Genomic DNA, 57,671 nt, shown 5'->3' on the forward strand with positions numbered 1-57,671 from the left:
GAAAGAGACCGGCTCCCAGACTCTGCATGTGGATCTGGTTGGGGTCGCGGACCAGCCGCACTTTGATGTAAGCAATAGCCATTGGCAAGACAATGCCGGTCAGGGTTATGTCACCACAGTGAAAGAAGACAGTGGAGCACAGCTTGATTTCAAGCTTTTGTCGGGAGAGAAGATCGATACCCCTGCCGATAACTCCGAAAGCTTGAACATGGTGCTGATGGGCCTGCCAGAGGGCGCCAAGGTGCTTGATAGCACCGGCAAGGCGTTGACGCTCGCTTACGCCGGGCTTGATGGCAGTGGCCAGCCGACCTATCAGGTCAATATCTCAAGTCTTGGGAATCTGGTTATCCAGCCACCTCACAATAGCACCAGTGATCTGCACCTGACGGCCCGGGTTGTGGTGACCGAAAACGATGGCCACCATCAGATCGTTGAGACGCCGTTGCTGGTTAAGGTCGAGCCGCAGATTGATGCTAAGGATTACAACAACACCAGCCACGGCTTGGAAGATGATTACACCGTCCTCAATTGGCAGCCCGATCTGTCGGCTGATGGCAATGAGCATGTTACCCAGCTGCACTTCTCCGGTATTGAGTCCGGCTATCACCTCTGGATTAAAGAGGGAAGCAACATCACCGAACTGACTGCAACGTGCGGTGCACTGGATATCTCGGATACCGATCTTGCTCGGCTGCTCCATGGCGCTCAGTTGCTGGTGACCGCACCGAAGGACAGCGACAAGGACACCCATATCCAAAGTCACGTGACTGTTACTCAGCACGACGTGGATTCGAACGTGGTGGCGAGCAAGGAGATAACGGGCTCGCTGCAGGTGGATATTCAAGCCGTGGTGGAGAGTGACACTGTCCTGACGTTGAGTCATCCCGTCCTCGTGAGCTCATGGGATAAACCTGTGCTGTTGGCCGAAGCAGTCAAGGTCACTGATATGGACCCCAGCAGCAGTGAGCATATCGATTATCTGGTGATTAGTGGTTTGCCCAGTGGCTTCGTCGTGATCGGTGGGATTAACGATGGTAATGGCAGTTGGACAGTCCCAGCGGCCAATATCGGCAGCTATGCCTTGCAAGCGCCGATGGGATTTGCACGCCAGACCACCTTTACAGTGACGGCTCATGTGATTGATGACGGTGAAGACGGAGATCGCAGCGCGGCAGCGACCCGAAGCGTGCAGGTCAATGCGTTGTTTGTGCTACCCATTTCCGGATTGGGGCAGGCGGCCGAGATCACCTTTAATGCCCAACCGGTCAACGGTCATGAAGATCAGTTGCTGGCACTGGGCTCTGCCCTCAAATCGCAAATTACCATTGGCAGCAGTCACGCGGACAATGACGAAGTCAGTCTCGTGATCAAGGGCTTGCCAGCGGGTGTATCAGTTCACGGCATGGTGTTTGATTTCGTTAACAATCAGTATGTTATCAAGACTTCTCCGAGCCTTGATGGGCTGGAGAAGTTAACGGTAAGCCTGCCTGCCAACTATGCCGGCTCGCTGCCTATCACTGTGGATGTGGTCAACACCGATACCGATAGCGGCCGCAGCCATTTGGTCAGTCACGACATTCGGTTAGATATTTCTCCGGTCGTGGATGTAGCGGGGACTAATAGTCATCCCACTCTCGAGGTCGCGGTCACCAATAATCAGGAAGGTCAGCAGGCTAGCCTTAATCTGGCTGTCAAACTGGCAGATCTGACTCCCTCGCCAGACAAGGGGGGAGCGGAGCAGGTTGAGAAGGTCACGGTGACGGTCGATGCGCGTTATGGCTACTTTATCGATGACAATGGCCAGCCCACCACAACTCTGGTGGTGGATGATATGTCGGGGTTACAGAGCCTGCCCTTTGTGCCGACCGCGTATTACAGCGGTCAGGTGCCGCTGCATATCAAGGTGGAGGTGGTCGACACCGCCTTGGTGAACGGTCATCTGGTCAGTGACCGTGGCAGCTGGGAAAGCGATATCGCTATCGATATCACGCCGGTGAATAATGAGGCCACTTTGACGGTCGTTAATGCAAATGGCCTTGAAGACGGTGCTGTCAGCCTGGCCGGCATGGGGGCCGTGCTGACTGATACCGATGGCTCCGAGCAGATTGTGGCGCTGCAGATTAAAGGCGTTCCGGATGGATTTACGCTCTCTGCCCCGGCGGTTAATAACGGCCATGGAGTGTGGCAACTGCCCGTTGGGACCAATTTCTCCACGCTTTCCCTGATCCCGCCGGCCGATTTCAGCGGCGCGGTGACGCTTGCGCTCAGCGCCTTTACCCTGGATAAGGGGCTGACGCTGCCGCTTGAAAGAAGCCAATCGTTCACCGTCACCGTCAATCCGGTGGGGGATGCGCTCTTCAGCAATATGGTGACCAGCGCCAATGGCACGGAAGGCGAGGCTATCTCGCTCACCCTTAATCTGGAAACCCGCGATACGCGAGCAACCGGCAGCGCTGCCAGCCAGGTACATGAATATGGCCCCGAGCAGGTACGTGTGACTATTTCTGATGTGCCTGAGGGCGCTGAAGTGCGCCTGCCAGATGGGGTGCCGGGCACGGTGACCCCGCTTGGGAATGGCCAGTGGCAGATCACGACCACGGGCGGCGAGCTAAAGAGCGTGCTGCTGGTGACTCATGATGTGAATGGCAAGTTTGCGTTGAGTGTCACGGCGCAGAGTCTTGATAACGGCGCGTTGGGTCCAGAGGTACACGGCACCATCACGCTGGATGTGGTTGCCGTTAACGATGCGCCGGTCAATCAGGTGCCGCAGCAGACCTTGTTGGCAGAGGAAGATCAGCCGTTGGTGATTCACGACCTGCAGGTCAAGGATGTCGACGCTGGCAATGGTGCCATCGAGGTGCATCTTGTCGTCGGTCACGGCACCTTAAATGTGGGCGTCACCAGTGGCGTCACTGTCACAGGAAATGGCAGCGGGAGCGTGCTGCTATCTGGTCCGCTCGCAGCCATCAATGCCCTGCTGGCATCCGGGGTCACTTATCAGGGAAATCCGGATTTTCACGGCGATGATAGCCTGCAGATGGTGACCAACGACAAGGGCAACAGTGGTAGCGGTGGCGCGCTGAGCGATACCGACGTGGTAGCCATCGACGTGCAGCCGGTGAACGATGCGCCGGTCAATCAGGTGCCAAGTCACATGACCGTGCAAGAGGACAGTCCCTACTCGTTAAGCGCTGTGAGAGTGTCAGATGTGGATGCTGATACCCTGACCGTCAGCCTGAGTGTGGAGCATGGCGTGTTGGTACTGGTCGCAGCCAGTGCCACTGTGCAGGTCACTCAGGCGGCCGACCACCCCGAGCGTATGACACTCGAAGGCCGTGCCGATGAGATTAACGCCCTGCTGGCAAGCGCCATTCACTATCAGCCAACTCCCGATTATTGGGGCAGTGATCAGCTGACCGTCCACACCTCGGATATGGGGCAAAGCGGCAGTGGCGGCGTATTAACGGCCGATAGCCAAATCCCTATCACGGTGCGCCCTGAAGCGGATATGCCACATCTGGATGTGGCCAGTCATGGCATTCTGGCACTGGAAGGGGCGCATATTCCAATCGGGATTTCGCTCTCACTGGCTAATCCCACCCCCGGTGAGCTCTCTCTTTCGCTATCCGGGCTCAATGGCGCGCAGGTTGTCGACGCTGATGGCAATACGGTGGGGTCTGCTGGCAGCGGCGGAGATTGGCTGCTGCCAGTGGATCATACGCTGGGGCTCGCGCTCGAAGGGGTCAGCGCCGGGGATCATGCTCTTACCCTGACAGCCACCTCCGCGGTGGATGGCACGACGCAAAGCACCTCGCAGTCGCTCACGCTGCATGTGGAGTCTGGCCACTCACTGGTGGGCAGCATTGATGATGATCACCTGTTTGGCAGCGATGGCGATGACATCTTGCAAGGGGGCAAGGGCAATGACGTGCTGCAAGGGGGCGCCGGTCATGACCGGTTTGTCTGGAACTCGGCCGATCAGGGTAGCGAAGCAGCGCCTGCGCACGACACCATTACCGATTTTAAACTCGGTGAGGATGTGCTCGATATCTCCGACCTACTGCAAGGTAGTAGCGGCAGTGGTAGCGATGACCTTTCCCGCATTCTGCATCTGTCGGTGAGCAGTGCCGGCAATGGTCTGAGCAAGGTTGAGCTTGGCATTTCACCGGCGGGTGATGACAAGGTAACCCAATCCATTACGCTCGAGCGGGTGGATTTGGGCCCATTGTCCGGCAGTAGCCACAGCGAGATTTTGCAGGCGCTTATCGAGCAGCAGGATCTGCAGACACACACTACCCCGTGAGGCACAGCGAAAGGTAAAAAAGAGGGAGGCGCGAGCCTCCCTCAAGGTAACTGAGGCATTGGGCCATCAGTGGAATTGGTCTTCCTCGGTCGAGCCGGTGAGGGCCGTGACCGATGACTGGCCGCCCTGGATCACGGTGGTGACCTTGTCGAAGTAGCCGGTGCCGACCTCTTGCTGGTGCGCCACGAAGGTGTAACCCTGCTTGGCGGCCGCAAACTCGGGCTCTTGTACCATTTCGACGTAGTGCTTCATCCCTTCGCCACGGGCGTACTGGTAGGCCAGTTGGTACATGTTGAACCACATGTTGTGGATACCGGCCAGGGTAATGAACTGGTACTTGTAGCCCATGTCGGAGAGCTCCTGCTGGAAGCGGGCGATGGTGGCATCGTCTAAGTTCTTCTTCCAGTTAAAGCTCGGCGAGCAGTTGTAGGCCAGAATGCGATCCGGGAACTTGGCCTTGATGGCTTCGGCAAACTTGCGTGCTTCCACCAGATCCGGTTTGGCGGTTTCGCACCATACCATGTCGGCATAGGGGGCGTAGGCCAGACCGCGGGCAATCGCCTGATCAATGCCGGCACGCACCTTGTAAAAGCCTTCCGAGGTCCGCTCGCCGGTCAGGAAATCGGCATCGTACGGATCACTGTCGGAGGTGAGCAGGTCAGCGGCGTTGGCATCGGTCCGGGCAATCACCAGCGTGGTGGTGCCGCACACGTCGGCCGCCAGACGGGCTGCGACCAGTTTTTGCACCGCTTCCTGGGTTGGCACCAGCACCTTGCCGCCCATGTGGCCGCATTTTTTCACCGAAGCCAGCTGATCTTCAAAGTGCACGCCGGCAGCGCCTGCTTCAATCATTCCTTTCATCAGCTCGAAGGCGTTGAGTACGCCGCCAAAGCCCGCTTCGGCATCGGCCACGATCGGCAGGAAATAGTCGATAAAGCCCTCGTCGTGCGGGCCGACCTTGCCAGCCCACTGGATCTGGTCGGCTCGGGCAAACGAGTTGTTAATGCGTGTCACCACGGACGGGACCGAGTTGGACGGATAGAGCGACTGATCCGGGTACATGGTGCCCGCCAAGTTATTGTCAGCCGCCACCTGCCAGCCAGAGAGGTAAATCGCCTCAATCCCGGCTTTGGCTTGTTGCACCGCCTGACCGGCAGTGAGTGCGCCGAGGCAATTCACATAGCCTTTCTTGGCGCCGCCGTGGATCAGGTCCCACAGTTTGTCGGCTCCGCGCTGGGCCAGGGTATGTGCCGGCTGGACGGTGCCGCGCAGGTTGACCACGTCCTCGGCCCGGTAGCCGCGTTTGATCCCCTTCCAGCGGGGGTTTTCAGCCCAGTCCTTCTCGATTGCCTGGATCTGTTGTTCACGGGTCAGAGCCATATCAGTTCCCTCTTTCATGGTTTTCACGTTTCCGTTGACTTGTTATGACGGGCCGCTTGCGGCCCGGATCCCTTACAGCCGCTCGTAACCGGGCAGCGTGAGAAAATCGACCAGCGTGTCGGCACAGGTGATCTCTTCCATCAGCGCCGCGGCTTCGCTAAAGCGGCCGCTCTGCCAGCGGGCATCCCCCAGCTCTTTTTTCACCACCTCTTGCTCTTCGCTCAGCATCTGGCGAAACAGAGCCTTGGTGACTGGCTGGCCGTTGGCCAAGGTCTTGCCGTGGCGGATCCACTGCCAGATGGAGGTGCGCGAGATCTCTGCGGTGGCGGCATCTTCCATCAGGTTGTAGATGGGCACGCAGCCATTGCCACCAATCCAGGCTTCGATGTATTGCAGAGCGATTCGAATGTTGGTGCGCATGCCCGCTTCGGTGCGTTCACCTTCGCAGGGTGCTAACAGATCGGCCGCTGTGATCGGGGCATCGTCTTCGCGAAGTACATGAAGTTGGTTGGTGCTCCCGGCCGGGATCGCTGAGTTAAACACCGTCATGGCGGTATCTGCCAAGCCGGGGTGGGCGACCCAGGTGCCGTCGTGGCCGTTGCGCGCTTCACGCTCTTTGTCGGCGCGCACCTTGGCAAACACCTCTTCGTTGACCGACGGATCCTTGGTCGGGATAAACGCCGCCATGCCACCCATTGCCATGGCACCGCGCTTGTGACAGGTCTTGATCAGCAGGCGCGAATAGGCAGAGAGAAACGGCTTATCCATGGTCACACTCTGGCGATCGGGCAGAACCCGATCCGGGTGATTCTTCAAGGTCTTGATATAGCTGAAGATGTAATCCCAGCGGCCGCAGTTGAGGGCCACGATGTGATCCTTCATCTGATACAGCAGCTCATCCATCTCAAATACCGCCGGCAGGGTTTCAATCAATACGGTGGCCTTGATGGTGCCGCGGGCCAGGTTGAAGCGGTCTTCGGTCCAGGCGAAGACTTCGCTCCACCAGCGCCCTTCCAGATGGCTCTGCAGTTTGGGCAGGTAGAAATAGGGGCCCGAGCCCTTGGCCAGCAGCGCCTTGTGGTTGTGCAGGAAATAGAGCGCGAAGTCGAGCAAGCCACCCGGGATCGGCTTGCCATCATAGGTGACATGTTTTTCGGGCAGGTGCAGGCCGCGCACCCGGCAGATCAGCACCGCCGGATTGGCTTTAAGCTGGTAGCGCTTGCCTTCCGGGCTGGTGAAATCGATGGTGCCATTGACCGCATCGCGCAAGTTGAGCTGGCCTTCCATCACCTTGTCCCAGGCTGGCGCCAGCGAATCTTCGAAGTCGGCCATGAATACCTTCACGTTGGCATTCAGGGCGTTGATGATCATCTTGCGATCGACCGGACCGGTGATCTCCACCCGGCGGTCCTGCAGGTCACTCGGAATGCCACGAATGGTCCAGTTGGCTTGGCGAATATGGGCCGTTTCCGGCAGAAAATCGGGCAACTCGCCACCGTCGATGCGTGCTTGGCGGGCTGCGCGTTGTCCGAGCAGCTCATCACGCTGCGGTGCGAAGCGCTCTACCAGTTCGGTCACCAGCTGCACGGCCTCGGGGGTGAGGATGTCGGAATATTCGGGGCGCATCTGACCTGTGATGGTCAGGCGGCTGCTGCAGTGGGTCTGGGCCGGTGCCGACATGGAAAGCTCCTTGAAATTGTCATTTTGAACAAATCAACAACGTTATTTTCTAATCCCTGTTCCAATCGAGTTACACGACGAGGTGCGCTCATCGCTATCTACGGTGCGAAAAATCAGTTACATCGTCAATACATTTTTTTAAACACTCGTTTTCATGGTGTTTTCAAGATGCTGATTTTAAAGGTTTATCTGTTTTTGATGTTTTTCTTTAAATAGTGGGAAATGCTTTAAAGCCAGTGAAGCCTGTCAGGGTGAGGTCCCTTGGGTGGGTAAAGGGTGGTGTGTAAGTAGTTACGTTATTTAATTACCGAAATAGGGCGGTGCAAAAACGAATCCCGACCTCACTCCAAGCTTGTGTGATGCGTGAGATTTGAACGATAGCTAAGGGGTTATTGTCGTGATAACACCTTGAAAAACTTCACTAAGTAAAAGGTGTTTAAAACTGGATGGCGAGAAAAAGAAGCTTCATTTGGTGCATGCAAAGACCAGAAAACCTGAAGGGGAATAACGTAGGTTTGTGTCAGAATGGAGCCAACAGCTCACAGGGAGGATTGCACTCTAGTTAGTTATTTATGCTGGTTTTTTGTTATTTTAAAAAATTAGATCTTTTTTTGGGTTTTGACCGGTGTTGTTACTGGCAATTTAACAAGAGTGCAGCACTAGAAATGAAAAAAGCCTCCCGAAGGAGGCTTCTCAAACAGGCTCACGCAGCTTAGCGGGCCAGGGTATCCGGCAGATGTTCGCGCAGTTTGCCGAGCATCTCTTTGACGACACGCGGGTTGCCGGCGACGATGTTGCCAGAGTTCTCGTAGTTGTGACCGCCAACAAAGTCGGTGACGATAGCGCCGGCTTCACGGGCCAGCAGTTCACCAGCGGCGGTATCCCACGGCTTGAGGCCCATCTCCCAGAAACCGTCCACACGACCGGCGGCCACATAAGCCAGATCCAGTGCAGCAGAGCCAGCGCGACGGATGTCGGAGCACTCGATAAACAGCGCCTGGAACATCTTCAGATACGGCTCGATCTGGTGTTTCTGTTTGGACGGGAAACCGGTAGCCAGTACGGTACCTGCGAGATCCTTGGCTTTGCCGGTACGGATACGATAACCGTTCAGTTGGGCGCCGGAGCCGCGGGTAGCGGTGAACAGTTCGTCACGAATCGGATCGTAAACAACGGCTTGCTCAGTACGGCCTTTCACGCGCAGGGCAATAGACACACAGAAGTGCGGAATGCCTTTAATGAAGTTGGTAGTGCCATCCAGTGGGTCGATGATCCATTGATAATCCGCGTTGCTGCCGGCGACTTCGCCGCTCTCTTCCCCAATGATGCTGTGCTCGGGGTAAGATTTCTTGATGGTGTAGATGATGGCCGCTTCGGCTTCACGGTCAACGTTGGTCACAAAGTCATTGCTGCCTTTTTGCATAGCCTCGATGTTCTCGGGCTGGGAGAAGGCTTTGACAATCACTTGACCGGCGTTACGCGCAGCGCGCACGGCGATGTTCAGCATCGGATGCATAGTAGGTTCACCACTGGATGTTAAAGAACGGGGATTTTGGGGACGCAAAATTATATCCGAAGGTGGCGCAGAAACTCAAAAGAAAAATGCGATCCAGCTATCTATTTGCGACCCGTGGATGAGCCGCGTGGGTTTTTTGCCCGTATTGGCTTGATGTAACTGGCGATGTGGTTGGGCGTCAATGGCGTGACCCACAGGACGCTAAGATCAGCCAGAAAGGAAAAAGGCTCGTCGTGTGACGAGCCTTTTGGGTAGGTACCCCGGGAATGCCGTTGCCGGTTTGGGCCCTTGAACCGTAGGTCCAAGGCGGAAACCTTGTCTGACCGCAGGCTTCTCGGTCGGGCCGAGCATGCGCAATAGTCAGAGTAAAGATTTCCTGGGTATTTGAATATCGGCTCGGGGACATCAACCGGCTGACAAACACCCCAGGGATTTTAAACCAGTGGCGGCTCCTCATGAGAGGAGTCACCGTAGCGACCATGTTCAATCAGGGCTGCTTCAATGGTTTGTTGCAGCAGCTTGATCCGCTTGTCCATGGTTTCAGAGTATTGGTGGTTCTTCTCTTTTTCAAGGCAGAGCTCATGGCAATAATTTAAGGCTGCCATGATGGCCAGTTGTTCGTTGTTGGTTACGCGCGATCGCTGGCGCAACTCGACCAGTTTCTCACTGAGCTGGACTGCTGCAGCACGCAGGGCGTTCTGCTGCCCGGCGGGGCAAGAGACCTTGTAGGGTCTGCCCAGAATCACAATTTCAACGGCCTCTGTACTCATGCCTTCCTCGATGGCGTAGGGGGCATCCGCATGCCACCCTCTCGCTTGGGTAACTGGGCCGGACTATATAGCGCATAGTGTGAAGTTTCAAGGCCTTGCTGGCTCTGTATCGGGCTGGGTGGTAGGATCTCAGGCACATATGCTGCAACTTTGAGCGACAAGAGATGGAACAGGCAAACAGCGTGACCTACAAGGCACTGATGGAGCTCTTTGAACAACATGAGCTGATGGCCAGCGCGGTGGAGGCCCACGCCGTGGTGTGTGGTCTGGTATGCGGCGGTTGCCCCCTGGACGGCAAAGCCTGGTTGCCGCACCTTGCTGACCTCATCAACGACGGTTTTGGCCTGCCGAGTGCGGTGCGCCAGAGTATGACCCATATCTATGAGGCGGTGGTCGAGAGCCTGATGTCCCACAAGGGCGTCGAGATGCTGCTGCCGTCCGATGATGCGCCGCTCGATGAGCGCATCGATGCGCTGGTGGAGTGGTCGCAAGCCTTCCTGGCCGGTTTCGGTGTGGTGCAGCAAGAGCTTGGCAAAGCCTCTGAAGAGTTGCAGGAGATGGTGCGCGATATTGCCAACATCACCCAGGTCTCTTCCGAGCTGGATCAGGAAGATGAAGAGAACGAAGCGGCGTTTCTGGTGCTGTATGAGCACATCAAGCTCGGCGTGATGATGGCCTTTGAAGAGTGTGGCCAGCGTCCGGGCAGCCCGAGCGTGGCGCCTACTCTGCATTAATACTCCTGCCGTCCTTTTTGTCGGACGGCGCAAGGCAGGGCCGGCGCTGGCGTGATAGCATCGGCCCCATGTTTTCTCCCTCTTCGTGGAAATAATGCATGTCTGCCAACCACTACGACATCATTATCGTTGGCGGCGGCATGAGCGGGGCCACCCTTGCGCTGGCCCTGGCACGTCTGCCGCTCAAGATTGCGTTACTCGAAGCCGCCGCCCCCGACATGGCGGTGCACCCCGCGTTTGATGCCCGCGCCATCGCGCTCTCTGCCGGCTCGGTTGAAGCGTTGACCCGGCATGGGGTATGGCCGCTGCTCTCACCCCTGTGTGAACCCATTACCCATATCCACGTCTCGGATAAAGGTCATCTGGGACAGGTGCGCATTCGTGCCGATGAATACCGGTTGCCCGCGCTGGGTCAGGTGATTGAGCTCTCCCGTGCCGGCATCGCCTTGCAGCAGGCATTGAGCCGCGAGGCGCGTATCGAATCGCTCTGGCCGGTGAATGTCACCCGGGTTGAACCTGGCGAGTCGCAGGTCACGCTCAGCCTCGATAACGGCCGCACCTTGACGGCGGCCTTGCTGGTTGCCGCCGATGGTGGCCACTCGTTTGTACGCGACGCGCTGAAACTGCCGCTCGAGCGACACGATTTTGAACAAAGTGCCGTGATTGCCACGGTGCAAACCGCCGAGCATCCGCGTGGGCGCGCCTTCGAGCGCTTTACCCGTGGCGGCCCGTTGGCTCTGCTGCCGATGCAAGATGGCTTGAGCTCGCTGGTGTGGAGCGTCCCAAGGCATGACGCACCGGTACTGGCCGCGATGGATGATCGCGATTTTCTAAGCGCGCTGCAGCAGGCATTTGGCTGGCGCCTTGGCAAGATGCAAGCAGCGGGGCCGCGCCACGTCTATCCGCTGGTTATGAGTCAGGTGCGCAGGCCGCTGCATCAGCGCTGCGTATTGCTTGGTAATGCGGCCCATCTGCTGCATCCGATTGCCGGGCAAGGCTTTAACTTAGGCATGCGCGATATCGATGTGCTGGTTGATACGGTGCAGGATTCCCTCACCAACGAGCCCGGTGTGGGGCCACTTGGCAGTGCCCAAATGCTGGAGCACTACTGGCAGGGGCGCTCGGACGATCAGGCAAGAACAGTGTGGCTGACCAGCTCGCTCGCCCAACTCTTTTCCAATGATTACGGTCCGCTGGTGGTGGCGCGCAACGTAGCGCTGAGCCTGATGGCGCGCAGCGACACGCTCAAGGCGCCACTGGTGCGCCAGACCCTCGGTTTTTCTGCTGCCCTGCGCGGCGGTTGGTAACAGGATTGATGCATGCAAACCTATGATCTGGTCATCAACGGCGGTGGCATGGTGGGGCTGGCGCTGGCCGGCGCCCTTAAAACGAGCGGACTGCGTATCGCCGTATTGGAAGGGCAGTGGCCCGTTCGCTCGCTTGGCGATATCGCCGATAACCGCGTCAGTGCCCTGAGTCTGGCCAGCCAGCGCATCTTGCAGCGTCTGGGCGCCTGGCAGGGCATCGAGGCTCGCCGCCTGCAAGCATACCGGCAGATGGAGGTGTGGGAGCGCGACAGCTTCGGTCGTATTGGCTTTGATGCGCGCGATCTCGATGAGCCCGAGCTGGGTCACATCGTCGAAAACCGGGTTATCCAGCTGGCGCTACTCGATGCGCTCGAGGGCGCAGCTAATGTCACCCTGCTCTGTCCGGCCAACGCGAGCGAATTGCAACGGCTGGATGAACAAGCGGTATTGACCCTGGAAGATGGTCGCCATCTGGCGGCCAAACTGGTGGTGGCGGCCGACGGCGCCCACTCCTGGCTGCGCCGCGCAGCCGATATTCCGCTCACCAGCTGGGATTACGGTCATCACGCCCTGGTGGCGACGGTGCGCTGTGCCGAAGCGCATGGCGCTGTGGCGCGGCAGATCTTCACCCCCGAGGGGCCGCTGGCGTTTTTGCCGCTGTGGGATGCACATACCTGCTCGATTGTCTGGTCGCTGCCGCCTGAGCGGGCGCAAGCGCTGGTTGCGTGCAGTGAGGCGGATTTTAACCGACAGCTGACGGCTGCATTTGATGCATGCCTTGGCCTGTGTGAAGTGCAAGGGGCGCGCAGTGCAATCCCACTGACCGCCCGGGTGGCGCGCGATTTTGCCCGCGAGCGGGTGGCCCTGATGGGCGATGCGGCGCATACCATCCATCCGCTGGCCGGGCAGGGGGTGAATTTGGGCCTGCTCGATGCCGCCGCGCTGGCTGAGCAGATTCTCAACATGCAGCGCGCCGGCGAGGATATTGGCCTGCTCTCCTCCCTGCGCCCTTATGAGCGCTGGCGCAAGAGCGAAGCGGCGCGCATGTTGGCGGCGATGGAAGGGCTCAAGCGACTGTTTGCCGGTAACCATCCGCTGAAAAAGCTGCTGCGTGGCGTGGGCCTGCTGGCGACCGATCTCGCCAGCCCGGTGAAGCAGCGCTTTATCGCGGCCGCCATGGGGCTGGAAGGGGAGCTGCCAGCGTTGGCCAAGGATGAGAAATTCTAATAAAAACACCGCTTTCATCTCAAAATAACTAATGCGAAAGGGCTGTGAATGCGACCGTGTTCACAGCCTTTTCTTTTGCTTGGTGCGCAAACGTTTTTCACGAAAGTGTGATATGCCATGAAAAACTGGCATTTCCTGTTGAAAAGAGGCGGTGAGATTTGGTTTTCTCACTATGATTTCTCCTCTGTCAGTTTCGGGATGGTGCGGCGCGGATTAGATTTTTTTAAGGGTGTGTCGGTTCTACCCGATCTCCCCTTGGCATATAATCGGCCCCATTCAAGGAACCGGCCCTGCATCCCTGCCCAAGGCCTTGGGGCGCGGGGGAGTGGCCCACACCGTCATCGACCGTGATGGCGGCGAGCAAGGAAACATGATGATGACCCAGCAAACCGTTCTCTATCCCAAACATCTGGAAGCGGGCGCCAAGATGGTCGACTTCCACGGTTGGGAGATGCCCATCAACTACGGCTCGCAAATCGAAGAGCACCATGCGGTGCGAAGCCGTGCCGGCATGTTTGATGTCTCCCACATGACCATCGTCGATCTGCATGGCGAGCGGACCCGCGACTTCCTGCGTTATCTGCTGGCCAACGACGTGGCCAAGCTCACCGTGCCCGGCAAGGCGCTCTACAGCGGCATGCTGACCGAGCAGGGCGGCGTTATCGACGATCTGATTGTCTATTTCCTCACCGAGCATTTTTTCCGTCTGGTGGTCAACTCGGCGACTCGTGACAAAGACCTGGCCTGGATCATCCAGCACGCCAGTGAGTTTGCCGTCACCGTCACCGAGCGCCCGGAGCTGGCCATGATCGCGGTGCAGGGGCCCGAAGCCAAAGCGCGAGTGGCCACCTTGCTGGACGGCGCGCAGCAAGCTGCCGTTGCCGACATGAAACCCTTTTTCGGCGTGCAGGCCGGTGAGCTGTTTATTGCCACCACCGGCTATACCGGCGAAGAGGGCTACGAGATTGTGCTGGCGCAAGAGAAAGCCTGCGATCTGTGGCAATCCTTGCTTGATGCCGGTGTGGCACCCTGTGGTTTGGGGGCGCGTGACACTCTGCGCCTCGAGGCCGGCATGAACCTCTATGGTCAGGACATGGACGAGAGCATTTCGCCGCTGGCCGCCAACATGGCCTGGACCATTGCCTGGGAGCCCAGCGATCGCGCCTTTATCGGCCGCGCTGTGCTGGAAGCGCAAAAAGCCGCCGCGGATCAGCCCAAGCTGGTGGGTCTGCTGATGGAAGAGAAGGGGGTATTGCGTGCCGGTATGCCGGTCACCTTTACCGGTAGCGACGGTTCCCTTCGTGAAGGGGTGATCACCTCCGGCACCTTCTCGCCCACTCTGGGTGTGTCGATTGCGCTGGCGCGGGTGCCGCGTGATATTGGTGCCAGTGCCGAAGTAGAAATTCGCAAAAAGAAGGTGACGGTTGCCGTTACCAAGCCGGCCTTTGTGCGCAATGGCCAGAAGATCGTCTGACTCAAGAGAATGAAGGAAGCTGAAAAATGAGCCAAATCCCGAGCGAACTGAAATATGCCACCTCCCACGAGTGGATCCGTGTTGAAGAGAACGGTGAGGCCGTGGTCGGCATTACCGAGCACGCCCAGGAGCTCTTGGGGGACATGGTGTTTGTCGAGCTGCCCGAAGTGGGCAAGCAGGTAAGCGCCGGTGACGACTGCGCCGTGGCCGAATCGGTTAAGGCCGCCTCTGATATCTACAGCCCGGTCAGCGGCGAGATCATCGCGGTCAACGAAGAGCTCGAAGGCAGCCCCGAGCTGGTTAACTCCGACCCCTACGGCGCTGGCTGGATGTTTCGCATCAAGCTCGACGATGCCGGCGAGCTCGACAACCTGCTGGACGCTGACGGCTACCAGAACGTGGTGGACGAAGAGTAATAAAACGAGGCCCTGCTATGGCGGGGCCTTTTTGATCGCGCCTTGGCCTGATGGTGCAAATGGCGCGATCTGCCACGCAGCGTTGCCCAGATGACAGCCTTAGCTGTCATCGCGGGTATGTTCTGGCCGACACAAGAACCAGGATTGCATGCTGTGACATCGCAGTCCGTGAACGTGAAGCAAGGAAGATAAAGGGAAATGACCCAGTCACTGTTTGAACTTGAACAATCGCGCGATTTTATCCGTCGCCATATTGGTCCGGGTGAGCAGGAGCTTGCCGCCATGCTGGCTGAAGTCGGGGCAACCAGCCTTGATGATCTGATTGACCAAACTGTTCCGGCTGCCATTCGCCGCCCGGCGCCGCTTGGTATCGGTGCGCCGATGACCGAAGTGGCCGCGTTGGCGCGCCTCAAAGGCTATGCCGCCCAAAACCGACTCGCCAAGAACTATATCGGGATGGGCTATCACGACACCCATGTGCCGTTCGTGATTTTGCGCAACGTCTTGGAAAATCCGGGCTGGTATACCGCCTATACCCCTTATCAGCCGGAGCTGGCTCAAGGCCGGCTCGAAGCGCTGCTGAACTTCCAGCAGATGACGCTGGATTTGACCGGCATGGATCTGGCCAGTGCCTCCTTGCTTGACGAAGCGACCGCTGCGGCCGAAGCGATGGCGCTGGCTAAACGCACTGCCAAGTCCAAATCGACCCTGTTTTTTGTCGCCGATGACGTGCATCCGCAAGTGATCGACGTGGTGCGTGAGCGCGCCGTTCACTTTGGCTTTGAGGTTAAAGTCGGTCCGGCGGCAGAGGCCACTGGTGAAGAGGTGTTTGGGGCTCTGTTCCAATATCCGGGCAGCACCGGCGCCGTGCACGATCTGCGCGATCTGATTGCCGCCGTTCAGGCCCAGAAGGGGCTGGCCTGCGTCAGCGCCGATATTCTGTCGCTGCTGCTGCTTAAATCCCCCGGTGAGCTGGGTGCCGACGTGGTGCTGGGCTCGGCGCAGCGCTTTGGCGTGCCGATGGGTTACGGCGGCCCGCATGCCGCCTTCTTTGCTACCCGCGATGCCTACAAGCGCTCCATGCCGGGTCGCATCATCGGTGTATCCAAAGATGCTCGCGGCAAAGTGGCGCTGCGTATGGCGATGCAAACCCGCGAGCAGCACATTCGCCGCGAGAAGGCGAACTCCAACATCTGTACCGCCCAGGTGCTGCTGGCCAATATGGCAAGCTTCTATGCCGTGTACCACGGTCCGGTGGGGCTTAAAACCATCGCATCGCGCGTCCATCGCCTGACCACCATTTTGGCGCTCGGCCTGCAAAGCAAGGGGCTGACGCTGGCCCACGACACCTGGTTTGATACCCTGACTATTCGCACAGCCGACAAGGACGCACTGATTACCCGCGCCGAAGCGCTGGGCATCAACCTGCGCCGCGATCTGGATGGCGCCGTCGGTGTATCCTTCTCGGAAACCACCACCCGTGACGATATTGCCGAGCTGTTTGCACTGCTGCTTGGTGACAATCACGGCCTGGATATAGCCGCGCTGGATGCGCAGGCGCAGCAGCATGCCGCCATTCCAAGCGAGCTGCTGCGTAGCGATGCGGTGCTGACCCATCCGGTGTTTAATAGCTATCACTCGGAAACCGAGATGCTGCGCTATATCCACCGGCTCGAAGCCAAGGACTTGGCGCTCAACTACGCCATGATCTCCTTAGGCTCGTGTACCATGAAGCTTAACGCCACCGCCGAGATGATCCCGGTGACCTGGCCCGAGTTTGGCAAATTGCACCCGTTTGCGCCGGCGGCTCAAGCCAAGGGTTATCAGCATCTCATCAGCGATCTGGAAAACTGGCTGGTGAAGGTGACCGGTTACGATGCCATCTGCATGCAGCCCAACTCGGGCGCGCAGGGCGAATATGCCGGGCTGCTTGCCATCAAGAAGTACCATGAATCCCGTGGCGAAGGGCATCGCGACATCTGCCTTATCCCGGCGTCGGCGCATGGCACCAACCCGGCATCGGCCCAGATGGCCGGTCTTAAGGTGATTGTCACCGCCTGTGATAAATCCGGTAACGTCGATCTGGACGATTTGCGCGCCAAGGCGGCAGAAGCGGGTGATAACCTCTCCTGCCTGATGGTGACTTACCCCTCGACCCACGGTGTGTATGAGGAGACCATCAAGGAGGTGTGCGACATCGTGCATCAGCACGGCGGTCAGGTGTATCTCGATGGCGCCAACATGAACGCCCAGGTGGGCATCACCGCGCCCGGCTTTATTGGCGCGGATGTTTCGCACCTCAACTTGCACAAAACCTTCGCTATTCCCCACGGCGGCGGTGGCCCGGGTATGGGCCCGATTGGCGTGAAAGCTCACCTGGCCCCCTTTGTCGCTGGCCACGCCGTGGTGAAAACCGATAAGCCGAGCCGTGATAATGGCGCGGTATCGGCCGCACCGTTTGGCTCAGCCTCGATTCTGCCCATCAGCTGGATGTATATCGCCATGCTGGGCGACGAGGGGCTAAAACAGGCCACTCAGGTTGCCATTCTCAATGCCAACTACCTGGCGAAAAAGCTCGGTGATGCGTTCCCGGTGCTCTATGCCGGCCGCGGTGGTCGCGTGGCGCACGAATGCATCCTCGATATTCGTCCTATTAAGGAAGCATCCGGTATTAGCGAAATGGATGTGGCCAAGCGCCTGATGGATTACGGCTTCCATGCGCCGACCATGAGCTTCCCGGTGGCGGGCACTTTGATGGTCGAGCCGACCGAATCGGAATCCAAGCGTGAGCTGGACCGGTTTATCGAAGCCATGCTCTCCATTCGCGCAGAAATCGCCAAGGTGGAAGCCGGCAACTGGCCGCTGACTGACAACCCCTTGGTGCATTCGCCGCACACCCAGGACGACGTGATGGACGACGAATGGTGTCGCGCCTATACCCGCGCCGAAGCCGTCTTCCCCTCGAGTGCCGTTCGCGCCTCGAAGTTGTGGCCGACGGTTAACCGCATCGACGACGTCTACGGCGACCGCAACCTGTTCTGCAGCTGCGTACCACTCGAAGAGTATCTGTAACATCTTGTTCTGATGTGGTTTATGAAGCCAGCAAGCCCCGGGAGACCGGGGCTTGCTGGTTTCTGACCTGTTTGTCATGCCGTTAGAACTCAGTGAGGGGTGTGTAAGCGTGAAAGAGCTAGCCAAAATCAAACTTTCGGTAATTAAATAACCGTTTGACTCCTCGGATGGGGATTTACAGTAGTCTCGTTGCTTAAGCTGATGGTAAACTTTCGCGTGCATGAGAGACATGTAGTCGGGTTGTACTCTCATAACTAACTAATTGATTAAAAAGGTTTCATCAGGAGAACCGGTGAACCAAAGTCAACAATCTGGCTGGCTAAAATTCAATCAGCATTGTGGGGGCTGCAACCCAAGGGCGGTAGCTTGGTTGTCATATATGAAGCATTGTGTGGCCATATGTTTGTCGTGAGAGATATTCGTTAATTGCCTAAACATATTTTTCTAAGCCCCGTTCTAAAACTCGATTCAATTCACTTATGTAAGTTGATTGAATACGCGCAACAACTCCCGAATGTCTTATTTATCATTTCATATCAAATAAGTGACATCATTAATCTCTCTTCAACAAGAGATAACATTGTTATTATCTCCCCAGAGATTAAAATGTCACGTACTGAACACTGGTCATTTATTTTAGAAAAAATAAATATGTATCCATGCGATACCTTTTCATTTATTTTTTATGGAGATGAGATCGAGTGTCACACTTTCAAGGATATATCTATCCCTGATTCTGATATGATTTTTAGTAATTCATATATTATTTGTAGAGGCAGTAGTCAATCAATAAAGAGACATATACAAATTAAAAAGAATGCTAGGGGGAATATTTATCTGCTCATGCATCTTGGATTGGCAACGGTTGCGCCCTTACAACGTTTTATCTTTAAAAGAGAATGTGCGCGATTGCTCTCTTTTTCGAATGAAAATCCGTACTTTTCAGACCAAGATGCAATAATTTCCTTGCTTAGTCATAAGAACATATCAATTCGCTATATTGATTCACCATTTTACGTTTTCAATTTGAAAAGTAGACGTGTCGAAAATAACATGAAGTTAATTGACAAACTGAGCTTGGCGAAAAAATTTTTTAAAAAACACAATTGTAAAACAGGCTTTGTTTTATACACAATAATGCAACTGATAAAACATGTCATTAGGTGAAAAATGAAAAAGTTAATTGTAGATATTGATATGACCATGACTAAAGGAAAAGGCCCTCAGGGTTATATCGATGCCATTGTCAATGCTGATGTGGTGGAAAAGATAAAAGAGTATAAAAAACTTGGTTTTGATATCGTACTGAATACTAGCAGAAATATGAACTCCTATAATGGTAATGTAGGTTTAATAAATAAAAACACATTGCCAACAATTCTTTCCTGGTTAGAAAAAAATAACATCCCGTATGACGAAATCTACGTTGGCAAGCCATGGTGTGGTCATGATGGTTTCTACATTGATGATCGTGCCATACGGCCGAGTGAATTCGTTTCCATGTCATATGATGAAATTATTACTATGCTGGATAGAGAAAAAAAATGAACACAATAATATTGTCCGGACAGTATGTTACGCAGGAGCTGCAAGTTGAATTCGGTCTGATTCCGCCGGCATTTCTCCCTGTAGGTAACCGTCGCCTTTATGAATATCAAATTGCAAATATCAAAGAAAGTGCATCTGATGGCCTAATCTATTTGACTTTGCCAAAGAGTTACGCGCTCAGTGATTGGGATAAGTTAGAACTAGATAGACAGCATGTTAGGATCATTTGGGTTGATGAGCACTTCTCATTAGGGCAGTCGATCAGTTATGTTTTGGCCTCGATGCCAGATTTAACACAGGAAGTCTCAATATATTATGGAGACACATTATTTCGTCAGAGTATTGAGTGTGTTGGGGATGCCGCTTTTGTCGCGAAACCTGATCATAATTATCTTTGGTTATCACTCGGCAAAGATACATACAATGATGATAAAACGGTATTTTGTGGTTATCTTAAGGTGTGTAAACCTGTTCACCTTATTAAAGCTCTGATCCAGAGTAACTTTGATTTGGAATCAGGATTATATAGATATCATGCTACGTATCCAATCGCGAAGTTATTTAGGAGTGACTGGCTTGATTTCGGTCATCTGAATACATATTTTAATTCTAAAACAATCGTAACGACAGAACGTGCTTTTAACTCGCTTGAAATAACTAAGAATCATGTTCTGAAAAGATCTGAAAAGGATACAAAACTCCAGGCCGAAGCGTTATGGTTTAACTCTATTCCAGAAGAGTTATGCCACTTTACTCCTCGCTTGATATCTCATGGTAAACAGAATTCCGGCTATTATTATAAACTTGAATATTTATACCATCCGACGTTAACCGAGTTGTTTGTTTTCGGTCATCAGCCGGCTATCGTATGGGAAAGAATCATCGGAGCATGTTTTGATTTCGTTAACAGTTGCCGGGCACTTAATAATACAGTAAATGATCTCGATGATAATTTTTATCCAGCATTCGTTTTGAAAAACCAGGAGCGGCTAGAATCATTTCTATCGGATAATCCTCGTTATGCAAAACCAATCGCGAATCCGAAGGGCCAAGAGTACCTGTTGAGAGACATTCTTGAACAGTGTCATAAACTCATTGATACTAACTCACATAAAACATTTGTCCATGGTGATCTCTGCTTTAGTAATATTCTTTTTGATTTCAGGAAAAATGATATCAAAGTTATTGATCCCAGAGGGATCAGCTTTGACGGAACTATCACATCGTTGGGGGATACCCGCTATGATTTAGCTAAGCTATGTCATTCTGCGATAGGTAAATATGACCTGATTGTATCAGACACATTCAGCGTCGAAGATGATGGTCACGAGTTAAAGTTGGTTCTCCCTGATCATAATGTCGATCTCTCCGATAGTATCCGTGACAATATTGAAAAAATGGGATTTTCATTCAATGAAATTATGGCAATGACCTGCACATTGTTCCTGTCAATGTTACCGCTACACTATGACAAACCGCTACGTCAACAAGCCTTTATTGCTACAGCTATAAAGTTATATCAAGGAATCAAGAAATGATTATCATCCCAATGGCAGGTTTAAGTAGCCGTTTTTTTAAGGCCGGTTATTCAGAGCCAAAATATAAGCTAAGTGCACATGGCAAGACACTATTTAATTGGTCTCTCTCATCATTTAAGCAATACTTTGATAGTGAATTGTTTATTATAATCTGTCGTGATGTATATGATACTCCTGCATTCGTCGCTAGTCAGTTGGACCAAATGGGTGTCAAACATTATCAGATTAAGACTCTCGAGGCTGAAACCCGAGGTCAGGCTGAGACGGTCGCTCTTGCCCTGGATCTGGTACCCGATAATGAGCCACTTCTGATTTTCAATATCGACACATGTCGTCACCAGTGTACCTATCCGGATGCACCTTATGATGCATGGTTGGAGGTCTTTGAAGGAGAGGGGGACCATTGGTCTTTTGCGAAAATCGACGCCAACACTGATCTCGTAACTGAAACGACAGAGAAGGTGAGGATTTCAAATTTATGTTCTAACGGAGTATATTATTTCAAAGATAAAGTTACCTACAATCTGGCATATCAACAGCTAAAGAGAGATACGCAGACAGAGCTTTATATCGCCCCAATGTTTAATTACATTATCGGAAGTGGTGGAAAAGTAGGTTATCGTCTTGTTCCAATAAGCAGCCATATTTTTATGGGAACTCCAGCAGAATACGAACAATTTTTGAGATACGAAAATGTTTAAGCTAGCATTGCAAGATATCTGGGGCGGACTGTCTAAATACCAGTATTGGTGTTATATGGCATGGCAAGAAATTGTCATTCGATATCGAAGGAGCGTGCTTGGTCCATTTTGGATTACTGCCAGTACAGCGATCTACATTATTGCTATATCCGTAATCTTTTCTGCACTGTTCAATCAGGATATTAAGCATTATCTTCTGTATATGACCCTTGGTATATTGACTTGGAATTTTATGAGCCAATGTATTGTTGAGTCAACTGATGCGTTTATTGCCAATGCAGGTTTTATTAAGCAGGTTCCCTTAGAAAAAAGCGTATTTATCTATCAGACAATTATGCGAAACGTCTACTTTTTTTTGCATAATTTTATATTAATAGTTATTTGCTTAACATTTCTTGAGAGTAAGATAACAATATACGGTGTAAGTAAGTCTATATTTGGGTTTGGTATTTTAGTGGTGAATCTTACAGCATTTTCATTTTTACTTGCAACAATTTGTACAAGATTTATGGACCTACGACAGATAATATATTCTGTCATCCAAATTGTGTTTATGGTGACTCCAATTATGTGGATTCCCAATGAGGGAATGCGCAAGAGGGCGTTTATCATCGATTATAATCCGGTGTTCCATTTTATTGACTTTATCCGACGTCCTTTATTGCCTGATAGTTTTCCTGTAGCCATAACACAACCTAATTTTAGATTCATAGTAATATTTACTTTTGTGAATTTATGTATGTCTTTTTTGGTCTTTGCTAAGTCCAGACGAAATATCGCTTATTGGGTATAAATAATGAGTGCAAAAATCTCCATACAAGATCTTAAGTTGAGTTATCCAATTTTTGATGTTAAATCACGCTCACTTAAGGCTAATTTCGTTCGCTTGACAACAGGTGGGACGGTCTCCTCTGACTCTAGGCTTGTCACTGTTGATGCTCTACATAATATTAACTTGGAGCTAGAGAAAGGTGACCGACTAGCTCTTATTGGTCATAATGGTGCGGGGAAGTCAACTCTATTAAAGGTGATGGCCGGTATTTACGAACCTCAAGTCGGGTCTGTAACAGTGAAAGGTCATGTGGCAAGTCTGCTTGATATTTTTTTGGGGGTGAATCCTGAGTCATCCGGGCGTGAAAATATCTATTCCAGAGGCATGTTGCTCGGTTTCTCTAAAAAGCAGATATCATCTATCCTTGATGAAGTAATCGATTTTACTGAGCTAGCTGACTTTATTGATCTCCCTGTTCGTACCTATTCATCTGGCATGGCAATAAGATTAGCTTTTGCGATATCGACAGCAGTTAAACCTGATATTCTACTACTCGACGAAGTCATTGGTGCTGGTGATGCAAGGTTTATTGATAAGGCTCGTAATAGAATTCAAGATTTAATAAACTCAGTCGGTATTATGGTGTTCTCATCTCATTCTGAAAGTGATGTGAAAAAATTCTGTAATAAGGCTATTGTACTTGACGCTGGTTATATTGTGTGTTCGGGAGGTGTTGATGAGTGCTTTGATTACTACAAAAAGAATATCTAAATCATCAGCCACTATTAGTAATAAGCGGACAGCTATTTTGCTATATGGCTACGTCAGAACCATATCTGTAACATCGCAGACACTGTTGAAACACCTTGCTGAATATAATGATGCAGACATATTTTATTTTGGACCAGCTTGCACAGATGTGCCTGGCCTAGATCACTCCGGGATTTTGGATAGTCGGGGATTCATAAAAATAAACCCCAAAAATACAACAAAAATAAAAGATAATATTAATATTCCAGATCTTCTAACTAAATGTTATGGCAGTAGATTGAAATCATTTAGTATGCATACTAAAAGTAGTCATGACTTTGCTGAGCAGTTGAGGTTTATAGATCGAAATGAGTGGCTTTTTAAACTAGATCCAAGTAGGTTTATTTCAATGTTTTATAATATGCAGGGGGCATATCATGTAATGAAAGAGTATGAGGAGAAGACAGGAACAGTATATGATAATGTAATTCTTACACGTCCCGATCTATCCTTTTACCAACCCATTGATGCAAAAAAGATAAAACACGGTGTTGTTTATATTCCAAGTGGTGTCGGTATATGCAAACTTGGTGGATATAAGCAAGTTGGGATTAGTGAAGTTCTATTTTATGTCAATAGGGAAAAGGGGACATGTATTGAACGAGGCAATAACTTCAATGATCAGGTGCTAGCATTTGATAGAAGCATAGCCAGTAGCTTAAATAAACTCGTTGATGAATGTGTTGAATATATAAAGGACCGAGTTCCTTTGACGCCAGAGACAATTCTGTATTATCATTTTAATGTTATCAACGGATTTGCTATAAAGCAGTGTCCTTCATGGTTTTATGAGATAGTAAGACATGGTGATAGCAAAATATCAAACGTAACAGAACTGATGGCTATGGATCTGATAGATCCATATCATCCTAACGTGCAAAAGCGCTCAAAGATTAGACCGATAAAATACTTTGTGAAGCGTCATTGGTACCAATTCAAAAAAATTAGGGACTGGTGTATATCTCGATGGCGATAGTCTTTAACAATACTTAATACCAAATAATATATCAAGTGAGGTCATGAACACATCATGAATTTTCTTATTAGGATCGCAAAAAAAATAAAGTATTGTGCGAGCTATCTACATAATTTAAGTAGAAGTGAAAAGCAACAAGATAAAGTGCTGGTTATTCTTTGTGGATTGCCACGCACATACAAAAGGACACTTCCTTCATTGTTAAAAAATATCGTATTACCGACTAACGCAGATGTCATTTTTGTAAGTCCCGATGTTGTTGGTGGAATAGCATCGACAGAAAATAAACTTTCTGGAATTGATCAAAATAATTGCGAAGAAGAAATCGACTACGAGTTCATTCGCAAAATTTTTGGGAAAAAACTTATAGGAATAAAAAGTGTAAATTATAAAAATAGAACACCTGTAGCACTAAAATCACAGAATAGTTTTTGTGGTATTTCCATAGAGAGAATATCATCTTTTTTCTATAATCTACATGTGGCTTTGACATTAGATGATATAGATTATACTAAGTATGAAAGTGTAGTTATGACAAGGCCTGATATCGCTGTATATCGTACAATATCATTGCCATATCTAAATAATAGAGTTCTATATTTCAATGTTGGCGAGGGATATGACTTCGATGGTTGCAGAAAAATGGGCTGTGCTCCGGTATTCCCATTTGCAAATATCCCTCTTGGAATCTCTATTGGAAAGGGTGATATGAGTTTTAATGATCAAATTATGTTTGGTTGTACAGAAGTAATTCTCCAGCTCAGTGAGCTATATCAACATTTCGAGAAATATATTCTAGAGATTGGAGTCCCGCCAACACCTGAGACATTGATTGTGTTTCACATGCATCTGTGTCGTGGTATTGATATAAAAGGTCTCGATATGACGACTCATGAAATCATTCGGACTAATACGCCTGATTTAAGAAGTAATTATATGGATAATTATAAATATTATCTTTAGCATCCGTATACAGATCTAGTTATCACCTGACTCCTGCATGCTTAGGCTGCTTTAAGGAATACAGCCATACGCTGTGGAACGTGGAAATTTTACTAAAGTCCGCGATTTTAAAGTGCTGCAATAGAGCTTGTTTTTTGAAATACCCCTTATTGGGGTTTAGGTGGTTCTATATTGTGCATGGATTGTATCGTTAAATAAGGTTCGCTTTGACGATCTGTAATGACCCAGACGTTCCTGCACAACTAAGCGGCTTAGTTAGGCAGGGCAGGATTACGAAGGCTCGTGATTTTAAAGGGCGGCCAAGGAGACTGTTTTTTGAACTGTTTTTGTTGGGGCTTATGTGGATCTGTGTTGTGCATGGATTATATCTTTGAATAAAGATCGCTTTGACGATCAACTCTGATCGTGATCTTATCCTGTTTTTATAGGGATAACATCGCCGTGACAGAACTCAGCCTTTGGAACATATCTCTATTATCAAAGACCCGCGTCAATCATGGAAAATCAGTCACAAACTGGCCGATATTATTTTTTCTGACGGTGACGGCGCTGATTGCGGGAGACGAAGGCAGGGAGGAGATCGAGGATTTTGGCAGCGACCACTTACCTTGGTTGCGGCAATACGGAGACTTCGAAAACGGGATCCCGACTCACGATACCATCGCACGACTTATGGGGCTGTTATCGGGCCGCCAGCTGCAGCGTTTCTTTGTCCAGTGGATGCAAACATGCCACGAACGCAGTGAGGGAACTCTGGTTGCTATTGATGGTAAGATGCTACGCGTAATGGCCGACAAGCGAATTAAAAACAGTGCCATTCATATGGTGAGTGCCTTCTGTGCAGCTAACCGGGTGGTGCTTGGACAAGTCAAAATAGATGACAAGTCGAACGAGATCACAGCGATACCAGAACTGCTTAAGTTATTGGAATTAAAGGGTTGTTTAGTCAGTATCGATGCCATGGGTTGCCAGCGAAAAATCGCTGAACAGATAGTGAAGAGGGACGCCGACTATCTGCTGGCGGTGAAAGGTAATCAGGGCAAATTGGAGCAGGCGTTCTCTGATTGGTACAGCCCGATGATGTTTAAATGCGGGGAAGAAAGGGATGATCATGATGAACACTACGCGACCCAGGAATCGGGTCACGGGCGAAAAGAAACCCGATTGTGTATTGCCAGCCAGGACTTGAGGCCGTTGGGTGATTTGACGTTTGAATGGCCGAACCTGACGATGATAGGGATAGTTGCGACGATAAGTGAAGAGGGCGGAAAGCCCATTTAATGCTGAACAGTTAGTACTGAGATTTTATATCAGCTCTCGTAAATTGACGGCGAAGGCATTACTGGAGTCGAGTCGGGAGCTTTGGCCCATAGAGGCGTCATTGCATTATCGATTTGATGTCGGGATGCGGGAAGATGAATGCCGTATTCGTAGACAGGAGTCAGGAGAGAACCTCGCGGTGTGTCGTCACATCGCGTTGAACCTGTTGACAGAAGAAGAGAGTTTCAAGGCAGGGATCAAACAAGTAATACGGGCGAACAGAATTAATGAGTATCTTTCGCGAGTCCTTATGGGACGAGGGTTTTTGTCATCTTACCCGGGAGCATACAGTTTTTTCACTCTTAATTATCGGGTGAGATAATTTCATGTAAAAATAGTTCTTGGCGCAGGTAGGTATGTTAATTTCATGATGCTAAATAAGAATAAGGTTAGTGTCGTTTTATGTGGCGCTAGATATAATGAGTTTGACCTTGTGTATTCGGTTTCGAATCTGAGGCGGGTGTTTGATGATGTAGAAATAATATTGTCAACGAATGACGTCGTACTGTTTAATCAATACAGTGGTTCGGATATTTTTGATAAAGTCCTATTGGTCGCTGACCATGGTGCATTACCTTCTTTGAAAATATGCAATGATAGCCAATCAAATAATGTTAATAGGATGATATCTGTCGCTCTCGCGGGTGTTAAAGCAGCGAGTAATCAAATTGTAATAAGACTTCGGACAGATCAAATAATAATAAGCAAGCGTGTTGTTGAGCTTATAGATACTGTATTCACACATGAAAGCATTGGGAGTGGAACGTCGTGTCGGTTGCATTCAAAAATTATAACATCGTCAATATTTTCAATTAACCCCCGTTTTTCCGAACGTCTTCCTTATCATGTCAGTGACATGTTTCAAATTGGGTATAAAGACGACCTTGTTCGTTATTTTAGCGCACCGGAATTTCCTTTTGACTATGCAGTATGGTACGAGACTCATCCGCACAAACCATATAGTAATTTTTATGAGCGACAGTTTCGTGCTCGCTATGCTGTAGAGCAATGGCTAACATTGCACTATATCTTTGGCTGTGAGAGTAATTTTCCTATCGACTGTCATAATGACTGCAATTCGACCATTATAGAAAACATGGAAAAATTGATTTTTCAGCATTTTTATATTGTGTCTCCAGAAGATTTAGGCCTAAGGGCGTCCAAGTTTGAAAGTGCACGCTTGTATTTTACGACACAGTGTTATTCAACACGAGATACTGAGAGTTATCTTCGCAATGGCTATATTGAGCCTAGGCCCGTTAAGCTTGTTTCTTTATTATATCGAATTAGAGAGTTTAACTTATTTTCGTATATCTGGCGTATCTTACCAAAAAAAATAAGAATTTTTATAAAAAACACATTATTTAAAGTTTGAAGAGGAAGTTAAGATGAGCGATATCAGACATGAGATTAAAATATCTGCTCTACTCTCTGTCTATCTCAATAGTGATGCCCATGAGTTCGAGCAAGCATTATCATCTCTGTCAGAGGCCCTGAGTCCGCCGGAACAAATAGTGATAGTAGTTGATGGCCCCGTGTCTGATGCGATCGAGAAGGTGTTGGCTAACCACGAGCATGGTTTGGATATTGTCCGACTAGGCAATAACCACGGTTTGGGAATGGCGCTCAATATGGGGATTGAATATTGTAAATACCCATGGATTGCTCGTTTTGATAGTGATGATATATGTGCGGTTTCTCGCTTTGTGTTACAGCGTGAATATATAAAAAATAACCCCAGTGTGGACATCTTGGGTGGATGGGTGGATGAGTTTGTTAGTGATGTGGCAAATCCTTACGCGCTAAAAAAGGTCCCATCATTACCGGCGGACATTCATCGGTATTCAAAACGTCGTAATCCCTTCAATCATATGACAGTTGTGTTCAGAAAATCGTTTATTCAATCCATAGGTGGTTATCGTGCCTGCTATCTCTATGAGGACTACGATTTATGGATGAGAGCCATGGCGGCGGGTGCCATTGTTGCTAATATACCCTCAGTGTTAGTGCATGCCCGAGTAGGAAATGGCATGATTGAACGCAGAGGGGGAGCTAAGTACCTTCTTTCTGAACAACAGGCACTATATTCATTTTTTAAATGCGGATATTTAACATTTCAAGAATATTCATTAAGTGCAATGATTAGATTTTTTTCAAGGTTATTGCCGAAGAATGCTAGACGTCTTTTTTATCGTCATTTACTCCGTTAGATTATTATCGGCGCCGTCATGTCAAAAATGAAGAAGATTATTTCACGCAATATATTGTCGCCGTACCTTCTGTTGTTGTTAAATAGTGTTTTTGGTACATTATTTCCCGCCATATCCCTATGGGGCTTCGAATTTAAAGAGTACGATTCAGCTCAGTTTGTTTCTCTTTTAGTTGTTATGCTCATAGGTATTTTTTCCGTGTTTTTTTTCTCCAGGATGTTACGCTATCCTGGGGCAAAACCACTGGTCTACATTTTACCATCAATAGCATTTTCCTATATGATAGGTATTGCTGTATTGTTTTTGGCTCGGCTGCCATACAGCCGCGCATATTTGATACTCTCCTTCTTGTCATTTATGTTGCTTGGCTGGTTTTGGTACTTTACAACCCGTAGACGATTTCTTCCATATTATGCTATTATCCCAAATGATAAATATAAGCAGATTCATGAGCTTGGGGACGTTCCATTACATATCATATGGTCTACGGATGTTAGTCAGCTGAATAAAATACAGAGGCTTGATGGCGTTATTATTGATATGTCAGACGAGCCCCACTTTCGTAAGTGGGAGCAATTTATCACCGCCTGTGCATTGCAGAATATTCCAGTATATAACCTTGAGCAAGTAAAAGAGTCTTTAACGGGAAGAGTCAAAGTCGGTCATGTATTTGATGAGCAATTACTGAGATTGCTACCCTCTCCGTTATATTATGGAGTAAAGAGAGTTATAGATGTACTTTTTTGTCTGTTGAGTTCACCGTTAGTGGTTCCTGTCGCTTTGATTACAGCAATAGCTATAAAAATTGATAGTGCAGGACCTATTCTTTTTAAACAGAATCGAGTGGGGCTAGGCGGTAAAGATTTTGTAATATACAAATTCAGGAGTATGTGTGTTGAGTCAGAGTATAGTGGTGCTCGCTTTGCAGAGACAAATGATGCTCGTGTTACTCGGGTAGGAAGATTCATCCGGCGTTGCCGAATTGATGAACTGCCACAACTCATCAATGTGCTCCGTGGCAATATGAGTCTGATTGGTCCCCGGCCTGAGCAGCGATCATTTGTTGAAAATTTCTCGGAAAACATTTACTCCTATCCTCTGAGACATGTCGTCAAACCGGGTATTACTGGATGGGCACAAGTAATGCAAGGGTATGCTGCATCAGAAAATGATACAAAAATAAAGCTTGAATATGACCTGTACTATATAAAAAATGTGTCGCTTTGGTTGGATGTGCTAATCGCATTTAAAACGATAAAAATCATCCTTACTGGGTTTGGTGCTCGCTAACTTTAAAGGTTTATGATTGATTTCATATTTATATCGACTGCTTTGGTTGCTGTGGGCGTGTTTCTTCGCCCATTTTTTTATGCACAACCCCGGTGGCTCGGGACTTTATCTGCCGTTTAATGTCTGGGGTTGGATCTTTTTAAGCGCTGCACTGGGACTCGGGGCATGGCAGGCAACGCATGTTGGCCAGCTTCGAGTATCCCGTCTTGGCATAAAGTGGCTGCTGTTGGCTCTGCTCTTGTGCTTGCCTATCGTGTGGTCGCAAAGTGAAATACGCGATTACGCATGGCCACGTCTAATGGGCCTTGCCGGCGGGATGTTATTCCTGCTGTCGCTCTATCAATGGCGGCACGATGTTGCGCAGCGCCGCAGCATACTCTGGCTGGTGCTTGGCGCGGTTGCTATCGAGATGACGTTGGGGCTGGTGCAGTACTACCTGCTCACTCCTGGCAACTGGCTCGGTTATAACACCACTGTCAATCGTCCCTATGGCATCTTCCAGCAGCCCAATGTGATGGCCAGCTTGCTGGCCACAGGGCTGGCGCTGGCGCTTTGGCTATGGGGCGCGGGGAGTGCGCTTCGTTGGCAGCAATGGCTCAATGCCTATGTCATTGCTGGCTCATGCTTGCTGCTTGTGGTGCTCCAGTCACGCGTCGGTCAATTGGGCGGTGTGATGGTCTTACTCTTGGTGATGCCATGGCTTAAGTCACAACGCCGCTTGCGATTGCCGCTGCTTTTGGCGGGGGCGGGTCTTTTGCTCGGATGTATTTCGCTTTACGCCGGGCAAGGGGCAACCCGTGGGGTGGAGGTTTATCAGTCGGGGGGAATGCGCTCAGTCTATTGGCCTTACGCACTTAAGTTGCTGCTGCAGGCACCGCTTACCGGCTGGGGATATGGCTCTTTTGAGTCGGTATTCCTGCACAGCTACATGGCCGACAAAGCGGTCAATCCTGCGATGGTGCAGATTGAGTACAACCTCGATCACCCCCATAACGAGCTGCTCTATTGGGCGGTAGAAGGCGGCATGCTCCCCTTGCTGGCTTTGCTGGGAATGGGACTGACCCTGCTTTGGCGTGTGATGGGGGCGGCTTGCTCAGGTGGCTGGCCAAAGGCGTTGGCGTTGCTTGCACTGGTGACCCCGATTGCACTACACACCCAGACCGAATACCCCTTCTATCACTCGGTCACCCACTGGATCATCTTCCTGATGCTGGTCTGGTTTATTGATGAAGAGTGTGAGCGCGGCTCACTGCCGCAGATCCGGGAGATTGCCTATCCTCACAAGCTGCTACTGCGCTTTTTGGCCATTGGCATTCCACTGATTGTGGTGCCGTTTATGTTGACTGCGCTGCATACCGCCTGGTTGGTTACCAAGTATGAGCGCGGTGGCTATAAACAGCCGGAGTTGCTGCTCAAGATTGTCAATCCCGTGGCCTGGCTCACCCGTGCCGAGTTCGATATCAACGCTGTACGCCTCTCTGCCGCGCTGACCCGTCACGATAACCATGAGTTGCAGGCCTATGTGGACTGGGGCAGTGCATTTGTGCGCCACACCCCGCGCGCCAATATCTACGCCAATATGCTGCTGGCACTCAATGCCATGGGTGAACATGAGCAAGCGGCCACGCTGCGCGCTGAGGCGCTGGGACTGTATCCTGACGATCCGCAGCTAAAGCCTAAGTCAGTGCCAAGCTTTACCGTGTCGGCTGCGCATCCTTAAATGTGCTGATTGCTTCGGAAAAGCGTATAGTAGCGGGCGTTTTCCAAGGCGGCCGCCCAAAGATGGGGAGGCTGGCCACACTGATACGAATAACAAGGGTGTGAGATGAAAATAGCGATTGCCGGAACCGGCTACGTCGGTCTTTCCAATGCCATGCTGCTGGCCCAGCATCATGAGGTGGTGGCACTGGATATCGTGGCCGAGAAGGTCGAGATGCTCAACCAAGGGCGCTCGCCCATCGTCGATCGGGAGATTGAACAGTTTCTGACCCGCAGCGATCTGAATTTTCGCGCCACGGTTGAGCCTGAAGAGGCCTATCGTGGCGCCGAGTTTGTCATCATCGCGACGCCCACCGACTACGATCCCGAGACCAACTATTTCAATACCCGCTCCGTTGAGACGGTGGTGCGTGATGTCATGCGCATCAACCCCGATGCAGTGATGGTGATCAAATCGACCATCCCGGTCGGTTACACCGAGAACCTCAAGCAGGAACTCGGTTGCAGCAACCTGATGTTTTCACCGGAGTTCCTGCGTGAAGGTCGTGCCCTGCACGATAACCTCTATCCGTCGCGCATCATTGTCGGTGAGCGCTCCGACCGGGCCGAGCGCTTTGCTGGCTTGCTCAAAGAGGGCGCCATCAAGCAGGACGTGGCGGTACTTTTTACCGACAGCACCGAAGCCGAAGCGATTAAGCTGTTTGCCAACACTTATCTCGCCATGCGGGTGGCGTTCTTCAACGAGCTCGACACCTATGCCCAAACCCATGGGCTCGACAGCCGGCAGATTATTGAAGGGGTGGGACTGGATCCGCGTATCGGTAGCCACTACAACAACCCTTCGTTTGGTTATGGCGGCTACTGCCTGCCCAAAGACACCAAACAACTGCTGGCTAACTACGCCAATGTCCCCAACAACCTGATCCGTGCGATTGTGGATGCCAATACCACACGCAAAGACTTTATTGCCGATGAAGTGATCCGTCGTCGTCCCAAGGTGGTCGGTGTTTATCGCTTGGTTATGAAATCCGGCTCGGATAACTTCCGGGCCTCGGCGATTCAGGGCGTGATGAAGCGCATCAAGGCCAAAGGGATCCAGGTCGTGGTCTTTGAGCCGGTCCTTAAAGAGGCGGAGTTTTTCAACTCGCAAGTGGTCAACGATCTTGAGGCCTTCAAGGCCATGTCCGATGTGATCCTCTCCAACCGGATGGCAGATGAACTGGCCGATGTGGCAGACAAGGTCTTTACTCGCGATCTGTTTGGCAACGACTGATCTGGTTTGTGCGCCCCGCACTCGTTAAGCCATTGCGGGGCGTCGCCACAGGGTGCGTGGCACGAGACAGGAATTAATAACATGAAATACCTGGTGACCGGCGCGGCCGGTTTTATCGGTTTCTTTGTCGCTTGCAGATTATGTCGTGAGGGGCATGAGGTGGTCGGGATCGACAACCTCAACGATTACTACGATGTTAACCTCAAGCTGGCTCGATTGACGCAACTCGAGGCATTACCCGGTTTTCGGTTTGTTCGGCTGGATTTAAGCGATCGCGCTGGCATGGCCGCGCTGTTTGCGGCTGAGCGCTTCGAGCGGGTGATCCATTTGGCCGCTCAGGCGGGCGTGCGCTATTCGCTGGATAATCCGTTTGCCTATGCCGATAGCAACCTGGTCGGGATGCTCACCGTGCTGGAAGGATGTCGCCATACTGGCGTCGGGCATCTTGTCTATGCCTCGTCGAGCTCGGTGTATGGCTTAAATGGGGATATGCCGTTCAAGACCACCGATGCGGTGGATCATCCGGTGTCGCTCTATGCCGCGAGCAAGAAAGCCAACGAACTGATGGCGCACTCTTACGCCCATCTGTACGGCATTCCCACCACGGGCCTGCGCTTTTTCACCGTCTACGGTCCGTGGGGCCGGCCGGACATGGCGTTGTTTAAATTCGTGCGGGCGATTTTAAACGGCGAGCCGATTGATATTTACAACCATGGCGACCTGTCCCGTGATTTCACCTACGTCGATGATATCGTCGAAGGGATATTGCGTGTGGCCACCCTGCCGCCTGCCGGTAATGCAAGCTGGCAAGGGGAGGCAAACAGCAGCTCTGCGCCCTATCAGCTCTTTAATATCGGCAACGGCAGTCCGGTGCGATTGCTCGATTTTGTCGATGCCATCGAGCGCGCGGTGGGTAAACCGGCTATTCGCAACATGCTGCCGATGCAGCCGGGTGATGTGCATGCCACCTGGGCCGATACCAGTGACCTGTTTGCCATCACCGGCTATCGACCGCAGCACGCGCTGCAGCAAGGGGTGGATGCCTTTGTTGCCTGGTACCGTGATTACTACCAGATGTGATGGGTCAAGTCTGTGGTTTTGAGGAGCGAGGAGGCAAATGCCTCCTCGTTGCGTTTGTGCCCCATAAACGCAACGGTTTAAAGTTGTGGTATCTTGCCACTGAGTTCACAGCTTAGATCGCATTGGCGATGTAGCTATGTGTTAGCAATGAGGGGTCATGAGCAAACCATCCAACCCGCAGATTCTGGCCGACGTGCAAGACCTGCTACCCGATGTGCAATTTGTATATTTGTTTGGCTCGCACGCAAAAGGGGTGGCAACGGCGCACAGCGATATCGATATTGCTGTGCAGTCGTTAGCTCCGCTCGCGTCACTGCAACGCTGGGAGATTGCTGAGGCGCTGGCGGCGCGCTGGGGATGCGATGTGGATCTGGTCGATTGTCTGCAGGCCTCGACGGTATTACGCTGGCAAATCGTTCAGGATGGCTGCTGTTTATTTAGCGTTGGCGGCGCGGCAGCGCAATTTGAGATGACCACGCTCTCGATGTATCAGCATCTACAACAGGAGCGCTCGGCGATTCTGGAGCAGTGGTCGCAAGGCCGGGGTCAACAACATGCATGATGTGCTGCTTAATAAATCCGCCACCATAGCGCGGTGTTTGCGCCGGATCCGTGAGGAGTTTTCCGACGAGGCCTTGTTTAGACATAATTTCACTCAGCAAGACTCGGTGCTGCTAAATCTACAACGAGCGTGTGAAGCGGCCATTGATATTGCCAATCACTTGATCCGCGAGCATCGGTTGGGGATCCCGCAAAGTAGCCGCGATAGCTTCGCTCTGCTTGCTCGTGAGCAGTGGATTTCAGGCGAGCTGTCCGAGCGCTTGCAGAAAATGGTAGGGCTTCGCAATATTGCCGTGCACGACTATCAGGCGCTCAACCTGGATATTGTTATTTTTGTGATCACTCATCGGCTGGTTGATTTTGAGCAGTTTGTGCAAGTGATCCTCGCTCGGCAAACGCCTGCCATCCCATAAAGGCATGGCGGCAGCCCTATGATGGTTTCAAGCCTGTTTAGCCAGTAACCAAACCCGCCGCCAGCTCGCAAAAGCCGCGTCTGGCGCTGGTCAAGCCTGAGTGCGCTGGCTAGGATGGCATGAGTTATTGCAAGGAACGTGACTCATGGAACAGATGTTGAGCCCGCTGGAAGCCCGCGTTATCGGCTGCCTGATCGAAAAAGAAGTCTCCACGCCCGATCAATATCCCCTCTCTCTCAATGCGCTGGTCAATGCCTGCAATCAGAAAAGTAACCGTGAGCCGGTCATGGGGCTGGGCGAGCGGGAAGTGCAATCGGTGCTTGATCTGCTGATTGCCCGTCGTCTGGTGAGCAATGTGGCCGGTTTTAATGCCCGGGTTGCCCGTTATCAACACCGCTTTTGCAATACCGAGTTTGGCGATCTGCGCTTTTCTGCCGGTGAGTTAGCGGTCGTCTGCGAGCTGTTGCTGCGCGGTGCGCAAACCCCCGGTGAGCTGCGCTCTCGCACGCCGCGCCTGCATGCCTTTGACGATGTCACCCAGGTGGAAGCCGTGCTCGAGGCTCTGGCTGCCAGAGGGCACGTCGTGCGTCTGGCCCGTGAGCCCGGTAAGCGCGAATCGCGTTATGCCCATCTCTTTAGTGGTGAGCCACAGGCTCCGGTGGCAGCGGCCCCGGCTGGCGATCGCCTGGCCGAGTTGGAGGCTGAAAACGCCCGTTTGCGCGCCGAGGTGGCCGAACTCACTGCCAAGCTTGCTCAATACGAATAAAATCAAAATGTTAACAAAGCCCGCGCTGCGGGCTTTTTCGTTTCTGTCACTGTCATTTTTTTGGCGTTTCAGGTTGCGAGGTAGCGATCGGACCATTACACTTCCGGTCAGATGTTGTCGTACGACCTGAAACAAGGAAGAAGCAATGCTCGATCTGTCCATCCTGATCGTCGATGAGAGTGGCGAGCGCCGCGCCCAAGTGGGCAACCTGCTCTCGTTTGTGGGGGCGGCCTGGCAACAGGTGACTGAAGAAGATCTCGAGGTCGCCATTGAGGCTGCGCCCGTGCAAGGGGTGATTATCGGGGCATTGCAGCAACACTCGCTGGAGACGCTGCTCAAGCGTTATCCGCATACACCGTTCTTGTCACTGGTCGCGGCGCAAGGGGAGCAGAGCAATTTTATCGGTGTGCTCGATGCCCCCTATGACTACGAATCCCTCACTCGCGCACTGCACTTTATCCAGGCATTTGGCTCCTTGCATCCCCGTGAACAGCAGCATGACAAGGGGCAAACCCTGTTGCGCCTGTTGGTGGGCAAAGGCAAGGGTATTCAGGAGGTGCGTCGTCTGATTGGTCAGGTGGCCAGCACCGAAGCCAACGTGTTGATCCTCGGCGAATCGGGCACCGGTAAAGAGGTGGTGGCGCGCGCCATTCACGAACTTTCGCCGCGCAGTAAAGGGCCGTTTGTGCCGATCAACTGTGGTGCCATTCCCGGTGAGCTGCTGGAAAGTGAACTGTTTGGCCATGAAAAGGGCGCCTTTACCGGCGCAATTGCGGCGCGGCGCGGCCGCTTTGAGCTGGCGCAGGGCGGGACGCTGTTTCTCGATGAGATTGGTGACATGCCGCTGCAGATGCAGGTCAAACTGCTGCGAGTGCTGCAAGAGCGCCAGTTCGAGCGGGTCGGTGGCGGCAAGGCGCTGGATGCGGATGTGCGCGTCATCGCGGCAACCCACCGCAACCTGGAAGAGATGATCCGCCTGCAGAGCTTTCGTGAAGATCTCTACTATCGCCTCAATGTCTTTCCCATCGAGACGCCGCCGCTGCGCGATCGGGTCGATGATATTCCGCTTTTGCTGCAAGAGCTGCTTGGGCGTCATACCGATCAGCACAAGGCCTGGATCCGCCTGACCCAGCGCGCCACCGAGTCACTGATGCAATACCACTGGCCGGGCAACGTGCGAGAGCTCTCTAACTTGGTTGAGCGGCTGCTGATCCTCTATCCCAACCGCATTGTGGATGTGGCTGATCTGCCGAGCCGCTACCGGCTGCTAGAGAGTGAGTTACCGACGCCGGAGCAGACCGAATGGGACGAGCGCGAGGCGCTGGCTGCCGTATTCCAGGAGCCGCCGCAGATCGATGCGCTGCCGGCATCGCCCATGACGATGCAGCTGCCCCCGGACGGCATCAACCTTAAAGAGATGCTGGCGGATCTGGAGATTGAGCTTATTCGTCAGGCGCTGGAATCTCAGGATGGGGTGGTGGCCCGGGCGGCGGATCAGCTCGGCATGCGCCGCACCACGCTGGTTGAGAAAATGAAGAAATATGGCATGACCAAGGATCTCTGATCCTTGGCTACTGCCCACAGCAAGGTCAAAAACTTGACTGCAACGATTGCAATTAATTGATTTAATTGGTTATTTTTGTTTGGCATGGTAATTGAATAACCTGGCTCATCCGTCTTAATGAGCCAGGTTTATGACCATGCAGACACTCACCGCCATTGAATCGACCCCTGCCTATCGCCAGCTCGATGCCATTTTTGCCACGCTGCCCACTGGCGTGTTGGTGCTCGATGATGCAGGCGTGGTGCGTCGTGCCAACCCTGCCGCCATTGCGCTGCTCGGCGAGCCCCTGGAAGGCGCGCTGTGGCGTCTGGTGATCCAGCGCTGCTTCCAGCCCCGTGAAGACGATGGTCATGAAATCTCCCTGCGCGATGGTCGCCGGGTACAGCTCTCCACCCAGCCGCTGAGCGATCAGCCCGGCCAGCTGGTGTTTATCAACGATCTGACTGAAACCCGCCGCTTGCAAGATCGCCTCAATCACATGAAGCGTCTCTCGGCGCTGGGCAATATGGCGGCTAAGCTGGCCCACCAGATCCGCACGCCGCTCTCGGCGGCCATGCTCTATGCCGCCAACCTCGGTAACCGCACCCTCAAGCCTGAATCCCGCAGCCAGTTCCAACAAAAATTGGTGGACCGGCTGCAAGATCTGGAAAAGCAGATCAACGACATCTTGCTGTTTGCCCGTAGCGGGGAAAATCAGGTGGTCAGCGCCGTCTCGTTGCAAGAGTTGCTGGCGCAGGTTGAAGCGGGCGCAGAAGCGTTTTGCGAGCAGCAAGGTTGTGAGCTGCAGGTGCAGTGCCCTGATGAGCCGCTCTGGCTGATGGCCAATAGCAATGCGCTCTCGGGCGCGATTAACAACCTGATCGCCAACGGCCAGCAGGCGGGTGCCAATCGCTTGGTTCTGAGTGCCCGTCGAACCGGTAGCCGCGTCGAGCTCTGCGTGCTCGATAACGGTCGCGGAATTGCGCCCGAGCAGCAGCGGCGTGTGTTTGAACCCTTCTTTACCACTCGCGCCCAGGGCACCGGCCTTGGGCTGGCGGTGGTGCAATCTGTGGTGCGCTCCCATCAGGGCGAGGTCAGTGTGGCCTCGGCGCTGGGAGAGGGTACCTGTTTTACCCTGTCATTGCCGCTGCATGAGGTGGCTGACGCACGTCTTGGAGGTGTGGCATGAGTCAGGCACGTATTCTGGTCGTCGAAGATGATGGCGGCCTGCGTGAAGCATTGGTCGATACCTTGCTGCTCGGTGGTTATGAGTGCCGCGAAGCAGACAGTGGCGAGCGCGCGCTCGTGCAGCTGTCGCGTCAGTCCTTTGACATGGTGATCTCCGATATTCAGATGGGTGGCATGGATGGCCTTACCCTGCTGCAAACCATTCGCCAGCAGTACCCGCAAACGCCGGTGCTGCTGATGACCGCTTACGCCAACATTGATGGCGCCGTGCGTGCCATGCGTGAGGGGGCGATTGACTATCTGGCCAAACCTTTCTCGCCCGAGGTGCTGCTCAATCAGGTGAGCCGTTATGTCCCGGCCCAGCGGGTGGAAAAGCGCGCCGTGGTGTATGGCGATCCGCGCAGCGCCGAGCTGTTCCAGCTGGCGGCCAAGGTTGCCAAGAGTGAAGCCACCGTCATGGTCAGCGGCCCAAGCGGTACCGGTAAAGAGGTGCTGGCACGCTATATCCACGATCAGTCAAACCGCGCCGAACAGCCGTTTGTGGCCATCAACTGCGCTGCGATTCCGGAAAACATGCTCGAAGCCACCCTGTTTGGTTATGAAAAGGGGGCCTATACCGGCGCCGTGCAAGGCTGCCCTGGCAAGTTTGAACAGGCGCAGGGTGGCACCCTGCTGCTTGATGAAATCACCGAGATGGATTTGGGCTTGCAGGCCAAGTTGCTGCGGGTGTTGCAGGAAAAAGAGGTGGAGCGCCTCGGTAGCCGCAAGATGATCCCGCTCGATGTGCGGGTGATTGCTACCAGTAACCGCGATCTGAAAAAAGCGGTTCAAGAGGGTAATTTCCGTGAAGACCTCTACTATCGCCTCAACGTGTTTCCGCTGCGCTGGAGCGCGCTCTGCGAGCGGCCCGGCGACATTTTACCGCTGGCTGAGCATCTGCTGGCGCTGCATGCCGCCGAGCAGGGGCTGGCGCTACCGAAAATCGACGAGGCCGCCTGCGAACTGCTGCAAGAGTACAGCTGGCCGGGTAACGTGCGCGAGTTGGCCAACGTCATTCAGCGCGCCTTGATCCTGTGCGATGGGCAGTGGATCCGCGAGCGTGATCTGATTTTGGAAGAAGAGGACGAACGCTTCGAGTTCGAGGCGGGCGGCAGTCGCGCCCCCGGCATGGAGCGCCTTGGCAACGAGCTCAAGCAGCAGGAGCACCAGATCATCCTCGATACCTTGCAAGTTTGTCAGGGGAGTCGCAAAGCGGTGGCCGAAAAACTCGGCATCAGTCCGCGCACTTTGCGCTACAAACTGGCCAAAATGCGTGAAGCCGGCATCGACGTTCCTGCCTGAGGTGGTGGCGCCGGCGCGCCTCGCTTATCATGTCTCTCTGGATTCATGCGGCCCGGCTAGCCCGGGCCCGGGGAGAGATGATGTTAAGCAACAGCAAACTGGAAAACCTGCTCAATCAACTGCTTGAGTCTCATGCCATCAAGGACTATTGCCCCAATGGTCTGCAGGTCGAGGGGCGAGCGCGCATTCGCCGGGTGGTCACCGGTGTCACCGCCTGTCAGGCATTGATCGACAAAGCGGTCGAGTTAGAAGCCGATGCCATTTTGGTCCACCACGGTTACTTCTGGAGTGGTGAGCCTTTGGTGCTCAAGGGCATGAAGCAGCGCCGCATCAAAACCCTGCTGACCCACGATATCAATCTCTACGCCTACCATCTCCCGCTCGACGTTCATCCTGAGCTTGGCAATAACGCCCAACTGGCCAAACTGCTTGGCATCACTTTGCGCCGTGGCCTGGAGCCTTGGAACAGCAAGAGTGTGGCCATGGTTGGCAAACTCGATACTCCGATGAGCGGCGCCGCACTGGCTGAGCGTATCGCGCAGGCGCTTGGTCGCACACCGCTACACTGCGGCGAATATGGCCCAGAAGAGATCCGCTCGGTGGCGATCTGTACCGGTGGTGGTCAGAGCTATATCGCGCAAGCGGCAGAGCAGGGCATCGATGCCTTTATCTCGGGTGAGGCTTCCGAGCAGACCATTCACACTGCCCGCGAGGTGGGGATGCACTTTTTTGCGGCCGGTCATCACGCCACGGAACGCTATGGCGTGCAGGCACTCGGTGAATGGCTGCGGCAGACCCACGGTCTGGATGTTATCTTTGTCGATATCGATAACCCGGTTTAAGGACGTTGTTGCCACGTCCGCTCTTCATCAGGACGGATGGGCTTCACCACGAATGCAGGAGGCAGAGATGGAAATCCTCAACCGCCAGACGCTGGGACAACTGGAGCAGGATGTGGGCAGCGAGATGCTGCCCGTGGTGATCGGGGTATTTCTCGACGAGGTCGGGCGCCAGCGCGAGCAACTGCGGCTGTTGCTTGCTGAAGGGCGGATAGAGGAGCTCGGGCGTCTGGCGCACAGCCTAAAGTCGTCATGCGGCAGCTACGGCGCTGAAATCTCCCGCGAGCAGGCGGCGACGCTGGAAGCCGCCTGCCGGCAGGGTCAAGCTGATCAGCTGGCCTCGCAGGTTGAGGGGCTGTTTACCTCACTCGAAGCAGTACTGGCGCTGCTGGCAACCTACCGCTAGCCAGCGCGTTATCCATTCACGCTGATCGGGCGCGGCTCACCAACTCGGCCAACGCGGCCTGCAGTTTTGCCCGATCATGCCGGTGGGAGAGGCCCTCTTCTCCCAGCGGTTGTTGACTCACACGATCATCCCAATCCCCGGCCTCGCAACCCGGCGGCGCCAAAATGGCATCCAGCCGTCCCCGTCCCAGTTTGCTTTCCAGCCAGCGGCACTGCTCACTGAGCGACAGTTGCCCAGCCGGCCCCTCTTCCTTGACCAGATTGCTGATAAACATCACCGGCGCCCGGCTGTGGCTGATGGCTTCACACACCTCGGGCAGCAGCAGGGGCGGCATGATTGAGGTAAAGAAACTGCCCGGGCCGAGCAGGATCAACTCGGCGTCGATCAGCGCCTGAGCCGCTTCACGGGTTGCGGGTACTGGCGGATGCAAAAATAGCGAGGTCGGCGGCGTGTCGAGCTCATCGACCGACACTTCCCCGATGATGTGGTGTCCGTGCGGCGTGCGGGCGCAGAGATCGGTGGGAAACTCGGACATGGGCAGCAGGTGGCTTTCGATACGCAGCATACCGCGAATCAGACTAATGGCATCGAGCGGTCTGACGCAGAGGTTATCAAGCGCCAGTAACATCAAATTGCCGAGGTTGTGACCCGCGAGCTCTCCCTGACCGCCAAAGCGGTATTCAAACAGCATGCTGCCGGTACTGGGCTGCGTCACCAGTTGATTGAGGCAGTTACGAAGATCGCCCCAGGCGATGCAATCCTGATTTTTACGAAGGCGTCCAGTCGAGCCACCGTTATCGGTGGTGGTCACAATTCCGGTGAGACGCGGCCCGAGAAACGAGAGGGCGGAGAGAACGCGTCCCATACCGTGGCCGCCGCCTAGGGCGACCACTTTTTGTAAAGTCTCTAGTCGATGTGTTGGCATGACTGCTCACTATTGCCTGCGACCATCTCTGTCGCTACTTGTTGATTTTGGTACGGTTTATGCTTCAATGCCCTATCAGCACGAGGGCTTCATTTTGAATTACATCACAGCGCATGCCAACGATGAGCATCCAGAGTTAGCGGCGCGTCACATCATTGACCAATTATCTGCTGTGTGTGCTACGGCACCATCCCTGCTGCTGCTCTATTTTTCCTGTCAGTACGACGGTGAGGTGCTGCGCACCGCCTTGTGCCAGCACTTTCCAACGACGCCCCTGATGGGCTGCACGTCATATCAAACTGTGCAATCGGAGCAAGGTGCCAGTCATGGGATCGCCGTGGCCGCCTTTTATGATGAGCAGGGCTCTTATGGCGTCGCTGGCGGCGCAGGCCCTGACGCCGATGTGCGTCAATTGCTGCGCCAAGCGATGGCAGCGTGTGGCCGTCCGGGCGAGTTGCCTCACCTGGTCTTGCTGCATACCAGCCCCGGTGGGGAGGAGAGTCTGCTGGCCCAGATCGATGCCGAGCTGGGGAGCACGGTACCGGTGATCGGCGGCTCTGCGGCCGATAACAGCTTAACCGGTGAGTGGCAGCTCTGCTGGCAGCAGCAGACCATGCACGATGGCATCGTGCTCGCGGTGTTTTATCCCGATTGCGAGTTAGTGTTCCAGTTTCATTCCGGCTACATGCCTACCTCGAACCGCGGCACCATCACCGAGGTGGATGGGCGCGAGGTGGTGACTCTCGACGGGCGACCGGCCGGGGATGTCTACCAGCAGTGGCTGGGACGGGCTTTGGAAGAGGGGCCCATCCTGTTTGAAACCACGCTATATCCCCTCGCGCGGCAAGTAGGTGAGATGTATGGCATGCCCTATTTCAAGCTCTCCCATCCGGAGGCCATTACCGAGCGGCGTGGGCTGCGCCTGTTTACCGATGTGGCGCCGGGCGAGACGTTGACCCTGATGCAGGGCTCAGAGCTCGGTTTGCTACAACGCAGTCTGCAGGCCGCCCGTATCGAGCCCGATTACGGTATGCCGCAGGATCTCTATCCACTCGGCGCACTGATCGTCTTTTGTGCCGGTTGCCGGCTAGCCCTCTCAGAGCGGGTGGACGATATTGCCAGCCAGTTTAACGAGCGCCTTGGCGGGGTGCCTTATATCATGCCGTTCACCTTTGGTGAGCAGGGCCGCCTGCCGCAGGGAGAATTGGCACACGGTAATCTGATGATCTCCAGTGTGATATTCTGTAAGGGGAGATAACTGACGACGAGGCAGGGATGACGCAGGACGATACCCTGGAAACACTGGGTGACAAGCTGCAAGTGGCATTGGCCGAGCTGGCGCGTAGCCAGGAGCGGGAAAATCACTATCGCAGTGAGTCCGATACCCTGCTCAAAGGGGTGGCAACACTGGCAGGCGCCCAGACGCTCGAAGAGGTGCTGGCCAGCCTGATTGAGGTGCTGCGCCCCTTTATCGGTTTTGAAGCCGCCGTGGTGCTCACCGCCGGTAGCAACGACTGCATTCCCATTCTCTGCTCTGACCCGGATCCGGTACCGGTTCGCTGGCCCAAGGGGCGCGCCTTCGAGCGGGCCTTAAGTGGCGAAACCCTGGTGTTGTACGAGCCTTCCCTGTTACCCGAATTTGCGCCGGTCGAGCAGGACGCGCGCTGGCGCTGTGTGCTGCTCACCGGTCTGACGGCGCCCGGATTCGAAGGGCTGTTGTTGTGCCGGCACAGCGCACCGGGTGGGCTTGATTTGAAAAGTAAGGCGGCGTTGCAGCGCTGCCGCCCGCTTATCTCCCAAGCACTGGTCAACATCGCCTATCGCAGTCGGCTGCAGGAGCAGGTGCACCTGCAAACCCAGGCACTGCATGCCAGTGAGCAGCGCTTTCGCAGCTTTGCCAACATGACCTCGGACTGGTTTTGGGAAAGTGATGAAGCGCTGCGTTTTCGTTACATCTCCACGCCTGACCAAGGTGAACCGGCGTTAAGCCAGGGACTCATTGGACATAGCCTGTTTGATTTGGCCCTGATCCCCCATGAAGGCGAGCTCGATTACCGAATTCAGATTGAGCGGCGCGAGCCGGTACGCGGCCTGCGCGCCGCAGTGCAGCGCAGCGAAGGGCTGGTGTGGCTTGAAATCAACGCCGATCCCAGTGTCGATGGCTTTGGCCAATTTGAGGGATATCGCGGTACCGCCCGCGATATCGGTTATCAGATCCGCCGCGAGCAGGAGCTCTCCGCCGCCCGTGACAGTGCCCAGGCGGCGAGTCAGGCCAAATCCCGTTTTCTGGCCATGATGACCCACGAGATCCGCTCACCGATGAACGCGGTGCTGGGAATGCTCGATCTGTTGCACAGTGCGCCGCTGGCCGATGAACAGCGCACCCTGCTCGGTTACGCCACCCACTCGGCCAAGTTGCTGCAAACCATCATTGATGATGTGCTGGATTTCTCCAAAATCGAATCTGGCACGTTGGAAATTCATTGCGAAGAGCTGGATATTCGTTCCATCTGCCACGCGCTGCTTGAGCCGATGCGAACTACCTGTGACGAAAAATCGGTCGCGCTTAATCTGCAGATTGCAGAGAGTGTGCCCGAGCGGCTCTACGGCGATCCGGTGCGTCTGTCTCAGATCATCAGCAACCTGCTGTGTAATGCGCTCAAATTCACCGAGCTGGGATCTATCTGCCTGCGGCTGGACTGGCATGGCGGGCGGCTGCGTACCGAGGTAGAGGATAGCGGTATCGGGATTGCCTCGGATGATTTGGGCCACCTGTTCGAGCCATTTGTGCAAGGGGATAACTCGGCGTCCCGCCGCTTTGGCGGCACCGGATTGGGGCTGGCCATCTGTAAGCGGCTGGTTCATCAGATGGGCGGTGAAATTGGCGTGCACAGCCAAGTCGGGCAGGGGAGCTGCTTCTGGTTTGAACTGCCCAATCTGGCGCTGCCCTGCAAGCAAAGTGATGTCAAAGAGGATGCGCCCGAGCAGGTGTGGCCGCTGGATGTGCTGGTGGTCGAGGACAGCCATATCAACCAGCTGGTGGTTTCTCTGATGCTGCAGCGACTGGTGCGTCAGGTAAGGCTGTGCGACAACGGTATTGAGGCGCTGGAGCAGGTTGCCGTTGCTGCGCCAGATCTTATCCTGATGGATATGCGCATGCCCGAGATGGATGGCATTGAGGCGACCCGTCAGCTGCGGACTCGCGGCTTTACCGGCATCATAGTGGCGCTGACCGCCAATGCCATGTCTGAAGACCGTGAGCAGTGTCTCTCTGCCGGTATGGATGACTTTCTGGCTAAACCGATTAGCCTGGCGCAGCTCAAGCGCTGTATCGAGCTGCACTTTCCCCCTCAAGGGAGCTGACTGTTACGACGGTCGGCTCTTTTTTCTCTGCCCTTGTTCCATCGCTGATTGCCGAGCCCAGAACGCTGCAGGTAAAAAAAATGGCCAACCGGGGAGGTTGACCAATTCTTCAGCAAATACTGAAGAGAGCACGGGATAAATCGGGTTGTATTCTGTATATGAAAAACTCGTGCCAACTTTTTATCTTTGTTTTTGGGGTGTTCCTACCCGTTTTCAGTGTTTTTATGAGCAATGCTTTGCAAATTGCGAAAATCGTCTTGTTGCAAAATGCGTTTTTTCGCATTTTGCGTTGTTCTGTCAGGGGGTGATCAGCTTGTGCAGGAAGAGACGCGCCTCTTCACTGTTGTGCTTGGCGATCAAACCTTGCTTCTCCTGTACCGGCATCGGCAACAGCTCGAGCCAACGTTGGCAGATCCAGGCGGTGTCGTTGTAGCTTTTCTCCGGATAGAGTTCGTCGAGCTCCGGATATTGTTCAAATACCTCTTTGAGACGCTCAACCAGCAGGTCATCGCTACCATCCGAGCTCAGCTGCGGCCAGTTGGGCAACACTTCAACCTGGGCACGCTTGATGCCCTGATCATCGGTGGTGAGATGGTGGATGCAGAATCGTTCCAGCCCGATGACGGTGATACCCAGCAGGCCGTCGTTAAGGGTGTAGAAATCGGTGACTTTCACCCGGGTGCCCACCGGCAGAATCCGACCGGATTGACCGCTGGTGGTGCTGTCTTCCATCACGATGCCAAAACCGCGGTCGTTGAGGAAAGACTCTTTGAGCATGGCCATGTGGCGTGGCTCAAACAGGCGAAGTGGCAGTTTTCCACCCGGCAGAATATGGGAAGGCAGGGGGAAGAGGGCAAGGGATTGGGTGGTCATAATGGCGTCCTCCGCTCTGTATCTGACTCAAACTAGTCTTTGCAGGTGGCGTGCCAGAATAAAAAAACGGGCCCAAAGGCCCGTATTCGAGAGGTAAACCGTGGCGTCAGTGACGCTGCTCGAGGTACATCACAGCCGCTTCCACACGGCTCTGGGCATCGAGTTTCTTCAGCAGGCTCTTAACGTGAACCTTCACCGTACCCTCCGAGATATGCAGTACCGAGGCGACCTGTTTGTTGGACATCCCCTTTGCAATTTCGCGCAGGATTTGCATTTCGCGACGCGTAAGGCTTTCGAGCTTCTCTTGCAGGTGGTCAGTCTCGTAAAGGTTCTCGAGGAAGGGCCGCAGCGGCTCGCTTAAGATCTGCTTGCCACTCATCACCTCTTCAAGCTGTGCCAGCAGGATCTCCGGCTCGGTATCTTTGAGCAGGTAACCATCGGCGCCGGCCTTGAGCAGGGCAACCACGTCCTGGCGAGCATCGGAGACGGTGAGGATCACCACCCGTGAGGTGATCTCTTCGTCACGCATTGCACGCAGGGTATCGAGGCCGGAGAGCCCTTTCATATTGAGATCCAGCAAGATGAGATCGGGTTCATCACTGCGGGCCATTGCGATAGCATCAGCCCCGTTAGAGGCCTCACCAACCACTTCAAAGTTCTCTTCCAGTGCCAGCAGTTGCACGATCCCCTTGCGCATCAGGGGGTGGTCGTCAACGACCAGGATTGAAAATTTGCTGTCGTCCATCAGGTGTCTCTTGTCTGGATAGTGGGGAATGTCAGGTGCACACAGGTGCCATGGGGACTCAGATCGCTGATCGCGAGCTGACCGTGCAGCTTGCTGGCCCGCTCGTTCATGATGCTCAGCCCGTAATGGTTTACCGCCGAGCGGGAAGCGCCGATGCCCACACCATCATCGGTGACTTGAACCCGAATATTACCATCAGGAAGGGTATGACAGCTAACATCAATCACTTGCGCGTTAGCATGCTTGATGGCGTTGAGCACTGCTTCACGAATCAGCTGCAGAATATGGATATGCTGACCGGCCTCCAGATCGCTGCTGGAGAGGCCGTAATCGAGCGCGATGCGCGCCGGGGTCTGCGGTTTGAGCTGATCGAGCATCACGTCGATGGCCTCCCCGAGATCGGCCTCACCAATGGTCAGGCGGAAGGTGCCGAGCAGCTCGCGCAGCTGGGTATAGGCATTGCCCAGCCCCTCGTCGATTTGCAGCAGCGCCTGCTCGGCGCGAGTCGTCTCTCCCTTGGCAAACGAGCGCTTGAGCAAGGTGGCCTGGATCTTCAGATAAGAGAGCGATTGGGCCAGCGAGTCGTGCAGCTCGCGGGCTATCACGGCGCGCTCTTCCATCAGCAGCAGCCGCTGGTGTTGTAGCAAGGTCTGATCTTTGTGCAGCACTTGAGCCAGCAGCATGGCGAAGTTTTTCATCAGCCGCTGATCGATGGGGAAGGCGCTGATGACATCGAGTCGGCCCACCTCTTTATCATCCATCTGCAGATAAAAGTGCTCGACCCCGGCCAGATCGCCGGGCCAGCCGGAGCGGCCATTGAGGTAAATCGGCATGGCGTTGCGGCCAAAGCGGGTCAGGCGGATATGGGCAATGCGCTGGTGAGCCGCCGCCCGGTCGAGCAACTTGGTCAGGGTGCGGCTGCTCAGCGGCGCCTCGTGCAGCTTTTGCGCGGTGCTGTAGAGAAACGACAACGTGTCGTTGGCTTGCTGCAGCTTGGCGGTCTTCTCTTCGACTTTCCCTTCCAGATCGCGATAGAGCTTGTCGAGTTCATTGGCCATGGTGGCAAAGGCGCCGGAGAGTTCACCGAGTTCGTTAGGCCAACGCGGAGGCAGATAGAGGTGGAAATTGCGCTGCTCGATTTGCCGGGCACAGGCCACCAACTGATTGAGCGGGGCGACCACCTGGCGCCGGGTAAAGCGCACCGTACACCAGGCGATGGTGATGATGGCCAGCAGTCCCAACCCTTCGGCCAGTGCCAGCATGCGCACCTTGAACTCGACGTGGTACTGCATTTCATTGACGAAGGCATCGATGGCGGCGACAAATGGCTCGGTGTTGTCGGCGTAGCGATCCGGTGTGCCACGCTCGATGTGGCGGCGCATGATCTCCCACTGAGCCAGCACGTTGCCGTAGGTGCGGCGCAGTGACGCCGGGGTGACCCAGCGCTGGGTCTCTTGCAGCTCTTCGGCATGCAGGGTCTGTTCGAACTGAACCAGCCGCAGCATCACCGGCTTGTCTTGGGTGATCTCGTAGGCCATCCGATAGGCCTGCATCCGCAGCGAGCCGGAGAGGTTGATCGCCTTGGCATCAGGAATGGAGTAGAAGAGGGTGATCATGGCCACCAGGGCAATCAGGCTCGCCATAAACAAAATAAGCACCATGGCGCGGCCAATGGCGCTGCTCACCGAGTGAACCTGCAGCCAGGTTCCCATTCTTGATTTCAGATGCGACAACATAGGTCTGTTACCCCGGATACGTTGTGGGCATTGTAACTTAAACTGTGCTAGCATCCGCAAACCATTGAACTCCGAGCTGCTTTGCCTACGTCACGAAATGGATAAGGGAAAGTATGCCGAACAGCCGAACCTGTCGTACGGCTGTGAGGGTCAGCAAAGAAATGCGCTGGCCTCCCGTATTTGGAAAGGTGTTTATGACATTGCTGGAAGACGGCTTCGCCCGTCGTTTTCACTATTTGCGCCTGTCGGTGACCGACGTGTGCAACTTCCGCTGTACCTATTGCCTGCCGGACGGTTATCGACCGGATGGCCGCAAGTCATTCCTGTCACTGGATGAAATCCGCACTCTGACTCGCACCTTCGCTGCCATGGGCACCCACAAGGTACGCCTCACCGGCGGCGAGCCGTCCCTGCGCCGCGATCTCACCGAGATCATCGAAACGGTGGCCAGCACACCGGGCATTCGCAAAGTGGCGCTCACCACCAATGGTTATCGCCTGCGCGAGCGGGCAGCCGAGTGGCGCCGGGCCGGGTTGACGTCACTCAATGTGAGCGTGGATAGCCTTGATGCCCGTCAGTTCCATCGCATTACCGGCGAAGACAAGTTTGCCGAGGTGATGGCCGGGATTGATGCGGCGCTCGCGGCCGGGTTTGAGCGGGTCAAGGTCAATGCGGTGCTGCTCAAGGGGCTCAACGATCATGAGCTCGATACCTTCCTTGGCTGGATCCGTGACAATCCCATTGAGCTGCGCTTTATCGAGTTGATGCAAACCGGTGAGATGGACGAGCGCTTTGCCCGCCATCATGTCAGTGGCGAGACCATCAAGGCGCGTCTGCTGCAAAGTGGCTGGTTGTCGCAACTGCGCGGTCAGGATGACGGCCCGGCCCAGGTGTTCTGCCATCCGCAATCGCAGGGACGGATCGGTCTTATCATGCCCTACGCGAAGGACTTTTGTGCCGACTGCAACCGACTGCGCGTGTCAGCCACCGGCAAGTTGCATCTGTGCCTGTTTGGCGAGCAAGGGGTCGATTTACGTGATCTGCTCGCTGATGCGTCCGATGAAGCGGCATTGATTGAGCGAGTGCGTCTGGCAGTGCAGGGCAAGGCCCGCAGCCACTATTTGCAGCAGGGGCTGGTGGGAAATACCCCGCACCTTGCGTCAATAGGTGGTTGAATTACCTACTCGTAGTTAACGCCTGTCGTCACAAAAAACGGAATCTGGCATTCCAGATGCCGATTAAATTTGATCCACCTCATAGAATACCCCCAATTATCTCATGGGTGGTATATGTCACCCTTGCACTCTTGTCCCACTATTAGCCGCAACGAGAATATGTGCATTTGAAAGCACAAATTTAGCACCCTGTTTGGGGTGCTTGGGGCGAGTGAGGGCACGTCATGTCACAGGGAGTCGATCCGACTCGCCGCGCACTGCTGCGCGGGCGGATCCGGCCGGTTACAGCCAGTTTACCACTGCCATGGGCCTTGCCCTGGCAGGCCTTTGTGGCGGGCTGCGATCGTTGCCAGGCTTGTCTTCATGCCTGCCCACAGCAGATCATCGTCCCCGGTGAAGGGGGATTTCCTACCGTCGATGTTCAGCGCAATCACTGCACCTTCTGCCGTGCCTGCGCGGATGCCTGCCCCAAAGCCCTGTTTGTGCCCGCCACCGAGCGACCCTGGTCCCTCATCGCGACCCTCTCTTCTGCCTGTCTCGCTAAGCAACGGGTGTTCTGCCAATCCTGCCGGGATAGCTGCGAACCCGCTGCATTGACCTTTTCACCAGCCCCCGGTGGTATCGCCCAACCCCGCATTGATGCTGCTGCCTGCAACGGCTGCGGCGAGTGCGTGGTGGCCTGTCCAGCCGGCGCCATTGCCATTGGCCAGCCCCTGGCTGAGTCACAGGAGATAAACGGATGAGTGCAGCGACCGGTTATCACATCACCAGTCTGTTGGTGTTAAGCCGCCCGACCAACCGCCATGAGGTGGCCAGCGCCATTGCGCAGATGCCCGGTGCCGAAGTGCATGCCGTGACCGAGGAAGGAAAGCTGGTGGTCACCCTCGAGGGGGCGGCACAGCGCGCCATCATTGATTGCATTGACGCTATCAACGCCCTGCCGGGGGTGATCTCGGCATCCCTGATCTACCACCAATTCGATGAATCAGAAGAACCATGCGAGGATCTGTCATGAAGCTGAGCCGACGTGACTTTATGAAAGCCAATGCCGTGGCTGCTGCCGCGGCGGTGGCCGGGATCAGTGCTCCGTCACTGGCGGCCAACCTGATCACCAGTAGCGACAAGACGGCCATTGCCTGGGACAAGGCGCCCTGCCGTTTTTGCGGAACTGGTTGCTCGGTGCTGGTGGGCACTCAGGGAGGCCGCGTGGTGGCCACCCAAGGCGATCCCGATGCCCCGGTTAACCGTGGGCTGAACTGTATCAAGGGCTATTTCCTCTCCAAAATCATGTACGGTCAGGACCGTCTGACCCAGCCGCTGCTGCGCATGAAAAACGGCCAGTATGACAAGGAAGGGGAGTTTGCGCCCATTAGCTGGGATCAGGCGTTCGACATCATGGCCGAGAAGTTCAAGGCCACCCTCAAGGAGAAGGGACCCACTGCCGTGGGGATGTTCGGCTCCGGCCAGTGGACCGTGTGGGAAGGTTACGCCGCTGCCAAGTTGTTCAAGGCCGGCTTTCGCTCCAACAACATCGACCCGAATGCCCGCCACTGCATGGCCTCGGCGGTCGTTGGCTTTATGCGAACCTTTGGCATGGACGAGCCGATGGGCTGTTATGACGACATCGAGCAGGCCGACGCCTTTGTACTGTGGGGCTCCAACATGGCCGAGATGCACCCGATCCTCTGGTCGCGCATCTCTGACCGTCGTCTCTCCAATCCCAATGTGCAGGTGCACGTTCTCTCGACCTTTGAGCACCGCAGCTTTGAGCTGGCCGACAACCGTTTAGTGTTTACCCCGCAAACGGATCTGGCCATCCTCAATTACATTGCCAACTACATCATCAAAAATGGCAAGGTCAACGAGGCGTTCGTCAAGCAGCACACCCAGTTCAAAAAAGGGGTTACCGATATCGGTTACGGGCTGCGGCCGACGCATCCTTTGCAAAAGCAGGCGAAAAATCCGGACAGCGGTGATGCGACCCCGATGACCTTCGACGAGTTTGCCGCGTTTGTGGCCGATTACGATGTGGAGAAGGTCTCCAAGCTCTCCGGCGTGCCGGTCGAGAATCTGGAAAAGCTGGCCGAGCTCTATGCCGATCCCAAGGTCAAGGTGGTCTCCTACTGGACTATGGGCTTTAACCAGCACACCCGCGGTGTGTGGGCCAACAACCTCTGCTACAACATCCATCTGCTGACCGGCAAGATCTCCGAGCCGGGCAATGGCCCGTTCTCACTGACCGGTCAGCCTTCAGCGTGCGGTACCGCTCGCGAAGTGGGCACCTTTGCTCACCGCCTGCCGGCTGACATGGTGGTCACCGAGCCCAAACATCGCGCTATCGCCGAGCAGCGCTGGCAACTGCCCGCCGGCACCATCCCCGAGAAGGTGGGTTATCACGCGGTGCTGCAAGATCGCATGCTCAAAGACGGCAAGCTCAACGCCTATTGGGTGATGTGTAACAACAACATGCAGGCCGGCCCCAATATCAATGAAGAGCGTCTGCCGGGTTATCGCGATCCGCGCAACTTCATCGTGGTTTCTGACCCGTACCCCACCGTCACCGCCCAGGCCGCAGACCTTGTTCTGCCCACCGCCATGTGGGTCGAAAAAGAGGGCGCCTACGGTAATGCCGAGCGTCGTACCCAGTTCTGGCACCAGCAGGTGCAGGCGCCGGGTGAAGCGAAATCGGATCTGTGGCAGTTGATGGAGTTCTCCAAGCGCTTCACTGTTGACGAGGTGTGGCCCGCTGACCTTATCGCCAAAAAGCCCGAGCTTAAGGGCAAGACGCTGTTTGAGGTGCTCTACGCCAACGGTGTGGTCAACAAGTTCGACAAGAGCGAGAGCAAGGGCAAGCTCAATGACGAGTCCGAGCACTTTGGTTTCTACGTGCAGAAGGGATTGTTTGAAGAGTACGCCGATTTTGGCCGTGGCCATGGTCACGATCTGGCCCCGTTTGATCAGTACCATGCGGCGCGCGGCCTGCGCTGGCCGGTCGTCGGTGGTCAGGAAACGCTGTGGCGCTATCGCGAAGGGTTCGACCCCTACGTCAAGAGCGGGGAAGGGGTGCGCTTTTACGGTAAACCCGATGGCAAGGCGGTGATCTTTGCGCTGCCCTACGAGCCTGCCGCCGAGTCGCCCGATGGTGAATATGATCTGTGGCTCTCCACCGGTCGTGTGCTTGAGCACTGGCACACCGGCACCATGACCCGTCGCGTGCCCGAGCTCTATCGCTCCTTCCCGGATGCCGTGCTGTTTATGCACCCCGATGATGCCAACGCTCGCGGTCTGCGCCGTGGTGATGAGGTGGTGGTGAGCTCGCGCCGGGGTGAGGTCAAGACCCGTGTCGAGACCCGCGGTCGTAACAAGCCGCCGAAGGGGCTGGTGTTTATGCCGTTCTTTGATGCCAGTCAGCTGGTCAACAAGCTCACCCTTGATGCCACGGATCCGCTTTCGAAAGAGACTGACTTCAAGAAGTGCGCCGTCAAGGTGATGAAGGCGTAAGCATGAGCAGAGCGCTGACACGCAGACAACTGTTCGGCGAGTTGGCCAAGGGCGCCTGCACTGTGGGCGTCGTTGGACTGGGTCTCGGTGTGCTGGCGCGCCAGCAGGCCGAGGCGTTGCCTGCGCAGGCGCTGCGCCCTCCCGGCGCATTAAGCGAGGGGGCGTTTCTGGGGGCCTGCGTGCGCTGCGGTCTGTGTGTTGAAGCCTGTCCCTATCACACCCTGAAACTGGCGCGCTGGTTTGAGCCGGTGACCACGGGCACGCCCTGGTTTTCGGCGCGCGCCATCCCGTGCGAGATGTGTGACGACATCCCCTGCGTGAAAGCCTGCCCAAGTGGGGCGCTCAGCCCCGAGCTCGAGCAGATTGACCAGGCACGGATGGGCGTGGCGGTGCTGATTGACCATGAAACCTGTCTCAATGCCCTGGGGCTGCGCTGCGATGTCTGTTATCGGGTCTGTCCGCTGATTGATCAGGCGATCACCCTCGATCTGCAGCACAACGCACGCACCGGCAAGCACGCGATATTTCTGCCGACCGTGCACAGCGACGTCTGTACCGGCTGTGGCAAGTGTGAACATGCCTGCGTGCTGGAAGAGGCCGCCATCAAGGTACTGCCGCGCCAGCTGGCCAAGGGCGAGCTGGGTCATCACTACCGTCTTGGCTGGGAAGAGAAAGCCAAGGCAGGTAAGGCGTTGATCGACGAGCCATTAACGTTGCCGGTTCGCCGGCCCGGGGAGGGCCAATGAGGGGGCAAACCAGAAGCCAGTCGATGACGAAAAAGCGGCGGCAACCGGGCGTGGAGGCGCGTGAACAACTGGGCTGGTGGCATGCCCACCGTTTTTTGCTACTGCGCCGTGCCACCCAGCTGTTGGTGTTAGCGCTGTTTTTGGCAGGCCCTGTGGCCGGTCTCTGGCTGCTCAAGGGAAATCTCTCAAGCTCTGAGCTTTTGGGCACAGTACCACTTACCGATCCCTTGCTGCTGTTGCAAAGCGTCAGTGCCGGTCATTGGCCCTTGTCCACGCTCTGGTGGGGGGCGCTCATCGTGCTGGTGAGCTACTGGCTGGTCGGTGGCCGGGTGTTTTGTAGCTGGATTTGCCCGGTCAATCTCATCACCGATGCCGCCGCTTGGCTGCGAGCCCGGCTGGGCCTTCGCGATGTCAGCACCTTGGTGCGTTCAACGCGCTATTGGCTGCTTGCCATGGTGCTGGCTCTGCCCGCCGTCACCGGGGTGCTGGTGTGGGAGTGGGTCAACCCAGTGCCGCTTTTGCTGCGTGGTCTGTTGTTTGGCATGGGGGCGGGCTGGGCGCTACTGCTCGCGCTGTTTGTGTTTGATCTGCTGGTCGCTGCGCGCGGTTGGTGTGGTCACCTCTGTCCGGTGGGGGCGTTTTGGGCGCTCGTCAACCGGCTCGGTTTTATCAAGGTGACGGCCAGTGGTCGTGCGCGCTGTAACCAGTGCATGGATTGTTACGCCGTCTGTCCGGAGCCGCAGATCCTCAAAGGACCGCTGCTCGGAGCCAGACGGGGGCACGGGCCGCTGATATCGGCTCAGGAGTGCCTGAACTGCGGACGCTGCATTGATGTGTGCGCGCAGCAGGTCTTTACCCTTTCGGTCGGATTTGCCGTCAAGGCAGACAACATCTCGGAGAAACAACAATGAAAAAGCTGATTGGAGCAATGCTGGCCTGCCTGCTGGCCGGGGGCGTGATGGCGGTTGACACCCCTGTGGTGACCGGAGATACCGGGGGACTCTCCTCCGAGCGTGGCGCTGTGGCGCTCGGTAATGATGAAGCGGCTGCCCCGCTGAAAAACTATCGCAAGGATGGGGATCCGCTGGCGCGGGAATATGTGCACCAGCCGCCGCTTATTCCCCATGATGTGCGCAACTACGAAATCGACAGCAAGGTGAACAAGTGTCTGGCCTGCCACAGCTTTAAAAATGCCACTGTGATGAAGGCGCCGCGAGTCAGCCCGAGCCACTTCGAGACCCGTGACGGCATGACGCTCGGTGACGTGTCGCCGCGCCGTTACTTCTGCTTGCAGTGCCACGTCCCGCAGACCGATGCCAAGCCGCTGGTGGACAACACCTTTAAGCCGCTCGAATCGCTGAAGTAAGGAGCCTGATGATGAAACTGCCCGGTTTGGTAAAGCGGCTATGGGTGACGTTCAAGTCACCGTCAAAGGCGGCGCTCTGGATCCTGCTGCTGCTCGGGTTCATGGGCGGGGTAATCTTCTGGGGGGGCTTTAACACTGCCATGGAGGCCTCTAACAGCGAAGCGTTTTGTACCGGTTGCCACGAGATGAAGGACAACGTGTTCCAGGAGTATCGTGACACCATCCACTATGCGAATCGCTCCGGTGTGCGGGCCAGTTGCCCGGATTGCCACGTGCCTCACGAGTGGACCTACAAAATCATCCGCAAGGTGCAAGCGTCCAAGGAGCTGTGGGGCAAGCTGACCGGTAAGGTCGATACCCCCGAGAAGTTTGAAGCGCACCGGCGCGAGATGGCCGAGCGAGAGTGGAAGCGGATGAAAGACACCGACTCGCGCGAGTGTCGCAACTGCCACAACTTTAACTACATGGACTTCTCCTTGCAGGGGCAGCGCGCCGCCAAGATGCACTCAACCAGTCTGGCCAGTGGCGAGAGCACCTGTATTGATTGTCACAAGGGAATTGCCCACCACCTGCCGGACATGAGCGGTGTGCCGGGGTTCTAACTCCGGCTTTTGGGTGAGAAAGCAGCAATCTGCCGAACATTGCGACAGGGGCTGCCCCAATATGGTGGGCAAATGTGTGCCCGATCGCATTTTATCCGCCATCTGGCCGCCCGCTCTGATAGAATCGGGCGCCTGATGGCAGACCCTGTGTCAGCTTGATTATCTTCGAAAAGTGCCGGTCAAACCGGCTGCACGCCGTGCCTTGCACCCCGGCAGCCTCCGGCCTGTTGTGCAGTGGCGCGCCGTGGTGCGCCCTCCAAACCTTGTATCCCGTGCGGCGCAGGCTCCTGCGTCGCTGGAAGGAGTGAGACGCGGCCATGGCCAAGTGTGTAATGCCCTTTCGTCCCCTTACGATTGCCGTGCTGACGGTGAGCGATTCCCGCGGTCCCGATGAGGATAGCTCCGGTGATTATCTTTGCTCGGCGCTGACTACTGCCGGCCATCAACTGGCTGAGCGGGCGCTGCTGCCCAACGACATGTATCGCCTGCGCGCCGTGGTGTCGGCCTGGATTGCGAGCCCCTCAATTGAGGTGGTGCTGGTCAATGGCGGTACCGGCTTTTATGAGCACAATCGTACCCCCGAAGCCCTCGGCGTGCTGTTTGACCGACCCATTGAGGGATTTGGCGAGCTGTTTCGTCAGCTCTCGTTTGCCGAGCTGGGCTCTGCCAGCCTGCAGAGCCGTGCGCTGGCTGGGCTTGCCAATCATACCGCCATCTTCTGCCTGCCCGGCTCGACCGGTGCCTGCCGTCTTGGCTGGGAGCAGCTGATCGCTCCTCAGCTGGATGCGTCGACCCGCCCGTGCAATCTGGTCGGCCATCTGGTGCGCAAGGAGGCGTTATGAGTCAGCCGTTAACCCATCTCAATGCGCGCGGTGAAGCGCACATGGTCGATGTGACGGCCAAAAACGTCACCGAGCGTGAAGCGCGGGCGCAAGCGTATGTGTCGATGGCGCCCGAGACGCTGGCGCTGATCCTCTCCGGTCAGCACCACAAAGGGGATGTGTTTGCGACGGCGCGCATCGCCGGCATCATGGCCGCCAAGAAAACCTCCGATCTCATCCCCCTGTGTCATCCGCTCGCCCTGACCAAGGTTGAGGTCGAGATTGCGCCTGAGCCCGAGCAGCAGCGTGTGCGCATCGACACCTTGTGCAAACTGTCCGGCAAGACCGGTGTTGAGATGGAAGCCCTGACCGCCGCCTCGGTGGCGGCGCTCACCATCTATGACATGTGCAAGGCGGTGCAAAAGGACATGGTGATCGAGTCGGTACGCTTGCTTGAAAAACGCGGCGGCAAATCAGGCCACTTTGTGGCAGGGGAGAAGCAATGATTCAGGTGCTGTTTTTTGCTCAGGTGCGCGAGCTGGTCGGCTGTGGCTCACTGGCCATGCCGGCAGACTTTACCACCGCAGAGCAGTTGCGTGCCGAGCTGGCTGGCCGGGGCGATAAATGGGCGCTGGCCCTTGAGCCGGGCAAACTGCTGGTAGCCGTCAACCAGACCCTGGTG

50 protein-coding genes, 1 other RNA gene, 1 pseudogene and 1 riboswitch (2 of these 53 only partly in view) are annotated in these 57,671 nt (G+C 54.5%); of the genes and pseudogenes, 43 read left to right on the plus strand and 9 right to left on the minus strand.

Translation table 11 applies throughout. The annotated features are described in order from the left end of the window. Positions 1-4,303 carry the final stretch of a retention module-containing protein gene (locus BW958_RS03310; protein WP_076574312.1) on the plus strand. Its footprint begins 6,296 nt before the window's first position, so only the last 4,303 of its 10,599 coding nucleotides appear in the window; its start codon lies beyond the left edge, outside the window; its stop codon occupies positions 4,301-4,303. Between the two features lie 66 nt (positions 4,304-4,369). Here the strand turns inward: BW958_RS03310 and aceA are convergent, their stop codons facing one another. The 5 genes from aceA to zapA form a co-directional block, all read right to left on the minus strand. Then, positions 4,370-5,683 carry an isocitrate lyase gene (gene aceA / locus BW958_RS03315; RefSeq protein WP_076574313.1) on the minus strand — a complete coding sequence of 438 codons (1,314 nt, stop codon included), beginning with the start codon at positions 5,681-5,683 and terminating at the stop codon, positions 4,370-4,372. Positions 5,684-5,755: 72 nt separating this feature from the next. Further along, a complete protein-coding gene (gene aceB / locus BW958_RS03320) occupies positions 5,756-7,363 on the minus strand; it encodes a malate synthase A (RefSeq protein ID WP_076574314.1) in 1,608 nt (535 codons plus the stop codon). A gap of 712 nt (positions 7,364-8,075) precedes the next feature. Then, complete coding sequence (gene suhB, locus BW958_RS03325; RefSeq protein WP_076574315.1) at positions 8,076-8,879, minus strand: inositol-1-monophosphatase; 804 nt, start codon at positions 8,877-8,879, stop codon at positions 8,076-8,078. Positions 8,880-9,132: 253 nt separating this feature from the next. Further along, a non-coding RNA gene (ssrS, locus tag BW958_RS03330) (6S RNA) lies at positions 9,133-9,314 on the minus strand. Further along, entirely contained in the window at positions 9,314-9,649 is a 336-nt protein-coding gene (zapA, locus tag BW958_RS03335; protein ID WP_076574316.1) for a cell division protein ZapA, read from the minus strand. Before zapA ends, ssrS begins: the two co-directional genes overlap by 1 nt. A 164-nt stretch (positions 9,650-9,813) precedes the next feature. On the opposite strand from zapA, the gene BW958_RS03340 reads away from it, so the two are divergent. The 29 genes and pseudogenes from BW958_RS03340 to BW958_RS03470 all read left to right on the plus strand — a co-directional run bounded on the left by BW958_RS03340 (position 9,814) and on the right by BW958_RS03470 (position 41,136). Continuing rightward, positions 9,814-10,383: a UPF0149 family protein gene (locus BW958_RS03340; protein WP_076574317.1), complete on the plus strand. Its 570-nt coding sequence runs from the start codon at positions 9,814-9,816 to the stop codon at positions 10,381-10,383. Positions 10,384-10,481: 98 nt separating this feature from the next. After that, complete coding sequence (gene ubiH, locus BW958_RS03345) at positions 10,482-11,690, plus strand: 2-octaprenyl-6-methoxyphenyl hydroxylase (RefSeq protein ID WP_076574318.1); 1,209 nt, start codon at positions 10,482-10,484, stop codon at positions 11,688-11,690. 12 nt (positions 11,691-11,702) lie between these two features. After that, the gene (locus tag BW958_RS03350; RefSeq protein WP_076574319.1) at positions 11,703-12,917 is read left to right on the plus strand and encodes an FAD-dependent 2-octaprenylphenol hydroxylase; all 1,215 of its coding nucleotides are present in this window, start codon (positions 11,703-11,705) and stop codon (positions 12,915-12,917) included. Between the two features lie 376 nt (positions 12,918-13,293). Beyond that, positions 13,294-14,391: a glycine cleavage system aminomethyltransferase GcvT gene (gcvT, locus tag BW958_RS03355; RefSeq protein ID WP_076574665.1), complete on the plus strand. Its 1,098-nt coding sequence runs from the start codon at positions 13,294-13,296 to the stop codon at positions 14,389-14,391. A 26-nt stretch (positions 14,392-14,417) separates the two neighbouring features. Beyond that, positions 14,418-14,807 (plus strand): glycine cleavage system protein GcvH, encoded by a 390-nt coding sequence (gene gcvH / locus BW958_RS03360; protein ID WP_076574320.1) that lies wholly within the window; start codon positions 14,418-14,420, stop codon positions 14,805-14,807. Between the two features lie 198 nt (positions 14,808-15,005). Beyond that, positions 15,006-17,879, plus strand: a complete 2,874-nt coding sequence (gene gcvP / locus BW958_RS03365) for an aminomethyl-transferring glycine dehydrogenase (protein WP_076574321.1) — start codon at positions 15,006-15,008, stop codon at positions 17,877-17,879. A gap of 606 nt (positions 17,880-18,485) precedes the next feature. Then, the gene (locus BW958_RS20245; protein ID WP_143233003.1) at positions 18,486-19,046 is read left to right on the plus strand and encodes a hypothetical protein; all 561 of its coding nucleotides are present in this window, start codon (positions 18,486-18,488) and stop codon (positions 19,044-19,046) included. A gap of 3 nt (positions 19,047-19,049) precedes the next feature. Then, positions 19,050-19,427 (plus strand): HAD family hydrolase, encoded by a 378-nt coding sequence (locus BW958_RS03370; RefSeq protein ID WP_076574322.1) that lies wholly within the window; start codon positions 19,050-19,052, stop codon positions 19,425-19,427. Continuing rightward, complete coding sequence (locus BW958_RS03375) at positions 19,424-20,965, plus strand: phosphotransferase (RefSeq protein WP_076574323.1); 1,542 nt, start codon at positions 19,424-19,426, stop codon at positions 20,963-20,965. The genes BW958_RS03370 and BW958_RS03375 overlap by 4 nt, the downstream gene beginning before the upstream one ends. Next, positions 20,962-21,666, plus strand: coding sequence for a glycosyltransferase family 2 protein (locus BW958_RS03380; protein ID WP_076574324.1), 705 nt, complete (start codon positions 20,962-20,964; stop codon positions 21,664-21,666). Before BW958_RS03375 ends, BW958_RS03380 begins: the two co-directional genes overlap by 4 nt. Next, positions 21,659-22,459, plus strand: a complete 801-nt coding sequence (locus BW958_RS03385) for an ABC transporter permease (RefSeq protein ID WP_076574325.1) — start codon at positions 21,659-21,661, stop codon at positions 22,457-22,459. Before BW958_RS03380 ends, BW958_RS03385 begins: the two co-directional genes overlap by 8 nt. A 3-nt stretch (positions 22,460-22,462) precedes the next feature. After that, on the plus strand, positions 22,463-23,209 hold the full coding sequence (locus tag BW958_RS03390) for an ABC transporter ATP-binding protein (protein ID WP_076574326.1): 747 nt from the start codon (positions 22,463-22,465) through the stop codon (positions 23,207-23,209). Continuing rightward, positions 23,175-24,224 carry a hypothetical protein gene (locus BW958_RS20250; RefSeq protein WP_076574327.1) on the plus strand — a complete coding sequence of 350 codons (1,050 nt, stop codon included), beginning with the start codon at positions 23,175-23,177 and terminating at the stop codon, positions 24,222-24,224. The genes BW958_RS03390 and BW958_RS20250 overlap by 35 nt, the downstream gene beginning before the upstream one ends. Positions 24,225-24,278: 54 nt before the next feature. Then, positions 24,279-25,187, plus strand: a complete 909-nt coding sequence (locus tag BW958_RS20255; RefSeq protein ID WP_143233004.1) for a hypothetical protein — start codon at positions 24,279-24,281, stop codon at positions 25,185-25,187. Positions 25,188-25,645: 458 nt separating this feature from the next. Continuing rightward, positions 25,646-26,829 (plus strand): annotated as a pseudogene (locus BW958_RS03400) (ISAs1 family transposase). A 45-nt stretch (positions 26,830-26,874) separates the two neighbouring features. After that, complete coding sequence (locus tag BW958_RS03405) at positions 26,875-27,882, plus strand: WavE lipopolysaccharide synthesis family protein (RefSeq protein WP_083687226.1); 1,008 nt, start codon at positions 26,875-26,877, stop codon at positions 27,880-27,882. 13 nt (positions 27,883-27,895) lie between these two features. After that, the gene (locus BW958_RS03410) at positions 27,896-28,717 is read left to right on the plus strand and encodes a glycosyltransferase (RefSeq protein ID WP_083687227.1); all 822 of its coding nucleotides are present in this window, start codon (positions 27,896-27,898) and stop codon (positions 28,715-28,717) included. An 18-nt stretch (positions 28,718-28,735) separates the two neighbouring features. Continuing rightward, on the plus strand, positions 28,736-30,007 hold the full coding sequence (locus tag BW958_RS03415; protein WP_143233005.1) for an exopolysaccharide biosynthesis polyprenyl glycosylphosphotransferase: 1,272 nt from the start codon (positions 28,736-28,738) through the stop codon (positions 30,005-30,007). 79 nt (positions 30,008-30,086) lie between these two features. Further along, positions 30,087-31,727, plus strand: coding sequence for a PglL family O-oligosaccharyltransferase (locus BW958_RS03420; protein ID WP_076574669.1), 1,641 nt, complete (start codon positions 30,087-30,089; stop codon positions 31,725-31,727). Positions 31,728-31,832: 105 nt separating this feature from the next. Then, positions 31,833-32,999, plus strand: coding sequence for a nucleotide sugar dehydrogenase (locus tag BW958_RS03425; RefSeq protein WP_076574328.1), 1,167 nt, complete (start codon positions 31,833-31,835; stop codon positions 32,997-32,999). An 81-nt stretch (positions 33,000-33,080) separates the two neighbouring features. Next, positions 33,081-34,079 (plus strand): NAD-dependent epimerase, encoded by a 999-nt coding sequence (locus BW958_RS03430; RefSeq protein WP_076574329.1) that lies wholly within the window; start codon positions 33,081-33,083, stop codon positions 34,077-34,079. A 157-nt stretch (positions 34,080-34,236) separates the two neighbouring features. Then, the gene (locus BW958_RS03435; protein ID WP_076574330.1) at positions 34,237-34,641 is read left to right on the plus strand and encodes a type VII toxin-antitoxin system MntA family adenylyltransferase antitoxin; all 405 of its coding nucleotides are present in this window, start codon (positions 34,237-34,239) and stop codon (positions 34,639-34,641) included. After that, positions 34,634-35,053, plus strand: a complete 420-nt coding sequence (locus BW958_RS03440) for a type VII toxin-antitoxin system HepT family RNase toxin (protein WP_076574331.1) — start codon at positions 34,634-34,636, stop codon at positions 35,051-35,053. The genes BW958_RS03435 and BW958_RS03440 overlap by 8 nt, the downstream gene beginning before the upstream one ends. 145 nt (positions 35,054-35,198) lie before the next feature. Beyond that, the gene (locus tag BW958_RS03445; protein WP_076574332.1) at positions 35,199-35,819 is read left to right on the plus strand and encodes a YceH family protein; all 621 of its coding nucleotides are present in this window, start codon (positions 35,199-35,201) and stop codon (positions 35,817-35,819) included. A gap of 145 nt (positions 35,820-35,964) precedes the next feature. Next, positions 35,965-37,383, plus strand: coding sequence for a sigma-54 dependent transcriptional regulator (locus tag BW958_RS03450; protein WP_076574333.1), 1,419 nt, complete (start codon positions 35,965-35,967; stop codon positions 37,381-37,383). Between the two features lie 130 nt (positions 37,384-37,513). Continuing rightward, positions 37,514-38,551, plus strand: a complete 1,038-nt coding sequence (locus BW958_RS03455) for a sensor histidine kinase (protein WP_076574334.1) — start codon at positions 37,514-37,516, stop codon at positions 38,549-38,551. Further along, a complete protein-coding gene (locus BW958_RS03460; RefSeq protein WP_076574335.1) occupies positions 38,548-39,891 on the plus strand; it encodes a sigma-54-dependent transcriptional regulator in 1,344 nt (447 codons plus the stop codon). Before BW958_RS03455 ends, BW958_RS03460 begins: the two co-directional genes overlap by 4 nt. A 77-nt stretch (positions 39,892-39,968) precedes the next feature. Continuing rightward, positions 39,969-40,733 carry a Nif3-like dinuclear metal center hexameric protein gene (locus BW958_RS03465; RefSeq protein ID WP_306169657.1) on the plus strand — a complete coding sequence of 255 codons (765 nt, stop codon included), beginning with the start codon at positions 39,969-39,971 and terminating at the stop codon, positions 40,731-40,733. Positions 40,734-40,800: 67 nt separating this feature from the next. Then, positions 40,801-41,136 carry an Hpt domain-containing protein gene (locus BW958_RS03470; RefSeq protein ID WP_076574337.1) on the plus strand — a complete coding sequence of 112 codons (336 nt, stop codon included), beginning with the start codon at positions 40,801-40,803 and terminating at the stop codon, positions 41,134-41,136. Between the two features lie 16 nt (positions 41,137-41,152). Here the strand turns inward: BW958_RS03470 and yvcK are convergent, their stop codons facing one another. Further along, a complete protein-coding gene (gene yvcK, locus BW958_RS03475) occupies positions 41,153-42,061 on the minus strand; it encodes a gluconeogenesis factor YvcK family protein (protein WP_076574338.1) in 909 nt (302 codons plus the stop codon). Positions 42,062-42,128: 67 nt separating this feature from the next. Here yvcK and BW958_RS03480 point away from each other — a divergent pair, with 67 nt between their 5' ends. Next, positions 42,129-43,319, plus strand: coding sequence for an FIST signal transduction protein (locus tag BW958_RS03480; protein WP_076574339.1), 1,191 nt, complete (start codon positions 42,129-42,131; stop codon positions 43,317-43,319). 17 nt (positions 43,320-43,336) lie between these two features. Continuing rightward, complete coding sequence (locus BW958_RS03485; RefSeq protein WP_076574340.1) at positions 43,337-45,424, plus strand: ATP-binding protein; 2,088 nt, start codon at positions 43,337-43,339, stop codon at positions 45,422-45,424. A gap of 297 nt (positions 45,425-45,721) precedes the next feature. Here BW958_RS03485 and BW958_RS03490 read toward each other — a convergent pair whose 3' ends face one another. The 3 genes from BW958_RS03490 to narQ all read right to left on the minus strand — a co-directional run bounded on the left by BW958_RS03490 (position 45,722) and on the right by narQ (position 48,754). Then, entirely contained in the window at positions 45,722-46,297 is a 576-nt protein-coding gene (locus BW958_RS03490; protein WP_076574341.1) for an LON peptidase substrate-binding domain-containing protein, read from the minus strand. A gap of 106 nt (positions 46,298-46,403) precedes the next feature. Further along, the gene (narL, locus tag BW958_RS03495) at positions 46,404-47,042 is read right to left on the minus strand and encodes a two-component system response regulator NarL (RefSeq protein ID WP_076574342.1); all 639 of its coding nucleotides are present in this window, start codon (positions 47,040-47,042) and stop codon (positions 46,404-46,406) included. Then, positions 47,042-48,754: a nitrate/nitrite two-component system sensor histidine kinase NarQ gene (gene narQ, locus BW958_RS03500; protein ID WP_076574343.1), complete on the minus strand. Its 1,713-nt coding sequence runs from the start codon at positions 48,752-48,754 to the stop codon at positions 47,042-47,044. The genes narL and narQ overlap by 1 nt, the downstream gene beginning before the upstream one ends. Before the next feature lie 81 nt (positions 48,755-48,835). Then, positions 48,836-48,985, plus strand: a riboswitch (molybdenum cofactor riboswitch). Between narQ and moaA the strand changes: the two genes are divergently transcribed. From moaA to moaD, 11 genes are all read left to right on the plus strand, one after another. Beyond that, entirely contained in the window at positions 48,973-49,953 is a 981-nt protein-coding gene (moaA, locus tag BW958_RS03505) for a GTP 3',8-cyclase MoaA (RefSeq protein WP_076574344.1), read from the plus strand. It overlaps the preceding riboswitch by 13 nt. Positions 49,954-50,177: 224 nt before the next feature. Beyond that, on the plus strand, positions 50,178-50,696 hold the full coding sequence (napF, locus tag BW958_RS03510) for a ferredoxin-type protein NapF (protein ID WP_076574345.1): 519 nt from the start codon (positions 50,178-50,180) through the stop codon (positions 50,694-50,696). Beyond that, a complete protein-coding gene (locus BW958_RS03515; RefSeq protein ID WP_076574346.1) occupies positions 50,693-50,968 on the plus strand; it encodes a chaperone NapD in 276 nt (91 codons plus the stop codon). Before napF ends, BW958_RS03515 begins: the two co-directional genes overlap by 4 nt. Further along, complete coding sequence (gene napA / locus BW958_RS03520) at positions 50,965-53,454, plus strand: nitrate reductase catalytic subunit NapA (RefSeq protein ID WP_076574347.1); 2,490 nt, start codon at positions 50,965-50,967, stop codon at positions 53,452-53,454. The genes BW958_RS03515 and napA overlap by 4 nt, the downstream gene beginning before the upstream one ends. A gap of 2 nt (positions 53,455-53,456) precedes the next feature. After that, positions 53,457-54,200, plus strand: coding sequence for a ferredoxin-type protein NapG (gene napG, locus BW958_RS03525; RefSeq protein WP_076574348.1), 744 nt, complete (start codon positions 53,457-53,459; stop codon positions 54,198-54,200). Between the two features lie 23 nt (positions 54,201-54,223). Beyond that, positions 54,224-55,111 (plus strand): quinol dehydrogenase ferredoxin subunit NapH, encoded by an 888-nt coding sequence (napH, locus tag BW958_RS03530; protein WP_076574349.1) that lies wholly within the window; start codon positions 54,224-54,226, stop codon positions 55,109-55,111. Continuing rightward, on the plus strand, positions 55,108-55,566 hold the full coding sequence (locus tag BW958_RS03535; RefSeq protein WP_076574350.1) for a nitrate reductase cytochrome c-type subunit: 459 nt from the start codon (positions 55,108-55,110) through the stop codon (positions 55,564-55,566). The genes napH and BW958_RS03535 overlap by 4 nt, the downstream gene beginning before the upstream one ends. 11 nt (positions 55,567-55,577) lie before the next feature. Next, positions 55,578-56,168 carry a cytochrome c3 family protein gene (locus tag BW958_RS03540; RefSeq protein ID WP_076574351.1) on the plus strand — a complete coding sequence of 197 codons (591 nt, stop codon included), beginning with the start codon at positions 55,578-55,580 and terminating at the stop codon, positions 56,166-56,168. A gap of 317 nt (positions 56,169-56,485) precedes the next feature. Next, positions 56,486-57,010, plus strand: a complete 525-nt coding sequence (gene moaB / locus BW958_RS03545; RefSeq protein ID WP_076574352.1) for a molybdenum cofactor biosynthesis protein B — start codon at positions 56,486-56,488, stop codon at positions 57,008-57,010. Then, positions 57,007-57,495 (plus strand): cyclic pyranopterin monophosphate synthase MoaC, encoded by a 489-nt coding sequence (moaC, locus tag BW958_RS03550; RefSeq protein WP_076574353.1) that lies wholly within the window; start codon positions 57,007-57,009, stop codon positions 57,493-57,495. The genes moaB and moaC overlap by 4 nt, the downstream gene beginning before the upstream one ends. Continuing rightward, positions 57,492-57,671, plus strand: partial view of a molybdopterin synthase sulfur carrier subunit gene (moaD, locus tag BW958_RS03555; protein ID WP_076574354.1) — the 5' portion only. It continues 66 nt past the right edge of the window; the window shows 180 of its 246 coding nt (coding positions 1-180); the start codon lies at positions 57,492-57,494; its stop codon lies beyond the right edge, outside the window. Before moaC ends, moaD begins: the two co-directional genes overlap by 4 nt.

The sequence above is a fragment of the Aeromonas sp. RU39B genome, assembly GCF_900156095.1.
GTDB lineage: Bacteria > Pseudomonadota > Gammaproteobacteria > Enterobacterales > Aeromonadaceae > Aeromonas.

Coding starts and splice junctions, on each gene's coding strand:
- aceA (WP_076574313.1), bottom strand. CDS start 5,683: ATGGCTCTGACCCGTGAACAACAGATCCAGGCAATCGAGAAGGACTGG.
- aceB (WP_076574314.1), bottom strand. CDS start 7,363: ATGTCGGCACCGGCCCAGACCCACTGCAGCAGCCGCCTGACCATCACA.
- suhB (WP_076574315.1), bottom strand. CDS start 8,879: ATGCATCCGATGCTGAACATCGCCGTGCGCGCTGCGCGTAACGCCGGT.
- zapA (WP_076574316.1), bottom strand. CDS start 9,649: ATGAGTACAGAGGCCGTTGAAATTGTGATTCTGGGCAGACCCTACAAG.
- BW958_RS03340 (WP_076574317.1), top strand. CDS start 9,814: ATGGAACAGGCAAACAGCGTGACCTACAAGGCACTGATGGAGCTCTTT.
- ubiH (WP_076574318.1), top strand. CDS start 10,482: ATGTCTGCCAACCACTACGACATCATTATCGTTGGCGGCGGCATGAGC.
- BW958_RS03350 (WP_076574319.1), top strand. CDS start 11,703: ATGCAAACCTATGATCTGGTCATCAACGGCGGTGGCATGGTGGGGCTG.
- gcvT (WP_076574665.1), top strand. CDS start 13,294: ATGACCCAGCAAACCGTTCTCTATCCCAAACATCTGGAAGCGGGCGCC.
- gcvH (WP_076574320.1), top strand. CDS start 14,418: ATGAGCCAAATCCCGAGCGAACTGAAATATGCCACCTCCCACGAGTGG.
- gcvP (WP_076574321.1), top strand. CDS start 15,006: ATGACCCAGTCACTGTTTGAACTTGAACAATCGCGCGATTTTATCCGT.
- BW958_RS20245 (WP_143233003.1), top strand. CDS start 18,486: ATGTCACGTACTGAACACTGGTCATTTATTTTAGAAAAAATAAATATG.
- BW958_RS03370 (WP_076574322.1), top strand. CDS start 19,050: ATGAAAAAGTTAATTGTAGATATTGATATGACCATGACTAAAGGAAAA.
- BW958_RS03375 (WP_076574323.1), top strand. CDS start 19,424: ATGAACACAATAATATTGTCCGGACAGTATGTTACGCAGGAGCTGCAA.
- BW958_RS03380 (WP_076574324.1), top strand. CDS start 20,962: ATGATTATCATCCCAATGGCAGGTTTAAGTAGCCGTTTTTTTAAGGCC.
- BW958_RS03385 (WP_076574325.1), top strand. CDS start 21,659: ATGTTTAAGCTAGCATTGCAAGATATCTGGGGCGGACTGTCTAAATAC.
- BW958_RS03390 (WP_076574326.1), top strand. CDS start 22,463: ATGAGTGCAAAAATCTCCATACAAGATCTTAAGTTGAGTTATCCAATT.
- BW958_RS20250 (WP_076574327.1), top strand. CDS start 23,175: ATGAGTGCTTTGATTACTACAAAAAGAATATCTAAATCATCAGCCACT.
- BW958_RS20255 (WP_143233004.1), top strand. CDS start 24,279: ATGAATTTTCTTATTAGGATCGCAAAAAAAATAAAGTATTGTGCGAGC.
- BW958_RS03405 (WP_083687226.1), top strand. CDS start 26,875: ATGATGCTAAATAAGAATAAGGTTAGTGTCGTTTTATGTGGCGCTAGA.
- BW958_RS03410 (WP_083687227.1), top strand. CDS start 27,896: ATGAGCGATATCAGACATGAGATTAAAATATCTGCTCTACTCTCTGTC.
- BW958_RS03415 (WP_143233005.1), top strand. CDS start 28,736: ATGTCAAAAATGAAGAAGATTATTTCACGCAATATATTGTCGCCGTAC.
- BW958_RS03420 (WP_076574669.1), top strand. CDS start 30,087: ATGCACAACCCCGGTGGCTCGGGACTTTATCTGCCGTTTAATGTCTGG.
- BW958_RS03425 (WP_076574328.1), top strand. CDS start 31,833: ATGAAAATAGCGATTGCCGGAACCGGCTACGTCGGTCTTTCCAATGCC.
- BW958_RS03430 (WP_076574329.1), top strand. CDS start 33,081: ATGAAATACCTGGTGACCGGCGCGGCCGGTTTTATCGGTTTCTTTGTC.
- BW958_RS03435 (WP_076574330.1), top strand. CDS start 34,237: ATGAGCAAACCATCCAACCCGCAGATTCTGGCCGACGTGCAAGACCTG.
- BW958_RS03440 (WP_076574331.1), top strand. CDS start 34,634: ATGCATGATGTGCTGCTTAATAAATCCGCCACCATAGCGCGGTGTTTG.
- BW958_RS03445 (WP_076574332.1), top strand. CDS start 35,199: ATGGAACAGATGTTGAGCCCGCTGGAAGCCCGCGTTATCGGCTGCCTG.
- BW958_RS03450 (WP_076574333.1), top strand. CDS start 35,965: ATGCTCGATCTGTCCATCCTGATCGTCGATGAGAGTGGCGAGCGCCGC.
- BW958_RS03455 (WP_076574334.1), top strand. CDS start 37,514: ATGACCATGCAGACACTCACCGCCATTGAATCGACCCCTGCCTATCGC.
- BW958_RS03460 (WP_076574335.1), top strand. CDS start 38,548: ATGAGTCAGGCACGTATTCTGGTCGTCGAAGATGATGGCGGCCTGCGT.
- BW958_RS03465 (WP_306169657.1), top strand. CDS start 39,969: ATGATGTTAAGCAACAGCAAACTGGAAAACCTGCTCAATCAACTGCTT.
- BW958_RS03470 (WP_076574337.1), top strand. CDS start 40,801: ATGGAAATCCTCAACCGCCAGACGCTGGGACAACTGGAGCAGGATGTG.
- yvcK (WP_076574338.1), bottom strand. CDS start 42,061: ATGCCAACACATCGACTAGAGACTTTACAAAAAGTGGTCGCCCTAGGC.
- BW958_RS03480 (WP_076574339.1), top strand. CDS start 42,129: ATGCCCTATCAGCACGAGGGCTTCATTTTGAATTACATCACAGCGCAT.
- BW958_RS03485 (WP_076574340.1), top strand. CDS start 43,337: ATGACGCAGGACGATACCCTGGAAACACTGGGTGACAAGCTGCAAGTG.
- BW958_RS03490 (WP_076574341.1), bottom strand. CDS start 46,297: ATGACCACCCAATCCCTTGCCCTCTTCCCCCTGCCTTCCCATATTCTG.
- narL (WP_076574342.1), bottom strand. CDS start 47,042: ATGGACGACAGCAAATTTTCAATCCTGGTCGTTGACGACCACCCCCTG.
- narQ (WP_076574343.1), bottom strand. CDS start 48,754: ATGGGAACCTGGCTGCAGGTTCACTCGGTGAGCAGCGCCATTGGCCGC.
- moaA (WP_076574344.1), top strand. CDS start 48,973: ATGACATTGCTGGAAGACGGCTTCGCCCGTCGTTTTCACTATTTGCGC.
- napF (WP_076574345.1), top strand. CDS start 50,178: ATGTCACAGGGAGTCGATCCGACTCGCCGCGCACTGCTGCGCGGGCGG.
- BW958_RS03515 (WP_076574346.1), top strand. CDS start 50,693: ATGAGTGCAGCGACCGGTTATCACATCACCAGTCTGTTGGTGTTAAGC.
- napA (WP_076574347.1), top strand. CDS start 50,965: ATGAAGCTGAGCCGACGTGACTTTATGAAAGCCAATGCCGTGGCTGCT.
- napG (WP_076574348.1), top strand. CDS start 53,457: ATGAGCAGAGCGCTGACACGCAGACAACTGTTCGGCGAGTTGGCCAAG.
- napH (WP_076574349.1), top strand. CDS start 54,224: ATGACGAAAAAGCGGCGGCAACCGGGCGTGGAGGCGCGTGAACAACTG.
- BW958_RS03535 (WP_076574350.1), top strand. CDS start 55,108: ATGAAAAAGCTGATTGGAGCAATGCTGGCCTGCCTGCTGGCCGGGGGC.
- BW958_RS03540 (WP_076574351.1), top strand. CDS start 55,578: ATGAAACTGCCCGGTTTGGTAAAGCGGCTATGGGTGACGTTCAAGTCA.
- moaB (WP_076574352.1), top strand. CDS start 56,486: ATGGCCAAGTGTGTAATGCCCTTTCGTCCCCTTACGATTGCCGTGCTG.
- moaC (WP_076574353.1), top strand. CDS start 57,007: ATGAGTCAGCCGTTAACCCATCTCAATGCGCGCGGTGAAGCGCACATG.